At 64.2% G+C, this 57,671-nt stretch carries 49 protein-coding genes (1 of these 49 running past the window's edge); 20 read left to right on the top strand and 29 right to left on the bottom strand.

Features of this window, described 5'->3' with window-relative positions:
- Positions 1-997 carry the 5' portion of an acyl-CoA dehydrogenase family protein gene (locus tag QF015_RS11300; RefSeq protein WP_429389065.1) on the bottom strand. It extends 137 nt beyond the left edge of the window, so only the first 997 of its 1,134 coding nucleotides appear in the window; its start codon is at positions 995-997; its stop codon lies beyond the left edge, outside the window.
- Between the two features lie 221 nt (positions 998-1,218).
- On the opposite strand from QF015_RS11300, the gene QF015_RS11295 reads away from it, so the two are divergent.
- Positions 1,219-3,513, top strand: coding sequence for a SulP family inorganic anion transporter (locus QF015_RS11295; protein ID WP_429389063.1), 2,295 nt, complete (start codon positions 1,219-1,221; stop codon positions 3,511-3,513).
- Between the two features lie 193 nt (positions 3,514-3,706).
- Positions 3,707-4,303, top strand: coding sequence for a DUF1992 domain-containing protein (locus QF015_RS11290; RefSeq protein WP_429389061.1), 597 nt, complete (start codon positions 3,707-3,709; stop codon positions 4,301-4,303).
- A gap of 102 nt (positions 4,304-4,405) precedes the next feature.
- Here the strand turns inward: QF015_RS11290 and QF015_RS11285 are convergent, their stop codons facing one another.
- Complete coding sequence (locus QF015_RS11285) at positions 4,406-5,719, bottom strand: ammonium transporter (RefSeq protein ID WP_429389059.1); 1,314 nt, start codon at positions 5,717-5,719, stop codon at positions 4,406-4,408.
- A gap of 175 nt (positions 5,720-5,894) precedes the next feature.
- On the bottom strand, positions 5,895-7,145 hold the full coding sequence (locus QF015_RS11280) for an MFS transporter (protein WP_429389057.1): 1,251 nt from the start codon (positions 7,143-7,145) through the stop codon (positions 5,895-5,897).
- A gap of 150 nt (positions 7,146-7,295) precedes the next feature.
- Between QF015_RS11280 and QF015_RS11275 the strand changes: the two genes are divergently transcribed.
- A complete protein-coding gene (locus tag QF015_RS11275; protein ID WP_429389055.1) occupies positions 7,296-8,027 on the top strand; it encodes a glutamine amidotransferase in 732 nt (243 codons plus the stop codon).
- 552 nt (positions 8,028-8,579) lie between these two features.
- Here the strand turns inward: QF015_RS11275 and QF015_RS11270 are convergent.
- The 4 genes from QF015_RS11270 to QF015_RS11255 form a co-directional block, all read right to left on the bottom strand.
- Positions 8,580-10,208, bottom strand: coding sequence for an FAD-dependent oxidoreductase (locus QF015_RS11270; protein ID WP_429389053.1), 1,629 nt, complete (start codon positions 10,206-10,208; stop codon positions 8,580-8,582).
- A complete protein-coding gene (locus tag QF015_RS11265; protein WP_429389051.1) occupies positions 10,205-11,266 on the bottom strand; it encodes an alcohol dehydrogenase catalytic domain-containing protein in 1,062 nt (353 codons plus the stop codon). The genes QF015_RS11270 and QF015_RS11265 overlap by 4 nt, the downstream gene beginning before the upstream one ends.
- Before the next feature lie 9 nt (positions 11,267-11,275).
- Entirely contained in the window at positions 11,276-11,596 is a 321-nt protein-coding gene (locus tag QF015_RS11260) for a YciI family protein (RefSeq protein WP_310210224.1), read from the bottom strand.
- Between the two features lie 125 nt (positions 11,597-11,721).
- Entirely contained in the window at positions 11,722-12,618 is an 897-nt protein-coding gene (locus QF015_RS11255) for a LysR family transcriptional regulator (protein WP_429389049.1), read from the bottom strand.
- A gap of 90 nt (positions 12,619-12,708) precedes the next feature.
- Between QF015_RS11255 and QF015_RS11250 the strand changes: the two genes are divergently transcribed.
- The 5 genes from QF015_RS11250 (at position 12,709) to QF015_RS11230 (ending at position 21,218) form a co-directional block, all read left to right on the top strand.
- Positions 12,709-13,515: an IclR family transcriptional regulator gene (locus QF015_RS11250; RefSeq protein WP_429389047.1), complete on the top strand. Its 807-nt coding sequence runs from the start codon at positions 12,709-12,711 to the stop codon at positions 13,513-13,515.
- A 244-nt stretch (positions 13,516-13,759) separates the two neighbouring features.
- On the top strand, positions 13,760-15,148 hold the full coding sequence (locus tag QF015_RS11245) for an MFS transporter (protein ID WP_429389045.1): 1,389 nt from the start codon (positions 13,760-13,762) through the stop codon (positions 15,146-15,148).
- A gap of 156 nt (positions 15,149-15,304) precedes the next feature.
- Entirely contained in the window at positions 15,305-16,444 is a 1,140-nt protein-coding gene (locus QF015_RS11240; RefSeq protein WP_429389043.1) for a Gfo/Idh/MocA family protein, read from the top strand.
- 2 nt (positions 16,445-16,446) lie between these two features.
- Positions 16,447-19,404 carry an FAD-dependent oxidoreductase gene (locus tag QF015_RS11235; RefSeq protein WP_429389041.1) on the top strand — a complete coding sequence of 986 codons (2,958 nt, stop codon included), beginning with the start codon at positions 16,447-16,449 and terminating at the stop codon, positions 19,402-19,404.
- Positions 19,401-21,218: an FAD-dependent oxidoreductase gene (locus QF015_RS11230; protein WP_429389039.1), complete on the top strand. Its 1,818-nt coding sequence runs from the start codon at positions 19,401-19,403 to the stop codon at positions 21,216-21,218. The genes QF015_RS11235 and QF015_RS11230 overlap by 4 nt, the downstream gene beginning before the upstream one ends.
- Here the strand turns inward: QF015_RS11230 and QF015_RS11225 are convergent.
- From QF015_RS11225 to QF015_RS11175, 11 genes are all read right to left on the bottom strand, one after another.
- On the bottom strand, positions 21,178-23,373 hold the full coding sequence (locus QF015_RS11225; RefSeq protein WP_310210203.1) for a transglycosylase domain-containing protein: 2,196 nt from the start codon (positions 23,371-23,373) through the stop codon (positions 21,178-21,180). The two genes, QF015_RS11230 and QF015_RS11225, sit on opposite strands and share 41 nt — an antisense overlap.
- 106 nt (positions 23,374-23,479) lie before the next feature.
- Positions 23,480-23,953 carry a sensor histidine kinase gene (locus QF015_RS11220; protein ID WP_397337512.1) on the bottom strand — a complete coding sequence of 158 codons (474 nt, stop codon included), beginning with the start codon at positions 23,951-23,953 and terminating at the stop codon, positions 23,480-23,482.
- A gap of 226 nt (positions 23,954-24,179) precedes the next feature.
- Positions 24,180-24,905 carry an aspartate/glutamate racemase family protein gene (locus QF015_RS11215; RefSeq protein ID WP_429389037.1) on the bottom strand — a complete coding sequence of 242 codons (726 nt, stop codon included), beginning with the start codon at positions 24,903-24,905 and terminating at the stop codon, positions 24,180-24,182.
- Entirely contained in the window at positions 24,895-26,334 is a 1,440-nt protein-coding gene (locus QF015_RS11210) for an MFS transporter (protein WP_310210194.1), read from the bottom strand. The genes QF015_RS11215 and QF015_RS11210 overlap by 11 nt, the downstream gene beginning before the upstream one ends.
- Positions 26,335-26,746: 412 nt before the next feature.
- On the bottom strand, positions 26,747-28,339 hold the full coding sequence (locus QF015_RS11205; protein WP_310210191.1) for a carbohydrate-binding domain-containing protein: 1,593 nt from the start codon (positions 28,337-28,339) through the stop codon (positions 26,747-26,749).
- 30 nt (positions 28,340-28,369) lie between these two features.
- Positions 28,370-29,131 (bottom strand): polyphosphate polymerase domain-containing protein, encoded by a 762-nt coding sequence (locus QF015_RS11200; protein WP_310210564.1) that lies wholly within the window; start codon positions 29,129-29,131, stop codon positions 28,370-28,372.
- A gap of 23 nt (positions 29,132-29,154) precedes the next feature.
- A complete protein-coding gene (locus tag QF015_RS11195) occupies positions 29,155-29,841 on the bottom strand; it encodes a DUF4956 domain-containing protein (RefSeq protein WP_310210188.1) in 687 nt (228 codons plus the stop codon).
- Positions 29,841-30,986 carry a bifunctional glycosyltransferase family 2/GtrA family protein gene (locus QF015_RS11190; RefSeq protein ID WP_310210185.1) on the bottom strand — a complete coding sequence of 382 codons (1,146 nt, stop codon included), beginning with the start codon at positions 30,984-30,986 and terminating at the stop codon, positions 29,841-29,843. Before QF015_RS11190 ends, QF015_RS11195 begins: the two co-directional genes overlap by 1 nt.
- Positions 30,983-31,969 carry a phosphodiester glycosidase family protein gene (locus QF015_RS11185; RefSeq protein ID WP_429389034.1) on the bottom strand — a complete coding sequence of 329 codons (987 nt, stop codon included), beginning with the start codon at positions 31,967-31,969 and terminating at the stop codon, positions 30,983-30,985. The genes QF015_RS11190 and QF015_RS11185 overlap by 4 nt, the downstream gene beginning before the upstream one ends.
- Before the next feature lie 65 nt (positions 31,970-32,034).
- Positions 32,035-32,622, bottom strand: coding sequence for a DinB family protein (locus tag QF015_RS11180; RefSeq protein ID WP_429389032.1), 588 nt, complete (start codon positions 32,620-32,622; stop codon positions 32,035-32,037).
- Positions 32,623-32,758: 136 nt separating this feature from the next.
- On the bottom strand, positions 32,759-33,118 hold the full coding sequence (locus QF015_RS11175; RefSeq protein WP_310210177.1) for a VOC family protein: 360 nt from the start codon (positions 33,116-33,118) through the stop codon (positions 32,759-32,761).
- A gap of 63 nt (positions 33,119-33,181) precedes the next feature.
- Here QF015_RS11175 and QF015_RS11170 point away from each other — a divergent pair, with 63 nt between their 5' ends.
- Complete coding sequence (locus tag QF015_RS11170; RefSeq protein WP_310210174.1) at positions 33,182-33,496, top strand: MmcQ/YjbR family DNA-binding protein; 315 nt, start codon at positions 33,182-33,184, stop codon at positions 33,494-33,496.
- 78 nt (positions 33,497-33,574) lie between these two features.
- Positions 33,575-33,868 carry a hypothetical protein gene (locus tag QF015_RS11165; protein WP_429389030.1) on the top strand — a complete coding sequence of 98 codons (294 nt, stop codon included), beginning with the start codon at positions 33,575-33,577 and terminating at the stop codon, positions 33,866-33,868.
- 81 nt (positions 33,869-33,949) lie between these two features.
- On the opposite strand, the gene QF015_RS11160 is transcribed toward QF015_RS11165, so the two are convergent.
- From QF015_RS11160 to QF015_RS11145, 4 genes are read right to left on the bottom strand one after another with little or no spacing between them, the layout of a single operon-like run.
- On the bottom strand, positions 33,950-34,762 hold the full coding sequence (locus tag QF015_RS11160) for a bifunctional allantoicase/(S)-ureidoglycine aminohydrolase (protein ID WP_062071654.1): 813 nt from the start codon (positions 34,760-34,762) through the stop codon (positions 33,950-33,952).
- A 14-nt stretch (positions 34,763-34,776) separates the two neighbouring features.
- Complete coding sequence (locus QF015_RS11155) at positions 34,777-36,039, bottom strand: DUF6986 family protein (protein ID WP_310210167.1); 1,263 nt, start codon at positions 36,037-36,039, stop codon at positions 34,777-34,779.
- Between the two features lies 1 nt (position 36,040).
- Positions 36,041-37,639 carry a malate synthase A gene (aceB, locus tag QF015_RS11150; protein WP_429389028.1) on the bottom strand — a complete coding sequence of 533 codons (1,599 nt, stop codon included), beginning with the start codon at positions 37,637-37,639 and terminating at the stop codon, positions 36,041-36,043.
- A gap of 19 nt (positions 37,640-37,658) precedes the next feature.
- The gene (locus tag QF015_RS11145) at positions 37,659-39,059 is read right to left on the bottom strand and encodes an NAD-dependent malic enzyme (protein WP_429389026.1); all 1,401 of its coding nucleotides are present in this window, start codon (positions 39,057-39,059) and stop codon (positions 37,659-37,661) included.
- 221 nt (positions 39,060-39,280) lie between these two features.
- Between QF015_RS11145 and QF015_RS11140 the strand changes: the two genes are divergently transcribed.
- Positions 39,281-40,036: an IclR family transcriptional regulator gene (locus QF015_RS11140; protein ID WP_011776026.1), complete on the top strand. Its 756-nt coding sequence runs from the start codon at positions 39,281-39,283 to the stop codon at positions 40,034-40,036.
- A gap of 213 nt (positions 40,037-40,249) precedes the next feature.
- Here the strand turns inward: QF015_RS11140 and QF015_RS11135 are convergent, their stop codons facing one another.
- Together QF015_RS11135 and pucL are read right to left on the bottom strand one after the other, a co-directional pair.
- Positions 40,250-41,758 carry a nucleobase:cation symporter-2 family protein gene (locus QF015_RS11135; RefSeq protein ID WP_310210154.1) on the bottom strand — a complete coding sequence of 503 codons (1,509 nt, stop codon included), beginning with the start codon at positions 41,756-41,758 and terminating at the stop codon, positions 40,250-40,252.
- A 160-nt stretch (positions 41,759-41,918) separates the two neighbouring features.
- Positions 41,919-42,833 (bottom strand): factor-independent urate hydroxylase, encoded by a 915-nt coding sequence (gene pucL / locus QF015_RS11130; protein WP_011776023.1) that lies wholly within the window; start codon positions 42,831-42,833, stop codon positions 41,919-41,921.
- Positions 42,834-43,203: 370 nt separating this feature from the next.
- Between pucL and QF015_RS11125 the strand changes: the two genes are divergently transcribed.
- Positions 43,204-43,380 carry a hypothetical protein gene (locus QF015_RS11125; protein ID WP_014922716.1) on the top strand — a complete coding sequence of 59 codons (177 nt, stop codon included), beginning with the start codon at positions 43,204-43,206 and terminating at the stop codon, positions 43,378-43,380.
- A 268-nt stretch (positions 43,381-43,648) separates the two neighbouring features.
- Here the strand turns inward: QF015_RS11125 and QF015_RS11120 are convergent, their stop codons facing one another.
- A complete protein-coding gene (locus tag QF015_RS11120; protein WP_429389024.1) occupies positions 43,649-44,551 on the bottom strand; it encodes a type IV toxin-antitoxin system AbiEi family antitoxin domain-containing protein in 903 nt (300 codons plus the stop codon).
- A 536-nt stretch (positions 44,552-45,087) separates the two neighbouring features.
- On the opposite strand from QF015_RS11120, the gene QF015_RS11115 reads away from it, so the two are divergent.
- Both QF015_RS11115 and QF015_RS11110 read left to right on the top strand, forming a co-directional pair.
- A complete protein-coding gene (locus QF015_RS11115) occupies positions 45,088-45,501 on the top strand; it encodes a hypothetical protein (protein WP_429389022.1) in 414 nt (137 codons plus the stop codon).
- A gap of 22 nt (positions 45,502-45,523) precedes the next feature.
- Positions 45,524-46,534, top strand: a complete 1,011-nt coding sequence (locus QF015_RS11110; protein ID WP_429389020.1) for a hypothetical protein — start codon at positions 45,524-45,526, stop codon at positions 46,532-46,534.
- A gap of 107 nt (positions 46,535-46,641) precedes the next feature.
- On the opposite strand, the gene QF015_RS11105 is transcribed toward QF015_RS11110, so the two are convergent.
- Entirely contained in the window at positions 46,642-47,985 is a 1,344-nt protein-coding gene (locus tag QF015_RS11105; protein WP_429389017.1) for an 8-oxoguanine deaminase, read from the bottom strand.
- 412 nt (positions 47,986-48,397) lie between these two features.
- Here QF015_RS11105 and QF015_RS11100 point away from each other — a divergent pair, with 412 nt between their 5' ends.
- The 5 genes from QF015_RS11100 to QF015_RS11080 all read left to right on the top strand — a co-directional run bounded on the left by QF015_RS11100 (position 48,398) and on the right by QF015_RS11080 (position 55,838).
- Positions 48,398-48,892 carry a nucleoside deaminase gene (locus QF015_RS11100; RefSeq protein ID WP_017200639.1) on the top strand — a complete coding sequence of 165 codons (495 nt, stop codon included), beginning with the start codon at positions 48,398-48,400 and terminating at the stop codon, positions 48,890-48,892.
- A 15-nt stretch (positions 48,893-48,907) separates the two neighbouring features.
- Positions 48,908-50,464, top strand: coding sequence for an NCS2 family permease (locus QF015_RS11095; protein WP_310210139.1), 1,557 nt, complete (start codon positions 48,908-48,910; stop codon positions 50,462-50,464).
- 325 nt (positions 50,465-50,789) lie between these two features.
- Complete coding sequence (locus QF015_RS11090) at positions 50,790-52,082, top strand: XdhC family protein (RefSeq protein WP_429389015.1); 1,293 nt, start codon at positions 50,790-50,792, stop codon at positions 52,080-52,082.
- Entirely contained in the window at positions 52,073-53,011 is a 939-nt protein-coding gene (locus QF015_RS11085; protein WP_429389013.1) for an FAD binding domain-containing protein, read from the top strand. The genes QF015_RS11090 and QF015_RS11085 overlap by 10 nt, the downstream gene beginning before the upstream one ends.
- Entirely contained in the window at positions 53,001-55,838 is a 2,838-nt protein-coding gene (locus tag QF015_RS11080; RefSeq protein WP_429389011.1) for a molybdopterin-dependent oxidoreductase, read from the top strand. Before QF015_RS11085 ends, QF015_RS11080 begins: the two co-directional genes overlap by 11 nt.
- 57 nt (positions 55,839-55,895) lie before the next feature.
- On the opposite strand, the gene QF015_RS11075 is transcribed toward QF015_RS11080, so the two are convergent.
- Together QF015_RS11075 and nboR are read right to left on the bottom strand one after the other, a co-directional pair.
- On the bottom strand, positions 55,896-56,363 hold the full coding sequence (locus tag QF015_RS11075; RefSeq protein WP_429389009.1) for a GNAT family N-acetyltransferase: 468 nt from the start codon (positions 56,361-56,363) through the stop codon (positions 55,896-55,898).
- Between the two features lie 20 nt (positions 56,364-56,383).
- Complete coding sequence (gene nboR / locus QF015_RS11070; RefSeq protein WP_429389007.1) at positions 56,384-57,022, bottom strand: nicotine blue oxidoreductase; 639 nt, start codon at positions 57,020-57,022, stop codon at positions 56,384-56,386.
- 161 nt (positions 57,023-57,183) lie between these two features.
- Here nboR and QF015_RS11065 point away from each other — a divergent pair, with 161 nt between their 5' ends.
- Positions 57,184-57,375, top strand: coding sequence for a YegP family protein (locus tag QF015_RS11065; RefSeq protein WP_044569301.1), 192 nt, complete (start codon positions 57,184-57,186; stop codon positions 57,373-57,375).
- A gap of 86 nt (positions 57,376-57,461) precedes the next feature.
- On the opposite strand, the gene QF015_RS11060 is transcribed toward QF015_RS11065, so the two are convergent.
- Positions 57,462-57,671: hypothetical protein (locus QF015_RS11060; RefSeq protein WP_310210122.1), on the bottom strand; the 210-nt coding region annotated here is incomplete at its 5' end.

The following is a 57,671-nucleotide window of genomic DNA, read 5'->3' as shown; positions in this document are numbered from 1 at the left end:
CGAGGTTCTGCGTCACCACCGTTTGGACACGCTCGACGGCGGCGGCAACGGTTCCGCGGATGCGCAGGGCTTCGCTCCAGGCGCTGGAGTTGTTCGTGTCTGGGCCGTCCGGGCTGGGGCCGTCCGGGCTGGGGCCGTCGACGCCTGGGCCGTCCGGGCTGGGGCCGGCGAGCTCGCCGGCGTCGATCCGTTCAGCAGTTTGGGCGAGGTATGCGGTGGCGGAGGTGATGATCCTGTCCACCTCGCCCAGGGAGGCAAGGGCGATCTGGTCCGCTTCCCGGCCGTTCTCCTCGCCCTTGGCCAGAGCTGTTGCATAGTCCCGTGCCACGGCGACTGCCCCGCCAAGCCAGCACGCGGCAACGCCCATGCCGCCCCACGCGAAGCCGGGACGCTTGAAGTACCAGTCTTTGCCGCCCACAGGTGTTGCGGGGACTTGGTCGAAGTGGACGGTGCCGCTCGGGATTTCCTGGAGCCCCCGGCTGGTCCACTGCGGTGTTTCGCAGGATACGCCCGGATGTTTCAGGTTCACCGCGAAGGCCGCCCTGCTGTTGTCCTCGGTGTGGGCCGTGATGACGGCACCGTCCAGTTGGGAGGCGAGCGAGCACCACGGTTTGGATCCGTTGAGGACGTAATTTCCGGCGTCGTCCCGTTTGGCCTCGAGTTTCAGCCCGGGGCCCTCGGCGGCGAACACACCCCAGGCGCCATGCTGCGGTTCGTCAAGCCCGGTTTGGGCGAGGATGGCGACCGCGTCCAGATGCGGCTCAAGGACCCGCCCGGCAGCCACATCAACGGCTGTCACTGATGCCAGCAACTCCCAGAGCTTGGCGGTATTGCCTTCGCCCGGCTTCGGTGCAGTCCGTCCTATTTCCGTGGCGATGGCCAGCAGCGCAGGGACGTCGCCCACGGCTACGTGGACCTTTTCCAGCATGGGCTCGAGTGCCTGCAGTTGGACGGGCTCGGAACTGATGCGTACGGGCTGGGCTTCGGTGTCGCTCATGGAGCTAAGCCTATTCTAAGGAGCCTTAGGTTATGGGCTGGGAGGCAAAAGAACGACGGCGGGAGGTGCCCCAACGATCCCCGCCCCCACGAAAGTTCCCATGGGTCCCAACATGAAGCGCATCTTCACAGCTTTTGTCATGCTTGTCACATCTTGTTGTCATTAACGGTGACAAGTTCCGTAGCTTGGGAGGGTCAGTACTCCCAAGCCGAAGGAACCCCATGCCGCAGCCCAACGAACACGCCACCGTCCCCGCGGACTCGCACAGCCCGCCGGGAATGAACCCGGGCAAAGGTGCAGCCAAGCCCAGCATCCTCAGCAACCTCGGCGCCGACCTTCCCGCGTCCCTCGTGGTCTTCCTCGTCGCACTTCCTCTTTCCCTGGGCATCGCCGCCGCGTCCGGAGCTCCTGTCATGGCGGGCCTCATCGCCGCAGCCGTCGGCGGCATTGTCGCCGGCAGCCTGGGCGGCTCCCCGCTGCAGGTGAGCGGCCCCGCTGCCGGCCTGACCGTCGTCGTTGCCGGTCTGGTGGACGAGTTCGGCTGGGCGGTGACGTGCGCAATCACGGTCGGTGCCGGCGTCGTGCAGTTACTCATGGGTGTCAGCCGCATTGGCCGCGCCGCGCTGGCAGTGTCGCCGGTGGTGGTCAAGGCGATGCTCGCGGGCATTGGCATCACCATCATCCTGCAGCAACTCCACGTGCTGCTCGGCGGCCAAGCTGCCGGGTCCGCCGTCGACAACCTCACGGCATTGCCGGCGGCCATCACCAACGTGGAGCTGCACTCGGCCTTGCTGGGGCTTGCTGTTGTCGCGATCCTGATGGCCTGGAAGTTCCTCCCGGCGTCGGTGCGAAAGATCCCCGGACCGCTCGCCGCCGTCGTCGCGGTCACGGCCCTGTCGGTAGCGGTGGCGCCAGGCGTTGAGCGCATCAGCTTCAGCGGCTCCATCTTCGACGCCGTCGCGTTGCCAAGCCTGCCCGACGGCACCTGGCGGGCAGTGGCCATGGCCGTCATCACTGTGGCCCTGATCGCGAGCATCGAATCGCTCCTGTCCGCCGTCGCCGTGGACAAAATGCACGGCGGATCGCGCACCAACCTCAACCGGGAACTGGTGGGCCAAGGCTCCGCGAACGTTGTCTCCGGCATGCTCGGCGGACTTCCGGTGACCGGTGTCATTGTCCGCAGCGCCACCAATGTTGAAGCCGGCGCCAAAAGCCGCGCCTCCGCCATCCTGCACGGCGTCTGGGTCCTCGTCTTCTCCGCCTTGTTCGCCGGGCTGATCCAACTGATTCCGTTGTCGGTCTTGGCCGGCTTGCTCCTTGTGATCGGTGCCAAGCTCATCAAGGTCGCCGACATCCGCACCAGCCTCCGTACCGGCGAGCTCCTGGTCTACAGCGTCACGCTGGTGTGCGTCGTGGTGCTCAACCTGCTCGAAGGCGTGATCATCGGCCTGGCACTCGCTGCCCTGTGCGTGCTGTGGCGCGTACTCCGCCCGCAAATCCACGCCCACGCACCCGCTGGCTCAGGCCTGCCGTGGCGCGTCACCATCGCCGGATCATGCAGCTTCTTCGCGTTGCCCCGGCTCAACCGCGTCCTCCACTCCGTGCCCGAAGGCCAGGACGCTGTGGTGGAACTCAACGCCGACTACCTGGACCACGCCTTCCGCGAAGCCTTGGTCGCCTGGCAGAAGCAGCACCGGAACACCGGCGCGTCGGTAATCCTTGAGGAACACGGCACCACCGCTTTCACCGATGCCGAGGACAACACCCCGCACCGGCAGGACCCGCGCGAATTTCCGCTGCCGCCGCGCACGTCCTGGTTGCCTGCTGAGCCGGCCCAAGCGAACGACGACGGCGGGCAGCCGCCGCTGCGGTCGATCCTCCTGGGCATCGACAAGTATCACCGCCGGCACGCAGACAAAGTCCGGCCCTTGGTGCAGGACCTCACCGAAAGTCAGAACCCGGACACGCTGTTTGTGGCCTGCGTCGACTCGCGGGTCAACCCCAACCTGATCACCAGCAGTGGACCAGGAGACCTCCTCACGCTCCGCAATATCGGCAATGTGGTGTGCAGCGATGGACGTGACGCCTCGATCGATTCCACGCTGTCCTTCGCAGTCAAGGCCTTGTCCGTGGATTCGATCGTTATTTGCGGGCACTCCAACTGCGGCGCAATGAAGGCCGTCATCGCTGATGCGGAGGGTTCTGCTCCTGCGCTGGGCACGGGCTTTGATACGTGGCTGGAACATGCCCGGCCCAGTTACTCGGCGTTGCTGGGCGGTCACCCGGTGGCCCGTGCAGCCGAGGCCGAAGGCTATAGCCGACTCGATCAGCTGAGCATGGTGAACATTGCGATGCAGCTCCGAAAGCTTGAGGACCACCCTGTCACGGGCCCGGCCCTCGCCTCCGGTCAGGTGCAGGCTACGGGGTTGTTCTACGACATCTGCACTGCCCGGGTTGTCCTGGTGACTCCCGAGGGCATCGAACAGCTGGATCCGGGCATGGCGGTTCGTTCGTAGCCGGAGGCGCGTGCGCCCACCACCCACTATGGATGCCGCCGCGGTCCCCGACACCCCCTTTTTCGGCGTGTCGGGGGCCGCCGCGGTTTCAAAGCAGGTGGTGGGGGTACCTCCATTAACCAAGCCAACGTGCGGAATACTGGAATCACGAGGTCCGGCAGGTTGAGGCTGCCGTGCGAGGAGGTGGCAGAACGTGAATGCCGGGAACAATGCCTTCAGGCGCAGGCTTGAACGCGGCGCCGAACTGCGTGCCGTGCGGTCCTGGGGCGGAAACGCCGAGGAAGATGCGGAGCTCGAGGCCGCCGACGCCCAGGAACGCGAGAAACGCCGCAAGGTGGACGACGCCGCCAGGGTCGAATACCTCATCCGGGACGCCATGGACCAAGGCAAGTTCGACAACCTCAAATACGCCGGCAAACCAATTCCAGGGCTCGGGGAGCACTACGATCCCGACTGGTGGGTCAAGGGCCTCATCCAACGCGAACGTCTCAGCGGGATCGGTCCGCCGGCCATTCTGCTCCGGATTGAGGATGCAGAGCTCGACGCCAAGCTGGACCAGCAGTACACGGACAAACAGGTCCGGGACATCCTTGAAGACTTCAACAAGCGGGTGATCGAGGCCCGGCGGCAACTGCAGGGCGGACCTCCCGTGATCACCAAGCTCCGTGATGTGGACGCTGAGGTGGAGCGGTGGCGGGGACGCAGGGCGGCCGCAGCACCGCCCGAGCCGGAACCGGAACCGCCGGGTAAACGGACGTGGTGGCAGCGGATCTGGAACGGGTCCGGCTAGTTCACCCGCAGCAGCAAACGCCCTCCTTGGGTGGGCGCGCACAACAGCAGCCGACGGCGGGACCCGGGTTCCGCCGTCGGCTGCTGTTTGTTTGAGGTGCCGTCAGGCGAAGCTGTCTTCCTTGGCTTCTTCGGGCTTCCGTTTGATCAACGCGGACAGGTGCGCCTGCTGCAGGCGGAAGTGGCCATGGGCGGTGAGGCCGAACTCGTAGGCGGACTCGGCGTGCTGAGTAAGGTCAACACCGGTGATTTCGTGCTCGTGGGCAACGCGGAAGCCGATGGTCTTGTGGATGGCCCGGCCGATGACCAGCGTGCCCAGGCCCGAGAGCGCCATGGTGACCAGGACGGCCACGGTCTGCGCGATCAACTGCTGGGGGCCGCCGCCGTAGAGGAGGCCGCCGGCCGTGCCCTCGGTGGGGAAAGCGATGAAACCCAAGGACAACGTGCCGATGACGCCGGCGCCGAAGTGCACGCCCACGACATCCAGGGAGTCGTCGAAACCGAACTTGTACTTCAGGTCAACAAACACTGCGCAGGCAGCGCCGGCCACGAGGCCCAGGCCGAGAGCTGCGAGCGGGGAGATGTTGGCACAGGACGGGGTGATGGCCACGAGGCCGGCCACCACGCCGGACGCTGCGCCCAAGGACGTGGGGTGTCCGTGACGAACCTTCTCGACGACCAGCCAGCTCAGCATCGCCGCGGCGGGCGTGACAAGGGTGTTGACCCAGATGAGGCCTGCCTGCTCCACCGTGGTGGCCGCCCCGCCGTTGAAGCCAAACCAGCCAAACCAGAGGATGGCTGCGCCGATCATGATGAACGGGACATTGTGCGGCCGGTGGTTGGGGTCCTTGGCGAATCCGTGACGCTTTCCCACGATCAGTGCGAGGACGAAAGCGGCGGTTCCGGAGCTGACCTCAACCACTGCACCACCGGCGAAGTCGATGACCTGGCCGAAGATCTGGGTGAGGGCACCCCCGGCGCTCATGAGCCCACCGCCCCAGATCATGTAAGCCAGCGGGCAGTAGACCACGGTGACCCAGATCGGGACGAACAAGGCCCAGGCGCCGAACTTGGCGCGGTCGGCGATGGCTCCGCTGATGAGGGCCACGGTAATGATGGCGAACGTGGCGGCGAAACCGGCCTTGATGAGATCCGGCGAACCCATAAGGTCCTGCAGGCCGAAGTGCGCGAACGGGTTGCCGAACAGGCCAAGGAAGCCGTCGCCGGTGGTCATCGAGTAGCCCCAGAGGATCCAGACAACACCAACGATGCCCGCCGAGATGAAGCTCATCATGATCATGTTCAGGGCTGCCTTGGCGCGGGTCATGCCGCCGTAGAACAGGCCGAGGCCCGGGGTCATGAATAGCACCATTGCCGATGACAACATCAGCCAGACGTGTTGCGCAGAGATCTCCACCTGCGTTCCCTTCTGATCAAGCCTGTCCGAAACGGGCCTGGATATGTCCGGCCCTCGCTAGCCCCCCGATCAATATTCGGTGAGCTATGTTTCCGACTCAGAAGAGCCAAGTTGCAGGTAAGTTACAGAAATCCTTCGTTCGTGAAGATCACGTCACTGGCGTGTTTCGGGAATGTTAACGGCGCTTCTCGCGACCCCCTGCAGGGTAACCGCCGCGACGGCTGGCAATGATGATCACCAAGGCAACAGCGGTGGGCACAGCGGCTGCCAGCGGCACCAGTTGCGCGCCGACGGTAGTGAGGGCGAAAGCTCCGTACACCGCACCGACGGCGATGCCCAGCTGGATAGTCACCACGGTGAGGCCGTTGGCAGCATCCTTGTGCTCACCGCCTGCCCGGAGGATGGCCGCCTGGTTGTAGATGCCCACCGCGCCGAAAGCGATGCCCCAGAGCGTCATCAGTCCAAACGCACCCACCCAGGTGCCGCCCAGCGCCGGCAGCAGGGCGAAAGCAAGGGTCAAGAGTCCGACGGCGGCAATCACCGAAGTGCGTGGGCGCGAGTCAGCGGTCATGCCGGCAATCCAGATTCCTACCAGACTGGCGATTCCCACCACGGAAAGAGACAGGCTGGTAGCAGATTCCGGCAGCCCGGAGGCCAGGAGGAACGGGGCAACGTAGGTGAACAGCGTGAAGTGGGCCAGCAGCAGGAGTGGCCATGCGATGGCGATGGCGATGACGCCGGGCAGCTTCATGGCAGCACGAAGGGAGGGGGTCTTCTGGCTTGCTTGGTCATGGGCGCCGGGGAGGAGCCAGAAGGCCAACACGGCCAGCAGGACACCCACCCCCGCCAAGACCAGGAACGAGGCACGCCAGGTCATGAGCGAGCCCATCAATGTTCCTATGGGAGCGCCCACGGCCAGGGCGATGCTGTTGCCGCTGAAGACCACAGCCATGGCCTTGCCGACGGAATGCCCAGGAACAATACGCGCAACATACGGGGCCATGCTGGACCACAACATGCCGTGCGCGATGCCGCCCAGAAGCCTCGCCCCAATCGCCCAGCCCAGTGCGGGGCTCAGGGCGAGCAGGATATTGCTGAGGGCAAACGCCAGCACGGTGGCGATCAGGAGAGTCTTCCGTGGAACCCTGCCCGCAAGGAACCGGGACAGCGGGAGGGCCGTGAAAACGATGATAGCCGCGTACACCGCGGTCAGTGAACCCACCGCCGACTCGTCGACTCCGAGGTCACGGCTGATCTGGGGGAGAAGGCCCGATGGCAGGAGCTCGGTGGTCACTGCGGTGAACCCGGCCGCCGCGAGCACCAGAAGGCCACCCCACGGGATCTTCTTGGGGAGTTGCGGTGCAGCTGCTGACGCCTCGGGCGGTTGCGGCGATGGCGTAGCGACGACCAAAGGGTCCTGCTTCAAAGATTGCTCCTCGAGAGTGGGTCATGGTTGTTTCAAGGGGATTCCTACCAACGTTATGCAGCCACGGCGATGCAAGGGAGTCTCTGTCAGAAACCCCCTTCGCTCCAACACACTTTGTCACTCAGGCATTCCTCGCGCAGACTTGCCCTTGTGAAGCCCTTCCTTTTGCTGGCTACCCGCGCCGAAGACGCCGCAGCTGATGACGAGTACCAGGCCTACCTCCGGTACTGCGGCCTGAAACCGGAAGAACTGGTCCGGTTGCGGCTGGAGTCCGAGCCCTTGCCTCCTCTTGAACTGTCCGACTATTCGGGCGTGATCGTCGGCGGCAGCCCTTACACCTCCAGCGATCCTGTGGAGGAGAAGAGCGCAGCCCAGATTCGGGTGGAGTCGGAACTCTCAGCCCTGCTGGACCGCATCGTGGCCGAGGACTTCCCGTTCCTGGGCGCCTGCTATGGGGTCGGGACTCTGGGCGTTCACCAAGGAGCCACCATTGACCGCCGTTTTGGCGAACCCGTGGGACCCACGGAGATCAAGCTCACCGCTGAGGGGGAGCGCGATCCCATGCTGCGGGGCATTCCGCACACCTTCGACGCTTTTGTGGGTCACAAGGAAGCGTGCAGCAAACTGCCTGCCCAGGCGGTGCTGTTGGCCAGCTCGGCGGCCTGCCCGGTGCACATGTTTCGGATCAAGAACAATCTGTACGCCACGCAATTCCACCCCGAACTGGATGCCGACGGCCTCATCACGCGCATCAACATCTACAAGAATGCGGGCTACTTCCCGCCCCACGAGGCCGATGAACTCATCGCCACTGCCCGGCAGTCAGCCGTGACGGAGCCCATGCGCGTGCTGAGGAACTTCACGGAGCTATACGCCCGCTAGGTGTGCGTTGTGGGGCCTGTTCTGCAGGGTTTGGCGTTGCTATGAGGTGTAGAGCGGGCCTGGCAACGTGGGGTGGGTGTGTTGTGGGGTTTGGCGTGGGTATTGGGTGTAGAGCGGGCCTGGCAAGGTGGGGTGGGTGTGTTGTGGGGCCTGGTGTGCAGGGTTTGGCGTGGGTGTTGGGTGTAGAGCGGGCCTGGCAACGTGGGGTGGGTGTGTTGTGGGGCCCGGTGTGCAGGGTTTGGTGTGGGTGTTGGGTGTAGAGCGGGCCTGGCAAGGTGGGGTGGGTGTGTTGTGTGGCCTGTTGTGCAGGGTTTGGTGTGGGTGTTGGGTGTAGAGCGGGCCTGGCAACGTGGGGTGGGTGTGTTGTGTGGCCTGTTGTGCAGGGTTTGGTGTGGGTGTTGGGTGTAGAGCGGGCCTGGCAACGTGGGGTGGGTGTGTTGTGGGGCCCGGTGTGCAGGGTTCGGCGTGGGTGTGGGGTGTAGAGCGGGCCTGGCAACGCAAACGCCCGACGACGGTAGTCGCCGTCGAGCGTTTGTGTCCCCCAAGGTGCGGCTACTGGAGCCGGGCCGCGAGATCTTCCCCAACAGCGAAGGCCCGCGTGATCGCCGAACCAAGGGTGGCGCCGCCGCCGGGGTAGTGGTTCCGGAACACTCCGGCCGAGACATTGCCCGCGGCGTAGAGCCCGGGGATGGGCCGCTGCCGATGGTCCAGCACGCGTCCGCTGAAGTCGGTGGCCAACCCGCCCGACGTCCCGAGGACGCCTGCCCGGATGGGAACGGCGTAGAACGGAGCCGCAAGCAAAGGCGCCAGGCAGGGATTGGGGGTGTTCCCGGCGTCGCCCAGGAATCGGTCCTGCGGCGTAGCGCCCCGACCGAATTCAGTATCTACTCCGAGGACCGCGTCGGCATTGAACCGGGAAACCGTGGCATCGAGACCGCCAGGGTTGATGCCCACCTCACGGGCCAGCAGCTCCAGGCTCGGCGCGGACACCATCCACTCAGGAGCGTGGCCCGGGGTGGAGCCGGCCACCGGGTACTTCGCCAGGTAGTTCGCGTCGAACACCAGCCATGCCGGGTTGTTCTGCTGCCTACCCGTATGCGAGTTGATGGATGCGAAGACCCTGCTGGCGTCGTGATAATTGAGGGCTTCGTTCACAAAACGCTTGCCGTCCCTGTTCACCGTGATGGACCCGGGGAGCGTCATTTCGACGTTGCCCATGCGGCCGGACTGCCGCCCGTCATACTGGTGGGCCGCCGTCGAAATGACCGGAACGCCCCACACTGCCGACATGTCCTCCACAGCCGCGCCGGCCCTCAGCCCAAGTTCCAAGCCGTCGCCCTCGTTGGACGGAGCACTGATCGGCGTCACCGGATACGGCAGGAAAGCGCCGCGAAGCCGCGGGTTCCACTCGAATCCTCCAGAGGCAAGCACGACGGCGGTCGCGGCCACGTCCGCGTCGGCCGCGGTGGCGCCGAGCGTCACCAGCCACCCGGTTTCTGTCCGCGACAAGTCCTCCACAGGACACGACGCCGCAATGTGCACACCCCGGTCCACGGCGCTCGCAAGGAGGCTGCCCACCAGGGCGCCGCCCATGGTCCTGACTCCGGTGGATGCGCGGCGGTCCAGCAGCGACGGATCAGCGGCGCGGCCGTTGAGTTCGTCGCGTTCGGTCATGGTGAGGAGCGGGAAGTACGAGGACGGCCGGATCAGCTCCGACAGGCCGGGGTAGTCCCGGGGATCGAAGGCGTTGTTGTCCAGGCCCCTGCCACCATTCGCGGCTCCTTTCCACTCCATGTGGTAATCCGGACGGGCGATGGGGACCATGGACACTTTGGTGTTCCGGTTGAGGAATTCCACGGCCCGTGGCGCAGTGGCGACGTACCACTCGATTTCCTCAGCCGTCATCACGTGTCCGGCTGCCTCTGTAAGGTAACCGACGCCGTCGGCATGGCTGTCCTGGTACCCGGCGGCCTTGGCGAGGTGGTTGTTCGGCGCCCACATGACGCCCCCGCCGACAGCAGTCGTGCCGCCCAGCAGCGCCGCCTTCTCCACCACCAGGACGCTTAGCCCGGCCTCGGCCGCGCGGACGGCGGCAACCAGCCCGGCCGCGCCACTGCCCATGATCACGACGTCGTAGCTCGGGTCGAGCCGTTCGGGTGCGGTAAGGATCGGGGTACTCATGCGATGCTTCCCACCGGCATTTCGATGAGGATCTTGCCGATCTTCCCGGTGCGTCCCTGCATCAAGCGGTAGGCCTGCTGCAGGTCCTTGAAGGCAAAGCGGTGCGTCATGAGAGCCCGCGCCTGATCCGGATGACGCGACAACAGGGCGAGCCCGTCCGGGATGAGGTTGAGGCTCATGCGGCTGCCCAGGAGATCCAGTTCCTTGTAGGGGATCTCCTTCATGGAGACGTTGGCTTGCCTGGGGGAAATGCCCACTTGGACAATCCGTCCGGCGCTCGAGACCAGACGGATGGCGTTCTCCAACGAGGAAGGGACTCCCGTGGCCTCGATGACCAGTTGCGGCCCGTAGCCACCGGTGAGGGCGTCGAACCGCGGAGCTTGACCGGCATCCGGGAAGTCGCTCCCGGGCGTTACGAGCAGGGTGTCCACGGCACCGAATTCGAGCGCAAGATCAAGCCGGTGCTGCTCGGTATCGGCGCAAACCACCGTGACCCCGAGCTCAGTGAGATACAAGGTGGCCAGCAATCCGATGGGGCCGCTTCCCAACACGAGCGCAGTCTCGCCTGGTTCGGGACGGCCACGGTTGACGGCCTGCATGGCGATGGAGGCGGGTTCTCCCATTGCGGCGATGTCCAGCGGGAGTTCATCCGGCACTGGGCACAGCTTCTCCAATGGCACGCTGATGAGTTCAGTCAAGGCCCCGTCCGAGTAGCAGCCCAGGCAACCGACGTTCTGGCAGACGTTGTAGCGGCCGGTCAGGCAGGAGCGGCACTCGCCGCAGTAGATGATGGGATTGACGGCAACGCGGTCGCCGATGCTGACGTTGTGGCGGGCGGGTCCGGAGTACCCGGGCGCGAGTGCCTCTACGATTCCGGAGAATTCGTGACCTTGGATAAGGGGCAGCTGCGTGGGGTAATCGTCCTCCCAGATGTGGAGGTCCGTGCCGCAGAGCGTGACGTTGTGGACCCGGACCAGGGCATGGCCCGGTTCAAGGGCGGGCTCGGGGGAAGCCTGAAATTCAATGGTCTCCTGGGAGACGGTGATCGCGGACAGCACTTGCGGGCCTCAGTTCTGTGTGGCAGGCATGGCAGCCGGCTGGGCTGCATCAGCGCCGAAAAAGATGTTCCACTGACGGACTGTGCGTTGCTCGATGAGTCCTGCCTGGTGGAACGGGTCTTGGTCCATGAGCGATTCGACATCGGATGTGCTGTCACCGGCGATGATCAGCAGCGCGCCTGGTGATTCCTCCGGGCCGAAAGGGCCGCTCTTGAGGAGGCGGCCGCCGTCGAACTGGGCTTGAAGGAACTCCACATGAACGGGACGGACAGCGTCGCGGTCCGCGGATGTTGAATCGGAGTAGGAGTAGGTGACGGCAAAAGTGGCCATGAGGTTGTCCTCTTCATTGAGTGGTTTGGGCTTTCCTCAATGCTGGGCAACTGATTAGGCATTGTCCAATACTTAGTTGATCTAAAACTATGTGTGAGAACTACATAATCACCGGGTTGGGCTGGTCAGCCCTCGGGGGTGGGAAGCACTTCCTCAGCAACGAGGAGTGCGGCACGGACTGCCGGCGACATGGAGCCCGGATTCCATGCGAGACCGGAAAGCAGCAGGACGTCGTCACCGTCGAGGGGCAGGAAAACAATGCCCGCGGGCATGATTCCCTCGATGGATTCGGGCATCAGGCTGACGCCCACACCGCCCGCCACCAACGACAACGCGGTGTACGGGTCCGCGACTTCCTGGCTGATCCTTGGGCGGAACCCGGCGGCTGCGCACGCCGCGAAAGTGATCTCGCGGAGCGTGGACCCCTGTGAAGCCGGCATTGTGATGAACGGATCGCCGGCCAACTCACCCATTCCCACGGATGCCCGGCCGGCGAGGGGATGGTCCGCCGGCAGTGTGGCTCCCAAGCGTTCAATGGCTATTAGTCGGGTGGCAAGCGAAGGGGCATCGACGGGAAGGCCGATGAACGCCAGGTCCAGTGCTCCGTTGCCCAGCTGTTGAAGTGCTTCCTGCGTCAGCAAGCCACCGTGCAGCGTGACGTCGAGCTGGGGGTGCTGCTGGCGCAGCGCCCGGGTCAGCGGCGGAAGGGTGGCATGGTTCAACGCTCCGGAGAAACCGATGGCGAGCTTGCCGTACACGGTCCCCGTGCCGGCGCTGACAGCCCTGCGGGCCAGGTCCACTTCCTCCAGGATCCTGCGGGCGTGTGGCAACAGCGAATGTCCCGCGGTGGTCAGCGTGACGGACCGGGTGTTGCGTTCAAAGAGCGGTGCACCGACATCCTTTTCGAGCTTCCGGATGGTCTGGCTCAGCGGCGACTGCGCCATCCTCAGCCGCTCAGCTGCCCTGCCGAAGTGCAGTTCCTCGGCCACCGCCAGGAATGCCTCAATGTGTCGCAGTTCCACGTAGCCTCCCGGATTTTCGCCTTCAAGGGCAAGGCTATATTGGGTTTTGGGGTCCGGGTTGCAGGGACTGGAATGGACTACGGAGGCATCATGGCAAACTCGGCGTCGGGCGAGTCCGTGATCGAACGCGTCGTCAAGATCATGGATGCGTTTTCCAAGGGCCAGCCATGGCTTCCCTTGAAGGACATGGTCAGGATCACCGGCCTGTCCCGCAGCACAGTGCACCGCCTTGCCATGGACCTGGCGGCCAGCGGACTTCTGGAACGCAACGCGGCGGGGGAGTTCGGCGTAGGCATGAAGATGTGGGAACTCGCCTCCCGCAGTAATCCCCTGGAGGAGTTCCGACGCCGCGGATTGCCGTTCCTGGAAGGTGTCCACGCGGCTGTCAGGGAACACGTGGCCCTGTCCATTCCGGATGTGGAAACCAACAGTGTGCTCTACCTGGAACGCCTGGACCGGCATGGAACGGTCATGAACCTGGCAGAAGTTGCGGGCCGTTTGGATATCCACACCACGTCATCGGGCATGGCCATGATGGCGCACATGCCCGGCTGGGTGCAGGACCGTTTCCTGGCAGGGAAATTGGAGAAGACCACGCCGGCCACGGAGACGGACCCCGCGCGGATCAGGAACCACCTCGCGGTGATCCGCGAGCGCGGCTACGCCCGGTTGGTGGGTGTGCTTGTCGAGGAGAACACGGCGTATTCGGTGCCGGTTTTTGGCCAGGGCCAAGCCGTCATCGGTGCGATCTCCGTCGTCGTGCCTTCCGTTGACGAAGACGCCGGGCTGATCCTGCCGGTGTTGGTGGCGGCGGGCCGCGGCCTGTCCCGGACCATGGGCGCCGAGCGGCGTCCTTACGGCTCGCGCCCCTGGCTTGCACAGGCCGGGCCAGCCTAAGGCCCCCATCCCCACATCCCGTTCAACGGGAAGTTTCCCCGCGCCGTGTGACCTGGGTCCTACAGTCGATTCCAGAGGAACAAGCGCCTGTGATCTGGAGCACACATCCGGAGTCGTCACCAACGGCCACCCGGGCGGGCTGCACACAAAAGCAGCAGCCGGCGATCCGGTTCTTCATCTAATTCTTTGCCGGGCAAGGCACCATGGCGGTGCCAGTTCCCGCGGCACTCAATGAGGAGACAGTATGGGACACGTGCAGCAGCACTCGCCCTCGGACGCCAACAACCCGGCTCCGCCGGTTGGAACAGGGCCGGTTGGAACAGCGCCGGTTGACCACGTCAAAATGCCCAAGAAGGCGGCACTCGCCTCCTTCCTTGGATCCACCCTGGAGTACTACGACTTCTTCATCTACGGCACCGCCGCGGCCCTGATCTTTCCCAAGATCTTCTTCCCCGGCGGAGACCCCGTGGTGGCGTTGCTCGGGGCCATGGCCACGTTCGGTGTGGGGTACTTGGCCAGGCCGCTCGGTGGCTTGGTGATGAGCCACTATGGCGACAAGATCGGCCGGAAGCAGGCCTTGATGGTCACGCTGGTGATCATGGGTGTCGCCTCGATCGGCATCGGGTTCCTGCCCACTTACGGACAGATCGGTTATTGGGCAACGGCACTGTTGCTGGTCGGCCGGCTGGCCCAGGGCTTCTCCGCAGGCGCCGAAGCCGCTGGTGCCTCGACGCTGACCATGGAACACTCGCCGGAAGGCCGCCGCGCCTTCTTCACCAGCTTCGTGATGACCGGATATGCCTCGGGAATGGTGTTGTCCACCATTGTCTTCATCCCGCTGGCCGCCCTGCCGGAAGACCAGCTCCTCAGCTGGGGCTGGCGGGTCCCGTTCTGGCTCTCGGTAGTGGTCCTGGCGGTGGCTTATTGGATCCGGACCCGACTGGATGAGCCGCCGGTGTTCGAGGAGATCGTGGAGCATGACAAGCCCAAGGCGATTCCCGCCGTCGCAGTCCTCAAGACGCAGTGGCGCGACGTCCTGCGCGTTGGCGTGGTGATGCTGTTCTCGGTCATGCAAACTACGTTCACGGTGTATGCGTTGGCTTACGCCACCGGCCCTGCCGTGGGAATCGACCGCACCCTCATGCTCACCGTGAATGCCGTGACCATCGGCCTGTCCATGGTGACCATCCCCATTTCGGCCATGATCTCGGACCGCATTGGCCGCAAGAAGGTTCTGCTGGTGGGTGCGCTCGGTTGCGCCTTGACCACCATCGGCTACTTCTGGGCCATCAGCGAGCACAACATCGCCTTGATCTTCCTGTTCGGCTTCCTGAACATGACCGTCTTCTACTCCTGCTGGAACGGCGTGTGGACCGTCTTCTTCCCGGAGATGTTCCCGGCCGCGGTCCGATACTCCGGCATGGCGATTGGCAGCCAGATCGGCCTGATCCTGGCCGGCTTCGCACCCGCAATCGCTACACTCCTGGCACAGCCCGGACCGAACGGCTGGATGCCCGTCGCCGGCTTCACCATCCTGTGCCTGGTCGCCTCGGCCATCGCCATCATGACGGCCCGGGAAACCTACAACGTCCCGCTCGAGGACCTCGGCAAACCGCGCACACCCCTCAAGTAGCTGCGGCGCCAGCAGAACGAAACGCACGACGCCGGGCGGCAGCTCCCAGCCGCCCGGCACCGGGCACGCGCCACCAGGCAGCCGCCCGGCACCGGGCACGCGCCCTAGCCCGCAAGCACCCATGCAACGACTCAGCACCGAAAGTTGGACCACCCCATGACTTCCCCAGCACCGGCAGCCCGCACCTTCCGCGTTGGAATCGCGGGTTGCGGCGCCATTTCCCGCAACCACCTCGAGGCCTTCAGCGCTTTGGACAACGTCCGGATCGTTGGGGTCTGCGATGTTGATCCGGACAGGGCAAAAGCAACAGCCACAGCATGGGGAGTTCCCCACGCCGTGACCACCGTGGACGAATTGCTCGCCCTGGACCTGGACATCGTCTCCGTCTGCACCCCGCATCCCACCCACGAGGAAGTGGTGTTGCAAGCGGCCGCGGCCGGGGTCAACGTCCTGTGCGAGAAGCCCATTGCCACCAAGCTCGAATCGGCCGAGCGTATGGTGTCAGCCTGCGAGGAAGCCGGAGTCCAGTTGGGGGTCCTGTTCCAGCGCCGTTTCTGGCCTGCGTCGCAAAAGATCCGTGCAGCCATCGACGACGGCACGCTGGGCCGAGCCATCATGGCCCAGTGCTCGGTCATGCTGCACCGCGCTCCGGACTACTACAACCGGGATGCGTGGCGGGGCACCTGGGAGAGTGACGGCGGTGGGGTCCTGATGTCCCAAGCGGTCCACCAGATCGACCTCCTCCAGTGGTACCTCGGGGACGTCGCCGAGGTCTATGGGAAGGTCAACACCTACCGCCACGGCGACTATATAGAGGTCGAAGATTCGGCGACGGCGGTGATCACTTTCATCTCCGGGGCCATGGCAACACTGGAGGCTTCCACCGCGGTCTCGCCCAACCTTGGAATCCAGCTCCGCATCACCGGTGAAACGGGCGCCTCGGCCTCCCTCACGGAATTCCCGGAAGGCAGCGATGGGCGTCTGGACCTGTGGGCGGTGGGTGAGCGAATCGTCGTCGAGCCTGTCCACCCGGACGGCGTGGAGCCGAACGTCGATCTTTCCATCATCAACGGCCAGCTGATCCCGTTCCACAAGCTCCAGGTCCAGGACTTCGTGGAAGCGCTGGAATCGGGCACTGAACCGGCCATCACCGGCCACGACGCCCTGAAGTCCTTGCGGATCCTGCTTGCTGTCTACGAATCCTCACGCACCGGCCAACCCGTCCGTTTCGCCGCAGTCCAGCCCGCGCACTCCGCCATTCCCGAGCTGCGGGGCCGCGAGAAAGTTGCACGCTGATCATGGTTTCTTCCACACCCGCAGCGGGGCTGCCGCTGACTCTTGGCCGCAACGGACGCACCCCCAGGACCCTCCGCAACCGCTTGGCGTCGGCCCCCATGGAACGCAACTACGGCACCACGGACGGCTACATCACCGAGCAATACATCGACTACCTGGTGACCCGGGCCAAGGCTGGACTCGGCATGGTCACCACTGAAGCCACGTACGTCCGGGCCGACGGCAAGGGCCGAACGCACCAGCTTGGCCTGCACACGGATGACATGGTTCCCGGGCTCCGCCGCCTCACCGACGCCCTGCACGCCGAAGGTGCGCTGGCCGCCGTCGAACTTAATCACGGTGGCCGCACCGCGCAGTCCGCCGTTTCCGGGTTCAAGAACCTCGCGCCGTCGCCGGTTCCCTGCCCGACGGCGGGTGGCGAGGTACCGCGGGAACTCACCGCTGCCGAGTGTTACGAGCTCGTGGCTGCCTATGCGGCAGCGGCTCGCCGCGCAGTGGCCGCCGGTTTCGACGTCATCAACCTCCACGGCGCGCACGGGTACCTGATCCACCAATTCATGTCGCCCATTTCCAATCACCGCACGGACGAGTTCGGGGCCCCGGAGTTCTTCATGAACCTGGTGATCGACGCCGTGCGGGAGTCCGTGCCGGACACGATCGTGGGAATGCGCGTTTCCGTGGTGGAGGGTCCGGCCGACGGCATCAGCGCTGAGCAACAAGCAGCCATCATCGGCAAGGCCCACCTGGACAAGCTCGACTTCCTGGACCTTTCCGCGGGCAGCTACGACGCCGGGGAATGGATCGTTCAATCGGGGGAGTGGAAGCCGGGAATCCTGTCCGACTACGCCGCGGCCTACCGGCAGTTCGGACTGCCGCTGGGGATGGCCGGACGCCTCAACAGCCCGGCGATCATTGAGGAGGTGCTCTCACAGGGCACCTGCGATTTTGTCAGCCTGGCCCGCGCCATCCATGCAGATCCCGCTTTTGTGGGCGGGGTCCTGCAGGGCGGGCGCTACCGGCCGTGCATTGCGTGCAACGTCTGCATCGACAACCTCGGGCTCGGCCAGGTGACCTGCACGGTCAACCCTGCTGTGGGGCGTTCACGCGTACCGGTTCCAACGCCCGCGGTCCGCCCATCTTCCAATGTTCTGGTGGTGGGTGCGGGTCCTGCCGGGCTCACCGCTGCCCGCGAACTTGCCGAAGCCGGTGCCCGCGTGACGCTGGTGGACGACGGAGCGCGGGCCGGAGGACAGTTCGCCCTCGCCGAACGCATGAGGTCCACCCCGGACTTCCATCGCTTCGCAGACTGGTCAGCGTCGGAAAACGAGCGACTGAACGTCGAAGTCCGGCTGGGTGCCCACGTGGACACGTCCGACGTCGGTACGCTGGCCCGTGGCTTCGGCGCCGATGCCGTGGTCATCGCCACTGGTGGTCGTCGGCCTGGTGCAGGCTTTGTTGGCGGCGACTCGCCCCGCGTCTCCGATATCCGTGACTGGCTCACTGCCCACCCGGAGATCCTGGACGGTTCTGCGGGGGTCTTTCCGGAAGCCGTGACCATCTGGGGCGCTGATTCCGTGGCCATGAGCGTGGCCGACACCCTTGCAACTCTGGGGACCTCGGTGCTGGTGGTCGGACCGCAGGAAGCGCTGGCCCCGGAATCGGGACGACGCGCCAAGATCCTGGCCGTGCCGCGCCTTGAAGCCAACCCCAAAGTGCGGATCTTCCTGTCCAGCACCATCGAGGAGTTTGACGGCAGCCGCGTACGGATCAGCCGGGCAGGTGTTCAGGACGAATGGATTGAAGCCCCGGGGGAGCTGCTGGTCTCGCGTTCGGTCCTGCCCTTGGACGGTCCCCTCACCCTGGAACAACGGGAAGCTGGGCTCAGCCTGTCCGCTTCCCTTCCCGTGGTGCTGGCCGGAACGGTCGTCGACGAGACACCAGCCATCGTGTCCAACGCGGTCAAGAGCGGCTACGACGCAGCCCAACGAATTGCCGCTGCCCTGGCGGGGTCCGGCACTGACATCGCTGGAAACGTGCGGGATCGCCGGAAGTTTCCGGCGGTTTCGCAGCGTACCGGCGATCCCGGCACCGCCACCCCTGCCCCTGCCACCCCTGCCCCTGTTCGAATCCGCCGCCTCGGGCTTGCCCAGCTGTCCCTCGTCGGGACGGCACCCCCGGACTTGGTGAGCATCGCCGCGAAGGCCGGGTTCGACTTCATCGGTGCACGCGTCCGTCCGGTGACCCCCACGGAACGCCCCTACAACGTTCAGCCCGGCTCGCCCATGCTTCGCGAAACCCTGGCCCGAATGGCCGACACGGGGATCACGGTTGAGGACATCGAGTTCCTGCTCCTGGACGGGACCGGCCTGCAGAACGGGGGCGACCAACGTGTCGCCTGGCTGCAGATGATGGAGGCGGGCCAAGCCCTGGGAGCATCCACCCTAACGGTGGCTTGCGCGGACCCGGACCTCGACCGTTTCGGTGATCATTTGGCCCAGATGACCCAGGACGGCAAAGCCTACGGAATCGTCCCGACACTGGAGCCCATCGCATACCAAACCGTCCGATCGATCCCCCAAGCCGTCGCGCTCGCTGACCACGCTGACTGCAAACTCGTGGTGGATGCGTTGCACGTCAACCGCTTTGGAGGCACGTGGGCCGAACTCGAAGACGCCGCTGACCTTGTTCCCTTGGTCCAACTCTGCGATGGACCGGCCAGCCCACCAAAGAGCAGGGAAGGCCTGATCCTTGAATCCCGTTCGGAACGGGGTGTTCCCGGGGAAGGCGAATTCGACTTGCCAGGCCTGCTCGCGCCATTCCCCGGCGACATCCCGATCAGCGTTGAAACCCCTTCCGGCAGCAGGGTAGCGGCCATGGGCGAACTCGCCTGGGCCAAACAACTGATGGCAGCAGCCACCACAGTCCTCACCACACCGGCATTTACCTGGAGCACCACATGAACAGCACAACCCCTCTTCCCGCCATCGACTGCGACGTCCTCGTCATCGGCTCAGGGGCCGGCGGTCTCGCAGCGGCCGTAACGGCTGCCTACCACGGGCTGAAAGTCATTGTCGTGGAAAAGTCCACAGTCTGCGGCGGTGCAACGTCGTGGTCCGGTGGTTGGGCATGGGCGCCGGGCAACCCGCTGGCCAGAGCCGAGGGTGTCCACGAGGACAAAGACGTGTTCCGGACCTACCTCCGAGGGGTCCTCGGCGACGACTACCGGGACCAGAACGTGGAGGCCTTCCTGGAGGCATCCCCACACATGGTGGGCTTCTTCCAGGAAAAAACGGCCTTGCAGTTCGTTCCCGGCAGCAAGATCAACGACATTTACGGCAAGCTCCCCGGTGCGGGCAGGGGCAACCGCTCAGTGGGTCCCAAACCCCTCAATGCCCGGACCCTCAAGCCGGCCTTGCGGGCAAAGATGCGCCATCAGCTCTACGAGACATCCTTCTTGGGGATGGGCATCATGGCCGGACCGGACCTCAGCAAGTTCCTCTCGGCATCGCAAGGCAACCTCCTGGGAATCTTCCATGCGGGCTGGCGCTTCGGGTTCCACGTCCTTGACCTGCTGACCCACCGCCGCAACATGCAACTGGTCAACGGCACAGCCCTGACCGGCAGGCTCCTGAAATCGGCAGACGATCTTGGCGTCGACATCCGTGTGTCCACCCCGGCCACAGACTTGCTCAGCGATGACAACGGCAAGGTGACCGGCGCCGTCGTGCGTTCGCCTGAAGGTGGGCTGCAGATCAACGCGGGCCGCGGCGTCGTGCTGGCAACCGGTGGTTTCCCCAACGATGTGCAGCGTCGCAAGGAGTTGTTTCCCAAGACGCCCACCGGCCGGGAGCACTGGACACTCTCCCCGGGTGAGACCACCGGCGACGGGATCAGCCTGGCCCAATCCGTCGGTGCGCGCTTCAAGACGGATGTGAAATCGCCGGCCGCATGGTGCCCGGTGTCGCTGGTGCCCTACCGCAATGGCCGGACCGGCGTGTTCCCTCACATTATGGACCGTGCCAAGCCCGGCAGCATCGGCGTCCGTGCCGACGGGAAACGGTTCGTGAATGAGGCCAACGGCTACTACGACTACATCGAGGCACTCATCGCTGCCACGCCGGACGGCGAAACGGTGGAGTCGTGGCAGATCGCGGACAGCAGATTCGTGCGCAAATTCCCTCTGGGGATGGCCAAACCGCTGCCCGTCCCGCTCTTCCCGTACCTGCGTTCCGGGTACCTGATTAAGGGCCGAACGCTGGAAGAACTCGCCGGCAAATGCGGCATCGACCCCGAGGGTTTGCGGCGAACCGTGGCGACCTTCAACGCCAACGCCCGTGACGGCGTCGATCCCGACTTCGGACGCGGCGAGACGGCCTTCAACCGCTACGGGGGCGATCCCACCAATCAGCCAAACCCGTCGTTGGGGCCCATCGAGAAGGGGCCGTTCTACGCGGTGCGGGTGGTGCCGGGCAGCTTCGGCACGTTCGCGGGGGTCGACACGGATGGCCGGTCACGGGCGCTCACCAACGACGGCGAGCCTATAGCGGGCTTGTACGTCACCGGCAATGACCAGGCCAACGTCATGGGCGGACACTATCCCGCAGGTGGCATAAACCTCGGACCGGCCCTGACATTCGGGTACATCGCGGGCCGACACCTCGCCGGGGTGGACAGCTACGAGGACGACGGTACGCGCGCGGAAACAAACGCGGACGTCGCCGCCCTGACGGAGGTTACTGTCCCGTCAGCCGGGGAACCGCCGGCACCGTGGTGACAGGTGCCGGCGCCGGTGGGGGAGCAGGTGCCGGGAAGGGGCCGCTGGGGTAGAGAGCCGTGGCTTCCACCATGTAATTGGCCCACTGTGGACCGGCAATCATGTAGCCGTCCAAGGACTTGTAGAACTTGCCGTTGATGGTGACGTTTTGCCCCGCACGCTGCTGTCCCGCCGTCGTGTCCCCAAAGAACGACGCCGTGGCCAGGGTGGTGGTGTAACCGGCCACCCACGTGGCCCCGTTGTTGTTGGAGGTGCCGGTCTTGGCGGCAACGGGGACCCGCGTGTGGACCTTGGGTTCAATCCACACACCTGAGCCCATCTTCAGCACATCCTGCAAGACGGCGTTGACGCCACGCGCCACGGCCGGTTTAACAGCCTCCCGGCACTGGGGCGTTTGGGCTTCGAACTGCCTGCCCTGGGAATCGCTGATCTCTGTGATGGCGATGGGTGCGCAGTACGTGCCGTCATTGGCGAAGGTTGCGTAGGCGCTCGCGAGGACCAGTGGCGCAACGCCGATGGAGCCCAGGAGGTTTCCGATCTGGTGCATGTTCACCGGAGCGTTGTCGAGCCCGCTGTGCAAGCCCACGGTGTCCACCATTTTTTGGATGCCGCAAAAGTCCAGCTGGGCCGCTGTAGCGAACGTTGCCGTGTTGATGGAGTTGTAGAGGCCGTAGTTGATGGGCATGGGGCGGTAGTAGCCGGCATCGTTGTTTTGCAGGTCGTCATCCGCGCCCAGGTTCTGCGCCTTCTGGGCGCTGCTGTAGCCACCCAGCACCTTGCCGCAGCTGGAACGCCAAGGGAAACCAACCGGGTAGACCCTTCGTGAGGCGTCAACCACGGCTGTGGGGTTCTTGCCCTCGTTGAGCCACTCGGCGTAAATGAACGGTTTCATGGTGGATCCCGGCTGGAAACCCCCGGCCCCATTGAGGTCGTAGCCGTTCGCGTCCTTGGCATCGACGTTGAAGTTCAACTGGGTATCGAATTTTCCTTCCTGGGGCACGAAGACCGTGTTCTGCGCCATCGCCAGGATCTTGCCGGTACCTGGCTGCACCGTGGTCATGGCGGCACCCCACTTGTCCGGGTTATCCCCGGCGGAGGCATCAACTTGGGCCTGGGCGACGGCCTGAAGCCGGCTGTCGAGCGTGGTGGTGATGGTGAGTCCGCCCCTGTACAGCAGCCGCTCTCGCTCGTTGACGGTGGAGCCATACCGCTCGTCATTGAGGATGAGGTGCGAGACGTAGTCACAGAAGTAGGTGGCGATGGACGCACCGGCGCACCCCTGCCGGGAAGGCGTAACGTTCAGTTCTATTGGCGAGGCCGAAGCAACACCATGATCTACCGCCGTGATCTTGCCCTGTTCCAGCATCCGGTCCAGGACGAGGTTGCGCCGGGCCAGCGCAGCGTCGGGGTCTACGGTGGGATCGTAAATGCTTGGGCCGTTGACCAGGCCGGCAAGGAGCGCGGCCTGCGGCAGGGTCAGGTCCTTCGCGGAGACGCTGAAGAAGTATCGCGACGCGGCCTCGATGCCGTAGGCGTCACGGTTGAAGAACACGATGTTCAGGTACCCCTCAAGGATCTGGTCTTTGCTGAACCGCTTCTCCAATTCCAAGGCAAGCTTGACCTCACGGAGCTTGTCACCCATCGTTTTCTGGCCGCTGAGCACCACGTCTTCAGGACGCCCCTCGGACAAGCGCGATTCGTTGAGCACGTTGGTGACGTATTGCTGGGTCAGCGTGGAGGCTCCTTGCCGGGTGCCTTTGGTCAGGTTGGAGCTCAACGCGCGAATGATGCCCTGGGCATCCACGCCGGCGTGTTCGTAAAAGCGGTTGTCTTCGATGGCTACGATGGCCTCGCGGATGAACGGCGACATTTCCTGCAAGGGAACCTTGACGCGGTTTTCTGCGTAGAACGTGGCGATGTGCTGGCCGTCCGCTGTGACCACAGTGCTGGAAAGGGACGGGGAATCGACGTCCAGCTGACTCGGCAGGCTTTCGTAGAACCCGATGGATCCGCCAACGGTGGTGCTGGTGAACGCCACCACCGGGACCACGAGTCCCGAGATCAGCACGCCGCAGAGGATGCTCACGATGAAGTACCCGAAGATCCTCAGGAGGACCTTCCCAAGACCGGGCTTTTGACCCTTGCTGTACGCCATTTTCGTGCCATTCCGTAGGGATGCCAGGCTGAAAAGTAGCTACAGAATACGTCCGGCAACGCAGTTGGGCTATGGCTGGAAGCCCGATTAAGGTCCCAAATCGGACTCAATCCAAAGGCAGCGTGACCCTCACGCTGGTGCCTCGCCCGACAGCAGAGTCGATGTCTACTGTGCCGCCGGCGTCGTGCACTGCGATGGACATCAGCAGCAGTCCGAAACCGTGCCGCCGGCCACTTGGCGCAGCGTGGATCTCAAAGCCCCTGCCGTCATCCGTGATGGTCAGCTGGATGCCGTGGTAGACCGCGTTGAGGCGGACAGTGAGCTCGCTGGCGTTTGCGTAGTTAAGGGTGTTGCTGAACGTCTCCTGTGCCACGTGATACAGCAGGGCAGCTGCTTTCGAGGAGATCTCGATGCCGTGATGCGGGGTGTGCCAGTGCACTTCGACGCCGGTCCGCCGGAGCGGCGCGGCGAGCCGGTCAATGCATCCGGCCACGCCCAGTGCGTAGAAATCCACAGGATGCTGGTCCTGGATGATGCCCTTGACGGACATGACCTCGCTGAGTGCTGATGACTGCTCCATTGCGTCCCCCACTTCGATGTCTTTCATACTGGAGATTCGTTACCGAAGCCCCTCGGTATTGGTGCTTCGCCTGTCTCCAGCGTGGCGCCGCTATATCAAGGAACCTTTCCGATTGGCTCAAGTTCGCATCAAGTTTGCGTGGCGGCTTACGGGGGCGGCCAACCTCGTGCGTGGGTCGGTTGGAAGCGCCCGACGACGGCAGGCGGGTGCCGTCGTCGGGCGTGGGCTACGTTTCCTGGCGCAGGGCGGTGAGTACCAGCCGGCAGGCGCTGGGGATCGGCTGGATGATGTCGACGGCGGCCACCCGGGCCAGCCGTCGGGCGGTGGCACTGAGTGGGCCCCCGGCAATGATGACGGCCTCGGCACGGTCAGCCTCCGTGGCCGATGCGACCGCCTGCGCCAACTCCTGGAACTGCCGTTCAGGGTCTGCCGCCAAAACCAGGGGCTCCGACTGCGTCAGGCGCACACCAGTGAAGTGCTCCTGGAACCCGTGGTCCGCCACCAGCTTGGCCAAGGCTTCCACCAGCAAGGGCGTGCTTGTTGCCATTCCGAAGCGCCGGGTGGTGCCGTCGGGGGCATGTGCCGCGACGTGGACGGAGCCTTGTCCAATGCCGATCACAGGGATGCCCAGTTCGCCGTCCAATCGGGCCCGCCCCGGATCACCGATCGCCGCGACAATCACTGCGGCGACCCTTTCGCCGTCGGGTCCTGAGAGGTAGCCGTGCACTGCCTCGCGGACGTGCGCCGCAGACTCCGCCAAGGACACCGGGTCCACGATCATGGACGGCCCGGCGACTGCCGTGATGCCCACTACGTGGAAGCCCTGTGGTGCCAAGGTCTCCGTGGCCAGGTCCACCATCATGGCGGTGGTGCCACGGTTGGTGTTGGGATTGACCAGCAGAACTGTGGTGGGTTCGGGCTTTCCTTCGGTACCAGCAACCTTAGTGTCCATAGATCGCAGCTTCCTCGTCGCCACTGGGTTCAGCGTCTTCTTCCAGCGGCTTGTTGAAGGTTTCCGGCGGGAATTGGACCACGATGGCCAGAACAATGAACAGCACGGCCAGCGTGGTGAACATGCCTGGCAGCCCGGCGGAGTCGAACACGGATCCGGAGATGAGCGGGAACAAGCCGCCGGAAAGGGAACCCGCTGCAAGGATGATCGAGGTTCCGAAGCCACGGGTGCGTGTTGGGTAAAGCTCCGGTGCGAACAGCCAAATGGTGGTGTTCAGGATGATGACGGAGAAGTTGAACAGAACCCCGAAGATGACAATGAGGACGATGTCGCTGGCCAGGAACGCCATGGACAGCCCGGACAGGCAACCCAGTATCGCTGCGGCGGTCAGGACCTTCTTACGGGGCAACCTGCTCGCAAGGTAGGCGGCGGTACAGGCGCCCAGCAAGGAACCGGACTGCATGATCAGGGTGAACCAGAGGCTGGTGTTCACGGCATAACCCCGCGAGACCAGGATGGTTGGCATCAGTGTGAGCATCGAAATCTGGGCGGCATAGGACATGCAGACGGCGATGCACAGCAGGACGGTGCGCTTGAGGAGCTTGCCGCGGAGCGCATCCTTCCAGTGCCCGGAGGACTTGGCCACGACGGGGTCGGGGACTGCGGTGATGTACGTTTCGGGATCGCTGATGGGGCCGGAGAGCTTGTTGCGTGCCAACCGGGTGATGACGAGGTTGGCTTCGTCGATCTTTCCCTGCGAGGCCAGGAACCGGGGCGTTTCAGGAACGAAGCGCCGGAAGAACATCACCAGGAGGGCGGGGATGAACAACAGACCGAACACCCAGCGCCACTTGTCTGGACCATCGAAGAGCGTGAAGACCAGGATGCCGAATGCCGGGGCCAACATATTGCCCAGACCTGCAGCGGTGACGTTGATGAGTCCTACCGCCGTGCCGCGGTGTTTCGCGGCGAAGAATTCGGCCATCATGATCACGGCAACAGCGATTTCGCCGCCGAGTCCGAAGCCTACGATGAAGCGGCCCGCGGCGAGGACGGGGTAGTTGGGAGCCACGGCGCAAAGCAATGAGCCACCGGCAAAGATGATGAGGTTGATGACCAGCATGTGCCGCCGGCCGTATTTGTCGACGATGAGGCCCGTCGCCAGCCGTCCGAGTGCTGTTGCCGTAAACGTCATTGTGTTCAGCAAACCGATTTCGGTGGCACCCAATCCCCAGGACTGGCGGAGGATGGGGCCGGTAATGCCTACGGCATTCTGTTCGAGGGCGTCGAAGAAGACGCCCAACAGGATCATGAAGACGATCTGGCGGTGGGCGCCGGTCACCCCGATCCTCTGATACGCGCCTTCGATTTGTTTGGCCAGGGATCCGGTCCGCGGTTTTGCAGCCTCCTGGGCAAGGTCTTTTTCCACAGTGCGCTCCTATCTGAGCTCTGAAGGTTCATTCATTGCCACGCGAATGGTTCCGTCATGCGGAATGCGAATATCACATGAGGGAATGTGATGGAGATTACACTTTGGGATACCAAAAGGCCATGGTTGGCGTGTAAACAGAATGTGACCGGGAGCTCAACGCGGGAAGTGGGCCGCGGCTTCCTGACTCTTTTTGGGTGAGCAGAGACCGGAACGCACACGAAAAAGGTTGATTTTGAGGCTAAGAAGCATCAAAAGAGGGCAGGAAGCCTCGCTGCAATGACCATGGGGCCTCACCAAGGACCCGACGGGTATCCGCGCCCCGAACGCAACGTCGTATGCCATCGCAGGCACGTGAATGGGCGGGAGGATCGGTATCCTGCCCGCCCATTGCGTCGGACCAGCGGCGGATCTAGCGGCGGCCGCCACCACCGCCGGGCCCCTGTGCCTGGGTGTACTGGCCCGCGGTGACGGTTCCCTGTTCCTCAGCACCGTCGACGGATCCCGTGGTCAGACCCGCTTTCGTATCTGCGGTGCCACCCGTGTACACCGTGTAGCTCTCCCCAGCGGTGATCGCTGCGGAGGAGAACACCAAGGACGCGATGGTCTTGGTGGTCACAAACGTGGCAATCACAGCCCCGGCCGGGTCAACGATGTGCACGGGAGTGCCTGCGGCAACCGAGGAATTGAAGGTCAGCTGTACGCCCGACTGCGTGGACGAGGTCCCCGGGGTGACTGCCATTCCGGCGCTGCCTGCTGCTGCCACGGTCCCGCCGGTGACCACCAGCTCACCGTTCACGTCGAGTGCTCCGTTGCCGTCGTTGGTGGGGCCGTTGACCACCACCGTGCCGCCCGAAATGGTCCCGCTGCCGTTGGAATCCAGCCCGTCGCCCTCGGAATTGATGGTCAGCGTGCCGCCCGAAACGTCCACGGTGTAATCCCCGGCGGCGGACTCGCCGCCCATGCCGCCACCGCCGGGTCCACCCATCCCCCCGGCGGCCGCGCCGGCATCCGCTGATGTGGACGAACCACCCGAGGCGTTCACACCGTCGTCGTGTGAGGTGACGGTGACATTGCCGCCGGAGATGGCGATGTGCTGCGCCTCCAACCCTTCCTCGGACTCGGCGACAGTGACCGTCCCGCCCGAAACGGTGAGGGTGTTGAAGGCTTTCACGCCGTCGTCGCCGGCGTTGACCGTCAGTGAGCCGCCGCTGACCAGCAGCCAGCCCCGGCCCTCGTCGGTTTCGTTGTCGGCCTTCACACCGTCCCCGCCGGCCGTGACTTGGTAGGCGCCGTCCAGCAGGACCGTGTAGTCCTTGCCGCGGATGCCGTCGTCCACGGCGTCCACAGTGACCTTGCCGGCGGCCATCACCAGTCCGTCCTTGGAAACAATGCCGTCGTTGAACTTGCCGTTGACGCTGAGGGATCCGGTTCCGGCGATGGTCAGGTCCGCCATGGAGTAGAGCGCGGCGTTGGGGGCATCTTCGCCTTGGTCTGCGTACGTGGCGGCGTCGGTCAACGCGTTGGTGCTGCCCTCTTCCAAGTACACGATTGCTTCGTCGGCGCTCTGCACCACAAACGGCGAACCGCTGGAGTTGCCCAGCTCGACTCCATCCAGAATGATGCGCACGGTGTCCGAATCGCCGGCAGACACCACGATCCGGCCGTCGGTCAGCGAGCCGCTGAGACGGTAGGTTCCGGCTGCGCTGATCGTGACGGTGTTGCCGTCTACCGCCACGCCGGTGGAGGACGACGACGTCACTTTGCTGCCGCCGTCGGCCAGGCTGATTGCCACTTCAGCAGCCGTATCCCAGGTGAGGTCGTCGCTGTCGTAGTGGGTGTCTTCCTCGATGGTGGCGGCGGTGACTGCCTGCTGGGTGGTTGTCGTGGTGGAAGTACCGGTGGTGCCTGCGGAGGTGGAGTTGGTGGCGGCCGTGGAGCACCCGGCCAGGGAGATGGCCAGGGCCACGGCGGCAACGGAAAGGGACGTGCGGAAGGAGCGCATGGTGGGATTCCTTAGTCTGTGGAGGAAAGGTCAGTGGAGGGGGCGCAGGGGCATCCTGCGCCGGAGGGTCTGGTTCCAGCGGTTGGCAGGGAGCTCAGGATGGAGCGCAGCCATGCCGGTGGCGAACTTCGAGATGCGGCACGGCCGGACGCCGTGCGCCCACAGGTGCCTGTCCAAAGGGCCGGGAGCGGAGCCGGATTTCGTCTCGACCACCACGGCGTTGTCCAGCACCCACGGTTGGCCGTCGGGGCTCTGCCACGTGACGTCGTTATCGATGGTCGCGCGGCTGCCGGACCCGGGGAGGAACAAGGTGGTGCGGACGTACCGTGTGGAAAGGACGGGCTCCAGGGGGCTGAAGGTGACATCGCCGATCGTGGCCGCCAGTGTCTCGTTCACGTAGGCCAGGCCTTCCGCGGTCAGCCGGTCCCGGTCGCACACCTCGTACGGTATCCGCTCCTTGACCGTTGCCTCCCGGGCGCCTTCGGTCTTCACTTCCAGGAAGCTGACCGCACTGTCGAGGTAGGTCCGCGTACGGATCTTGAACCGGCGGCGCCGTCCATGGGCGGCCAGCAGGTAGCTATCCAATCCCGGGGTGTCGAAGTAGACGGAGTCGTAGGCGAAGGTGCGTTTCCCGTCCATTTCCAGGACCCGGGCTTCAGTGCTGAACGTGCTCAGGATCTTCCGCGCTGTTGCCGACGGCACCAGGTACTTTCGGTCGACCCGGGTCAGCAGCGCGGCTTCCGTGGTGAGTTCTTCTAGTCCGACGGCGGGCAGCCGGCCCAGCTGCGGCATGATGGGTTGGGCGTCGACGCGGCTCACGCTACACCTGCCGAGGTGGGCACGGACTGCTGGGTGTGCGCCGCTGCCGGCCCGGGCTGCGCAGGCAGTTCCTGAGGTGCGGGCGAGAGGGCGCCGGCAGGCTGGTTGAAACCAAGCTGCGGGGGTTGTGGCTGCTGCTGGGGGCGGACTGCGTAACGGACGTCCACGATCGTCTTGTCGTTGACCATATCCAACTCCTGGATGGTGGCCGAATGAACCGTGCCGTTGAGAACTTCCTCCAGCCGGGCGTAGAGCTCGGGCTCGTTGTTGATGGCGCGGTCCAGGACCACGGTCTGGTGGCGGTAGGCAGGCAGGACCCGTGGGTTGTCGCCGACGAACATCACCAGGAGCACCAGCACCATGAGGGACAGGGTCAGCCAGAGCGGCTCCACCCCGATGCCCGCGATCAGGCCCAGGGCCAGGGCCGAGAAGTAGTAGGCCACTTCGTGCTGGGCGAGTTCCGTGGACCGGAGCCGGATGATCGACAGCACTCCGAACAGGCCCAGTCCCAGGCCAACGCCGGCAGCCGATCCGGACAGCGCCGTTGCCACGGCCAGGACGCCAACGTTCATGCCCAAGTAGGACACCACCAGGTCACGGCGCCGGTGGCGGCGGAGGTAGAGGGCGAGCGTCAGAATGGCGATGGCGGCCAAATCTGCCGCGATAAGAATGATGGTGTTCATCAGGTACTCCGGAATCTCTTGGGGGATTGGTCTCCACTTTTCCCGGTCATGCTGTGCTGAAACTGTGTCGGGACCAAGGCTGGGATATGCGTTTCGACGGCGGTCGGTTCCGTTGCGGCTGCCCGCGCGGTGCGAACAAAAAGGAAGCGCTGCTGCACGGCGTAACTGACACCCAGCAGGGTCACTTCGGTCACCAGTTTGGCCAGCAGGTCCGGGACGGCCAGGGAGGTCAGAGCCCACATCGCGGCGTAATTGGCGCACAACAGGACAACCACCAGGGCCACGTATCCCGTGGCTGCCGTGCGGAATGAGGTATCTTTGCCGTGGTCAAAGACCAGCCTTCGATTGACCATGAAGTTCACCGAAGCGCTGACCAAGCGGGCCCCCACCACCGCCATCAGCAGGGAATCCGTGAGGGCACTGAGGACCACGAACATCACCGTGTCCACCACGAACGCGGACAGCGACGAGCCAAGGAACTTCAGCAACGGCGCGTAAATCCGCAGCGAATCAGCAACGGGCCTGAAGTGCGATCCCGAATTTTCGTCGAGATAGACCGTGGCTATTTCCACGCTCTCAATGCCGTATCCGGCCTGTTTCGCCTCGAGCAGCAGATTAAGTTCATATTCGTAGCGTTGTCCGCGGACTGTCACCAGCCATGGAAGCATGTCAGCCCTGTAGCCACGAAGGCCGGTCTGCGTGTCCGTGATCCGTTGACCTGTCGCGAGCCTGAACAGCCAGCGCGTCACCGTGTTGCCGAACTTGCTCCTGGCCGGGACATCACCGGTGAAATTGCGGCAGCCAAGGACCATCGCAGCTGTGACGTGCCGGACGCGGTCAGCAACGGCGAGGATGTCGGCCACCCCGTGCTGTCCGTCGCTGTCAGCGCAGACAACGTCGTGGCCCGGGAAACGCTCCGCGATGAAGGCAAATCCGCTCTTGAGGGCGTGGCCTTTTCCGCCGTTCACCGCGTAACTCAACACTTGGCACCCAAGCCGGGCGGCGTCGTCGAACGTGGTCTGGTAGTCCGGTCCGGAGCCGTCGTCCACCACCACGATGGTCAGCCACGGATCGGCTTCGCGAAGATTGCGGACAAGGGAAGTGAGCTGGTGGTCCGGCTCGAAGGCCGGTATCAGGACGATCATGACTGGGCGATGTAGAGGATGTCCGAGGTACCGCGCTCTTTGTTCCCGCCGAGCGGGCTGTTCACCAGGGAGCCGTTGAAGTACATGGTGGAGGAGCCGCCGCCGTCGATGTTGTAGGCGGTGGTGGCACCCAAGTCCTTCATGATCTGCGCCAGGCCTGTCATAGAGACGCCGGCGGAGTAGCCGGGGCTCCGGCCGTCCACCACCACGAACACCAGATGGTTCTCGTCGATGACGCCCACGGCGGTGCGGGGCTGCTCGCCTTGGATGGAGTGGTTGCCGAAGTTGGTATCTACTTCCACGTCCTCGATGCCCGAGGCGATTTCACCGTTGTCCAGCAGCGACGGGCCAAACGAGAGGGTGTTCCAGACACCGTCCGCGATGAGTTGGTCGGCCGAGGTGGTGGTTTCGTCGTAGACCTTGACGGTGCCGTCCTTGTAGAACGCCAAGCCTTGGCGGGCGCCTTCGTCCCGGTACACCACGCCGTTGCGGATCACGATGCCCGTGTCCCGGAAGCCGTAGTAGTCGCCGTTGATGGCGAAGATGGCGTTATGGTCCTCGGCGATCGCAGACGTGGTCTCGGTGATGTTCCCGCCGAAGGTATCCTCGGCGAACGCTGACTTCAGCGTGGTGGCATCATCAAGCACGACGTCGGCAACGTAGTACGTCACGGTGCCGTCGCCGCTGCCGGTGGTCACCGTTGAGACGGAGACGCCGGTGTCACCCGAAGTGTAGGAGGTAGCGGTGACCACGGCGGTCGCGGCCGTGTCAGCGGAAGTCCCCTCCGTCGCGCTGTTTGTCGTAGTGCCGGCCTGGCTTGCCTCGTACTCGGAGACGTTGGTGATCTCTGCGTGCGGAATGACGAAGCGGTCCAGGGCCCAGGCGGCGGCACCCCCGGCAGAGAGAGTGACCGCCAGAACGGCGGAGACGACGGCGCGCCGGGTCCGGCTGCCCTTACGGTTCTTGGTCTGTGGAGGAGTCATTCCTCATTTCTACGGAGGGAGGCTACGCCGGAGGTTTGCCCTTCATATGCGTGGGCTGTGAAGGTTCACCAGTGTCGGCGGCCTGCCTCCCGGGCTGCTTCTTCGATCCGGAACCTATGGGCCGCCCACTCTTCGGAGTTCCGGCCGGGGATGTTGGGATCGCCCGGCCTCTGCCCGGCGGAGCCGTCGATGAGTTCGCGGATGATGTCTGCGTGCCCGGCATGCCTGGCGGTTTCCACGCACATGTGGACCAGGATCTGGTGGAGCGTGACGTTCTTCTTCTCGTCCGACCACCACGGCACCACGCCCGGTGCGTCCAACGGGAGGGACTCAATGGTCTCGTCGCTGTGCTTCGCGGAAAAGTGGTGCAATTCCAGGATCTCTTCCCGGCTCTCGGTGACGGGCACCCACATATCGGAGTCCGGTTCGGCGTCGTCAGCCAGCCAAGGCATGTCCCTGCCGCTGGGCCGTCCGAAAGTCACTCCGAAATAGTCCAGCTGCACGCTGGCTACATGCTTCACGAGGCCCATCAGATTGGTTCCTGTGGGAGTCATGGGCCTGCGGGCGTCATACTCGCTGAGGTTCTCCACCTTGCCGAGCAGGTCCGCCCTCCGGAGCCGCAAGTACCCGAGCAACATCGCTTTGTCATCCATGGGGAGCACTCTACCGAAGGGCGGGACCCGCGACTTCGCTGGAACACTGCGGCTTCGCCGGAAAGTTCCAGCGTTCTCGCACGCTTCCAGCGACGGGGCGGATGGGCCTGGCACCGCATAGCCCCCGGCGGCGTTGCTACCGCGGACTTTTGTCGATCACGCAGAAGCGGTTGCCGTCAGGATCTGCAAGAACCACGAAGTCCGGATCCTCGGGGTACAGGTCCCAGTCCACACGTTGGGCGCCGAGCCCGATGAGCCGTTCAATCTCGGCTGACTGGTCATCCGCGTAGAGATCGAGGTGGGTGCGGGGATGCTCTTGCACAGGGGTTTCGCTCAGCATGAGGGCGAGTTGGGGCCCGGGGCCAGATGCCGGCACCAGGATCACCCAGGTTTCATCGCCGGGCTCTCGGGGGACGTAGCCCACCGCTTCATGCCAGAACCGGGTGGCGCGGCCGATGTCGTTGACGCCAAGTACGGTGCTGCCGATGCTCAACATCCGCCCAGCCTAGCCCGCGTCCGGATCCCTTGTCGTGGGCAAGAACAAATGCCACAGTGAACCATGGCCACAGAAGACGATGTTCGCCGCATCTGCCTTGGCATGCCCGGTGTGACTGAGCGGCCGAGTTGGGGGCAGCCCGCGTGGTTCGCCAAGTCGCTCATGGCACGTATGTGGGAAGAAGGCGTCGGCACGGTCAAAACCGAGGAACGCGAAGCGCTCGCGGCCATGAATCCCGATACCTTCTTCTGGACCCCGCATCACGAGCAGTCCCCGAACCTGATGCTGATCCGGCTGGAAAAGATCGACGTGGGGGAGCTCGACGAGTTGCTGCAGGAGTCGTACAGAATCGCCGGCGGCCCGGGCAAGCCCAACTAAAACGTCCCATGGAGCGCTCAGCGGAACATGTGCAGTTACCCGGTTGGGTGCACGCGCACGCAGGTTAGACTCGGCCGCATGGGGGAACACAAACGTGGGGAACACAGCACACCGAAACCTGCCCGCAGAGTCTCTGCCGTCGTCGTGCCTTTACTGGGGCTGATCGCGGTCATCGTGGGGGTGATCGTGGCGTGGAACGGAACCAACGAACCGGTCGGCTGGTTTGCCTACGCGCCGCTGAGCGACAGTGTGTTCGTGGGGGACAACGGCTCATTCGTGAGTAAGGGGACGCAGCTCGGCTTGGCCGTGGCGGGGGCTGGCCTGCTGGTCCTCGTGTTCTGGGCGGGGCTGGCCGTGGGCCGTCGACGCTGAGTTCGCTGGAAAACGACGAAATCGCCGGAAAGCTCCCTGCGAACTGGCAGCTTTCCGGCGATCTCGGTGAAACGCACAAACCTAGGTGAGCTTCACCTGGCGGTTCATGTCCTTGTACAGCAGGTAACGGAACTCGCCCGGACCACCGGCGTAGCAAGCCTGCGGGCAGAACGCGCGCAGCCACATGAAGTCGCCGGCCTCCACCTCAACCCAGTCGTTGTTGAGTAAGTACATGGCCTTGCCCTCAAGCACATACAGACCGTGTTCCATGACGTGGGTCTCCGGGAAGGGGATTACGCCGCCGGGCTGGAAGGTGACGATGTTGACCTGCATGTCATGTGCGAGGTCGCTGGAGTCCGTGAAGCGCGTGGTCTTCCAGACGTCATCGGTGTCCGGCATGGAGGTGGGCTCCACGTCCTTCTCGTTGGTGACGAAGGACTTGGCTTCGAACCCTTCGAGCCGCTCGTAGGCCTTGCGGATCCAGTGGAAGGACACGATGTCGTCGGAGACGTTCTCCAGGCCCCACTCTGCGCCGGCAGCGAGGTAGGCGTAGCCACCCTCCTCGAGGTGGTGCAGTTCGCCGTCGAGGGTCAGGTTCACCTGGCCCTTGGTCACGAAGATGACACCTTCGACGCCGGACTCGAACTCGGCCTTGGGAGCCCCGCCGCCCGGTGCGATCTCAACGATCAGCTGGGAGAACGTGGTGGCGAAACCGGAGATCGGCCGTGCGATGATCCACGAGCGCGTGTTGGAGAACCCCGGCAGGTTGCTGGTGACGATGTCCGTCATGACGCCCTTGGGGATCACCGTGTAGGCCTCGGTGACGATGGCCCGTTCGGTGGTCAGCTGGGTCTGCGGCGGCAGGCCGCCCTGCGGGTAGTAATACTTGCCCATGCGAGATGCTCCTATCAGTGCGAAGTTGGTTGTGCGAGCCGCGGGTGCGCCAGTGCGGTCAGCTGTGGAAGTTCGACGCCGGCAAGCGCCTTGACCTCGTCGGTCCCCACCGCGCCGCACTGGACGCCGCGGAGGACGAAGCCGGCAAGCGCGCGGGCGGTGGCGGGCTCATCCATGACACCGCCTTCGGTGCGTTCCACATAGTTGCGGAGGCGGAGCGCCGCGGCGGGCAGGCCTTCGCGGTAGAAAGCGTACGACGCCGAGAAGCGGCTGGGCAGTTGGGCGGCGTGGAGATCCCACCCTTGGTAGTAGCCGTTTTCCAAGGAACGTCGGACCAGTCGGCCGTGCAGTTTCCAGGCATCCTCCACGCCGTCGCCGACGGGAATGATGTTGGTGGAACCGTCGGAGAGACGGATGCCCGTGCCGGCAACAGCGAGCTGCATGACTTCCTTGGCGAAGTCGGCCACCGGGTGCTCCATGGACTGGTATTCCGCGGAGATTCCCAGTGATGCGCTGTAGTCGTAGGTCCCGTAGTGCAGGGCGCTGATGCGGCCCGGCACAATGTGGGGCAGCTGGGCTACAGGCGAGGTGCCGTCAGCACCGATGATGAGCTGCGGCGTTTCCACCTGGACCTCGAAGCGGAGCCGGCCGGCGGGGAGTCCGTGGACTTCCTCGAGGCGGGACACTGCGTAGTCCATGGCCTGAACCTGGGCCACCGTGGTGACCTTGGGCAGGGTGAGGATCAGTCCGTCGGGGAGTTCCCCGGCCTGGGCCAACGTGGAGACGAACAGGTCCAAGGTCTTCAGACCGCGGGCCCGGGTGGGGGCTTCGAAGCACTTGAAGCGGATGCCGATGAACGGCGGAGCTGTTCCGGCCGAAACCGCAGCCGCAACGGCGTTGGCGGCAGCAACGGCGTCGGCGTCTTCTGCCTCGTCGCCGCGGTCGCCGTAGCCGTCTTCAAAGTCCAAGCGCAGGTCTTCGATCGGTTCGGCAGAGAGCTTGGCAGCCACACGCTCCGCTACAGCGGCAGCCAGGTCAGTCTCCTGGCCCAGCAGCCGGCCGAGCTTTTCGAGGCCGCCGTGGGCTTCCGCCGTCGCGAGTGCCTGGGCGCCCCACTCTGCCGCGAGGGAGGGCGTGAAGCGGTCAGCCGGGATGTAGACGGTGTGGATGGGCTGGCGTGAGCCGTCGTCGCCGGGGTAGTTGCGGTCCAGCAACTGGTCCGTCGCCTCCAGCTGGGACTCGATGTGAGCCAGATCGGATGCAGAGAATGAACCCATCTCAGCCCACCAGTTCGTAGGCGGGAGTGGTGAGGAAGTCTGTGTAATCGTCGGACAGACAGATATCCTCAATCAGCTTGGACGCCGGCTCGTAATACTTGGTGAAGTTCTCGTCGCCGAACTCGATGCGCAGGCGCTCGGTTTCTTCGCCCAGGATGCGGGTGACGAGCTCGCGGGTCACGGTGTTGCCCGTGTCAGCGAGGACGGACTTGTTGCGGATCTGCTGCCATACCTGCGAGCGGGAGATTTCCGCCGTTGCGGCATCTTCCATGAGGTTGTGGATGGCAACTGCGCCGCTGCCGGAGATCCAGACGCCGGTGTAGGCGACGGCAACGTACAGGTTCAGCCGGAGGCCTGCCTCGGTGACGTGGCCTTCGGCGGAGGCGACGTCGATCAGCTGCTCGGCCGTCACGTTCACCTCGGGCCGCTGCTTGTCCAGCTGGTTGGGACGGTCGCCCAGCACGGAATCGAACACCTCGCGGCACGTGGGAACCAGGTCCGGGTGGGCAACCCAGGAGCCGTCGAAGCCATCGTTTGCCTCGCGGGTCTTGTCGGCGCGGACCTTGTCGAAGGCCGCGGCGGTGACGTCGGGCTGCTTGCGATTGGGGATGACGGCGGCCATGCCACCCATGGCGAAGGCGCCGCGCTTGTGGCAGGTCTTGACCAGGAGTTCGGTGTAGGCGCGCATGAACGGTGCCGTCATGGCTACGGTGGCGCGGTCCGGGAGGACGAACTCTTCGCCGGCATCACGGAAGTACTTGATGATGCTGAAGAGGTAGTCCCAGCGGCCGGCGTTCAGGCCCGAGGCGTGGTCGCGCAGTTCGTAGAGGATCTCGTCCATCTCGAACGCTGCCGGGATGGTCTCGATGAGCACGGTGGCCCGGACGCTGCCCTGCGGGATGCCAAGGAAATCCTGGGCGAAGACGAAGACGTCGTTCCAGAGGCGTGCCTCCAGGTGGCTCTCCATCTTGGGCAGGTAGTAGTACGGGCCGTGGCCGTTGAGGAGCAGCTGCTTGGCGATGTGGAAGAAGTGCAGGCCGAAGTCCACCAGCGCACCCACGGCGGGTTCGCCGTCGATCAGCAGGTGCCGTTCCTCCATGTGCCAGCCGCGGGGGCGGGCGACAACGACAGCCAGGGGAGCGTCCGTGCGAAGTCGGTATTCCTTGCCTTCCGGCGAGGTGTAGCTCAGGGTTCCCTGGGCGGCGTCGCGAAGGTTGAGGATGGCGTCGATCACGTTGGACCACGTGGGCGTGCTGGCATCTTCGAGGTCCGCGAGCCACACCTTGGCGCCGGAGTTCAGGGCGTTGATGGCCATTTTGGCCGGAGTAGCCGGACCCGTCATCTCAACGCGGCGGTCCTGCAAGGCTGCCGGCGCCTCGGCAACCTTCCAGTCGCCGTCGCGGATGTCCTGGGTCTCCGGAAGGAAGTCCAGGCGGGACGTGTCGGCAACCTTCTGGCGCTTGACCTTGCGGGCTTCAAGGAGGTCGTTGCGGGTGCCGGCGAAGCGCTTGTGCAGTTCCTCGACGAAGGCCAGTGCCTTGGGGGTGAGGATTTCCTCGGCGCGATCGATCGGCCGGGGATCGGTGACTGTGATAGCCATGTGAGCGGATTCCTTTTTTCTAGAGTGCGCTGGCGGCGTTGGCATGCGCAGCTGCTGCTACGGCACTGGCCACATCGGCGGCAACATGGGGATCGAAGACGCTGGGGATAATGTAACTCGCGTTCAGCTCATCGTCAGCTACCCGGTTGGCAATGGCCTCGGCTGCGGCCACCAGCATGTTCGGCGTGATGTCCGATGCACCGGCGTCCAACAGGCCGCGGAAGAAGCCGGGGAAGGCCAGCACGTTGTTGATCTGGTTCGGGAAGTCGCTGCGGCCGGTAGCAACCACGGCTGCGTGCTTCGACGCGATCACCGGATCGATTTCCGGCGTGGGGTTGGCCATGGCGAACACGATTGCGTCCTCGGCCATGGAAGCCACCTGCTCTTCGCCGATCACGTGCGGGGCACTGACGCCGATGAAGACGTCCGCACCCTTGAGAGCATCGTGCAAGGTGCCGGAGAACCCTTCTTCGTTGGTGTTCGCGGCGATCCAGCTGCGGTGCTCGTCGTCGTACTTCTCGCCCGAGTGGATGGCGCCGGAGCGGCCGGCAGCGATGATGTGCTGAGCGCCCTGGGCCTTGAGGAGCTGGATGATGGCCGAGCCGGCAGCGCCAACGCCCGAAACCACGATCTTGACCTCGGAAAGCTTCTTGTCCACCACGCGGAGGGCGTTGACCAGGGCAGCGAGCGTGACGATTGCCGTACCGTGCTGGTCATCGTGGAACACCGGAATGTCGAGTTCCTCGCGGAGGCGGTTCTCGATCTCGAAGCAGCGCGGTGCTGCGATGTCTTCGAGGTTGATGCCACCGTAGACCGGGGCCATGGCCTTGGCGATCATGATGATCTCTTCGGTGTCCTGGGTGTCCAGGCAGACCGGCCAGGCGTCAACATTGGCGAACTGCTTGAACAGCGCAGCTTTGCCTTCCATGACGGGCAGCGCGGCGGCGGGACCGATGTTGCCCAAGCCCAGGACAGCCGAGCCGTCGGTCAGGACGGCGATGGTGTTGCGCTTGACCGTCAGATTGCGGGCAGCTGCCGGGTCTTCTGCGATCGCCAGGCAAACACGGGCGACGCCGGGAGTGTAGGCGCGTGAAAGATCGTCGCGGTTGCGCAGGGCTACTTTGGGGACGACCTCGAGCTTGCCGCCGAGGTGCATGAGGAAGGTGCGGTCCGAGACGTGCTGGACGGTGACGCCGTCGAGGGCATTCAGGGCGTCTTTGACGCGGGCTGCGTGGTCGTCGTCGGTGGTGTTGCAGGTGACGTCAACAACGATCGTCTCGTGGTGGGATTCCGTGACGTCCAGCGCGGTGATTGCTGCACCGGCTGCGCCGACGGCTGCTGCCAGCTCGCTGGTAGCGGTGAAGCTCGACGGTGCGGCGACGCGCAGGGTGATCGAGTTTCCGGGGCTCGGATTCGCCATTGAAATTCCTCCTGTTAGGCCCGTTCCCGGGCCGCCGTTCCAAACTGAATGTTTTCGTATTATGGATATTATTATCTACAAAGTGGAAACACAACCCCCTGCTTGGTCATGTTCGGTGTCGTCGCGCAGGTACGCGCTGTGCTGTATGTTGGGTGTTCTAAGCAATTCTTTTCACGATGCGGATAAGAGTTGTCGGAATCTGAGTCATTGGAGACAAGGGAATGGCTGAAAAAGCCTCCGGAGGCGTGCAGTCCGTTGAGCGCGTCTTTGAACTGCTGGAACTGATCACGGACGCAGGCGGCGACGTCACCCTGAGTGAGCTTTCGTCGTCCACCGACCTGCCCTTGCCCACCATCCATCGGCTTTTGAGGACCTTGGTATCGCTGGGCTACATCCGCCAGCTGCCCAACCGCCGCTACGCCCTGGGCCCCCGCCTTATCCGGCTTGGTGAAGGTGCCAGCAAGCAGCTCGGTGCCGTAGCCCGTCCGCAGTTGAAGACCTTGGTGGAACGCCTCGGCGAGACCTCCAACATGGCCGTCCTCGATTCCGACATGGTCATTTACGTGGCCCAGGTGCCGTCCATGCACTCCATGCGCATGTTCACCGAAGTGGGCCGCCGCGCCCACACGCACGATACCGGGGTGGGCAAAGCCATCCTCGCCCAGCTGGACGACGAAGTAGTCCGCGGAATCGTGGCCCGCACCGGCATGCCCACGCCTACGGCCAAGAGCATCGGCGACATCGACTCCCTGCTTGCGGACCTCAAGCTGATCCGCGAACGTGGCTATTCCATTGACGAGGAAGAGCAGGAGCTTGGCGTGCGCTGCTTCGCCATGGCCGTGCCCAACGCACCCACCCCCACCGCGATCTCCGTCTCCGGCCCAATCACCCGCGTGGACCAGAGCTTCGCCGACCGCGCCGTGCCCATGTTGCGTGAGGCTGCGATGGCGATCTCCGCGGAGCTCAACCAGAACTAACTTCCCACCCGCGCTTCCAGTGCGCGAGGTGGCAAAAGATGGCAATGTTCCCCAGGAATATTGCCATCTTTTGTCGTTTCGGCGCGGTCTTTGAGCGGCCAGGTGACCGAGCCGCAAAAGGCGAGTGCCGTCGTCGTACATTCCACCCGGGCGACAAAAGGCGGCAGTGTCCCCCAAGGAAAACACTGCCGCCTGTTCGTTCGCCGGCGGGAGTTAGTGCTCAGAAGCGCTGGACGTCTTGAGCGGGACTTCCTTGCCGTCGGCGTCGATCAGCTTGCCGTTCTCGAAGCGGTCGCCTTCGCTGAGGCACTTGATGTCCTCTTCGCTGACGATCCGGTCGGTTCCCGCGACGAACACCGACTGGTTGTCCGAGTTGCCGGCCTTGAAGTGGTTGAACAGGATGTTCAGCAGGATGGCCATGACGGCTGCCGAGCTGATGCCGGAGTGGAAGATCGTGGCGAACCAGGAGGGGAACTGGTCGTAGAACTTCGGGGCTGCGATCGGGATCATGCCGAAGCCGATCGACGCCGCCACGATGATCAGGTTCATGTTGTTCTTGTACTCGACCTTGGCCAGGGTGCGGATACCGCTGGCCGCGACCGTACCGAACAGCACGACGCCGGCGCCGCCCAGGACAGGCGTCGGGACCGCTGCGACAACCCGGCCCAGGACCGGCAGGAGGCCGAGGATCACCAGGATGAGGCCGCCGGCGCTGACGACGAAGCGGCTCTTGATGCCCGTAATGGCCACGAGGCCCACATTCTGGGCGAAGGCGCTCTGCGTGAAGGAGTTGAACAGCGGGGAGATGGCGCTGGAGAGCATGTCTGCGCGGAGGCCGTCGCCGATGCGGCGGGAGTCCACCTTGGTGTCCACGATCTCGCCGACAGCGATGATGTCTGCCGAGGTCTCGGTCAGGGTCACCAGGATGACGATCAACATGGAGATGATCGCGGCGATTTCAAAGGTCGGAGCGCCGAAGGCAAAGGGTGTGGGGAAAGCAACGATGTCGCCCTGGCCAACCTTGGAGAAGTCAGCCATGCCGGCCACCAACGCAATGATGGTGCCGATGACCATGGCCAGCAGGATCGAGAGCCGGGAAATGGCGGCATTGCCGACCTTGCTCAGGAGGAGAACGACGCCCATGGTTGCTGCTGCGAGGCCGATGTTGGCCATGCTGCCGTAGTTGTCTGCCTTGGCGTTGCCGCCCATGGCCCAGTTTGCTGCAACCGGCATGAGCGTCAGGCCGATGGTGGTGATCACCGTGCCGGTGACAACCGGCGGGAAGAACTTGATGATTTTGGAGAACAGGGGGGTGATCGCCAGGCCAATCAGCGATGCCACAATGACTGAGCCGAACACCGCTTGGATTCCGCCGCCGCCTTGGACGATGGCCACCATGGTGGAAACGCCTGCGAAGGAGACGCCCTGGACCAGCGGCAACTGCGAGCCGAAGAACGGAATGCCGACCGTCTGCAGGATGGTGGCCAGGCCGCCAACGAACAAACAAGCGGCGATGAGGAGGCCGATGTCCTGCGAGGACATGCCGGCGGCCGCACCGATGATCAGCGGCGGGGCAATGATTCCGCCGTACATGGTGAGGACGTGCTGGAAGCCGTAAGCGAAAGTGCTTCCAAGGGAGAGGCGCTTGTCTTCGGGGCGTTCCGACTGATGTTTCTGTGCCGAGGCGGTATTCGCAGGGCGGGACTTCTTCTTGATGTTCATGGCAGACTTCCTGGGTTCATGGCAGACGTCTTCGTCTGGCTAACTGTGTCTGGCTAACAAAATCTCTGGGTTTTGGGGTTGGGTTTGTGTGCAGATCCTTTGCGGGGCGCAAGTGGCGGGACCTGCACACAAACCCTCGGGTGGTGCGGTTTAGTGCGGTTTAGCAGAAGCCGGCGATGCCGCTCCAGGCAACCGGTGCAGCTTCGATGTTCTCGCGCTGGACGGTTGCTTCGATGAGGCCGTACGGGCGATCCGCGGCGAAGAAGACCTCGTTGGGGTTGTCCAGGCCGAACGGGCTCAGGTCAACCAGGAAGTGGTGCTTGTTGGGCATGGAGAACTTGATTTCATCCACTTCGCTGTGTGCTTCGAGGACCTTCTTGCCCATGTCGAACAGCGTCTGCTGCAGGGCGTGGGAGTAGTTTTCGGTGAAGCCTTCCAGCAGGAGGGCCTTGATGTCCTCGTAGCTCTTGTTGAAGTCCGTACCGGCGAAGTCCAGGTTGGTGTTGTAGCGCCAACGGGCGGATACATCGGTGGCCAGGATGCGGTCGGTGGTCTCCGGGAGGGTGGTGTACTTGTCGCGCGGGTAGCCGACAAAACCGGACTGCGTGGTCTTGAGGACGGTCAGGTCCTTGAGGCCGGAAATCAAGTGCGTGGTGGCGCCATCGCGGACGACGACGGCGGTACGCACCTCTTGTCCGTTGCGGACGAAGCTGTGGTCGTGTCCCTCACCGTGGGCCTGGATACGGTCCCAGCTGTAGGCTTCGGCTTCCCAGCGGCCGCCGGTGACCCAGTCGAAGCCGCCGGTGAAGTGGTCTGCCAAGCGCAGGAGGAAGGACTCGGGGGAGCCGATGCCTTCACGGGCGAATGCGTAGACCGTGTTCTTCTGGGTGTCGGTGGCTACGACGTGGCCGTTGTCGCCTTCGAGGTGGGCTGCCTGGAAATCGCCGCGCAGCTGCGAGGTGACGTTCAGGTCTTCGATGTGGTGGCGGTCCGTATCCCGAGTGACCTTGACGACGCGGACTTCTGCTTTGCCGTACTGGTTTTCGCCGAGGACGATGTTGTTGCTCATGGTCATATCCCAACTTCTGTGAGGTGGAACCTAGGTTCCATCAATGAAATTAAGCGCGTGTTTCCACCGCGTTTCTGGTGGAGTCGACCCAACAAAAAAGAGCCGACATCCATTGATGCCAGCTCATTACGACCCTGCCTGCTGCTCTCAGGTTACGTGACCTACGCCACGAACTGATTCGAGAGTAGCGCATGATTTCGGCCTGTGTATACGGGTTCCCAAGGATCGTTATGAACCACCCAAATGTGACCGGGGCAACTCACTTGGCTCCGGACGGGGTCTTGACGGCTCGTTTCACAGCTGCCTACACTTTCCACATAACAATAAAAGATTTCCGAAGAGCGGAAACTGTATGCACTGGAAAGAGGAGGAACAGATGGACTCGAAGGATACGAACAACGTCGTGGAATTCCCTGCACCGGGTCAGGAACTGTACCTGCCCTTCGGTGCAACAGATCCGGACTTCTACATTCCGGCCGACTGTGACCGTAAAGCCGGCGGGTTCTCCCGCTGGTTGCGCGCACTCCCGGTGTTCGGCCGGCAGCGCCCCTAGATCCCCGGCGGCCCCCTTTCCTCGCAAGCTCGGACAGGGAACCCTGCCGCCGTGGGCCCTACTCGGAAGGGGCGCGGACTCTGCGCAACAGAGCCAACGAGGCGGGCGATACCTGGGGAGGTATCGCCCGCCTTTTCCTGTGCTGCCGCCTGCCGCGGCCTGCTTCCGGGCGTGCGGATGGCCCGTTTCGATGCTTCGCTGCGCATCGTGCCGTGCGATCGGCGTCTTGCGCAGCAAACCCCCGAAATGGGGGGGGGCACGGTACGACCTAACTGGTGTTGCGTAAAACTCCAAGCACCGTTGTCTTGAACTCCTGCTCCCGAAACAAGTGCTGCCATCTGATTCGAACGAACTTCCAGCCCTGTGCCATGAGGGCCTTTTCGCGCTGGCGTTCCTTGTAGATGACCTCGGCGGTGGGCGCGTAGTCGAAGTACTTCACCTTCCCGTCGAACTCCAAGGCAACCTTCTTGTTCCGCCAAGCAAAGTCCAGACGATGACGACCCTCAGAGGATGACACCTCCACTTGCAGTTCGGGAAGATCGATCCGTAACCGGTGGAGCAGTTCGCGGGTCAGGGTTTCGCCTGGTGACTCGGAGCGCGCGTCCGCATTCTCCAATGCCCGGCGTAGGGCGACGACTCCGTTGCGCCCGGCCAACGACTCGCACACCCGTTGCAGCTTTGAGGCGTCGGCGCCTTTGCGAAGGGCGTGGTCCATCAACACCAATGATTGCTTGTAGCTCAGCAAGAGACAGCAGTCAGCAACGGTTCGTTCCAGGGATGTGCAAGGCATGCCGTCGATAACCATCGTTTCGGTGGTTTCAAGTGCACCAGTATGCGCCACAACATCGTGGCCATGGGACGAGCGCGATGCTGTTGAACCGGTGGTGATGTGCACGTGGTCATCCACGTCCCAGAGAAACAATCCGTGCAGGCGCGCTGCCGAGGTGTGGCTGTAGACCAAGCCGCCGGTCGACGTCGTCAGCGTTCCGTGAGCGTGCGCAGCAATCAGTTGCCGGCTGCGCACCCAGGGTTTTTGAACGGCCCACGTACTGCCTCGGATGTAGCAACCCCGGCGTAGCCGTACCAGATCGCCGATACGCACCAGGGCGGCAATCCTTCTGTCGTTGAACCCCAGTTCATGGAGCTCGTTGGTCCGCCACAAATCCATCATCGGGGGAGACTCTTTTCGTTGGTGTTCGCCATGGAACAAGCCTTGGAGGAAAGTGGTGACACGAACAGGAGCATGCTGCCCTATGTGGAAATGCCCGATTCGATGGCTCGCTGCGAGCTGTGCCGATCGAACGGCATGGTTCGCAGCGAAGCATCGAAACGGCGGAATGTGACCTGCGTAACAATCGGCAGGGTGCTTAGGGTCTCGCGTAAGCTGGGCTGACGGCCACCCTCGTGGGTCTTGGAGGCCGTGGCGACCCTGACTGTGGGGTTGCGTTTGCTCGCTCGATGGCGCCGGGCCTAACGTCCGCACGCGTCGCACCGCAGCATGTCGAGTAATAGCTGATGCTCGTCATCGAGCAGTGCCGGGTCACGTTCCCCGGCCGAAAATCCCTGCCTCGGCAGGTGACAACGAGAGCCGGGTGTGGGGATTCCGGCAACGCAGCAGCCTGTTTGTGACTGCTACCCCAAAGGAACACATGTCATGAAACTCAAGGTCTCAATGCTTGGGGCGGTGATCGCGTTGGCCCTGGCAGGGTGCACGACGCCGACACCGACACCGACAACAACCGCCACGGAAGCATCGCCGAGTCCGACTACCGTAAGCCCGGCGCCTTCGCCGACGGAGACGAGCGAAGGCCCGACGCCTTCGCCGACCGCCACGAGCGAAAGCCCGACCCCGACGCCTTCGCCGACGGCCACCACTGCAAGCCCGACCCCGACGCCTTCGCCGACGGCCACCACTGCAAGCCCGACCCCGACGCCTTCGCCGACGGCCACCACGGCCACCCCGACCCCAACCCCGACCCCGTCTCCAACCACTGGGACCCTCGCCAACCTGGCCCGGGTTCCTTGGGACGGAGGGCCTGCGTACTGGGCGAAATTCCCGGGTGCGGCGAAGCTGAACAACCCCAACCTGTTCCCGGTCAGTGTCTACTACGGCAAACCTGAGCACGCCGCCCAGTTGAAGGACATGGGCGTGAATGTGTACCAGAACGCCGAACACGACGGCTCCACCATGGCTTCCATCACCAACACGGGGATGCTGGTCATCGCCGGCACGGAGTGGTCCCGTGCCGAAGTGGGCAGCAACGCCGGAGTAGTCGGTTGGGACACTTACGACGAGTGCGACATGCTCGGCCTCGGCTGCAACGGTTCAACGTATGAGCAGAACCTTCAGCAGATGAGGAACAAGGTGGCCCAGATCCGGGGGTTCAACGACGGCAGGTTCGCCTTCGCCAACTATTCCAAGGGCATCCTGGGTACGTATTGGGCTCCGGGGCTCATGGATGATTTCATGGCCGCTGTGGACGCGGCATCCGTGGACAACTACATGTACGCCCGGGCGGATCTTCAGGATGAGTTGAACCGGACCCCGGCGTGGCCGCAGGGCGCAGAGGCAGCCTCCTCGGCGGCCTATGGCTGGCAATTGGACCAAATGCGAAGCTTCCAGTCGCCACCGGGCATCCATCCCAACTGGATTTTCGTTGAGTCGGCCAAACCGTTCCTGAATGCCTCCAACGACCGCACCATCACGCCCGAACAGATGGAAGGCGCCATGTGGTCCGGCATCATCCATGAGGCACGCGGAATCAGCATTTTCCAGCACAACAACAATGGCCAGGCAGGATTCGGGACGTATTCGCTTGTCCAAGCACCGGATGACCGGAAGGCGAAGATCAAGGCCGCCCTCGCCGGTATCCAGTCCTTGGCGCCTGTCCTCAACACGCAAAGTTATGTGTGGGACGCGGGTGCCGCAGGTACGGACACAATGCTCAAAGCCAAGGATGGCAACGCATATCTCTTCGCTGGCATCGGCTTGAACGGCAGCACAGGTTCCAAGATCTTCACGCTCCCGGCCGGAATCACCGGCTCGCAGGTGGAGGTTGTGGGCGAAAACCGGACCATCGCCGTGCAGAACGGTAAGTTCACGGACTCGTTCGCGAACGAGTACACGCACCACATTTACAAGGTCACGATCTAACACAACAGGCGGTCGGCAGCGAGATCGCCGCAAAAGTGCGAAATCGCCGGAACGTTCCCTGTGAAATGGACGCGTTCCGGCGATTTCGCGCAAGCAACGACAAAAACCTACCCCGCCACCAACTTCCGCGCCGCCGCCGAGTGCTCAGCGATGAGCCCCGCCACGTCCAGCCCCGGAATCGCGCCGTCAATTACCCGCCAAGCACCCCCCACCATCACGCGGTCGGCGCGGTCGGCTCCGCAGAGCAGCAACGCGGCAACGGGGTCGTGGCTGCCCGAGAAACGCAAGGAATCGGGTTTGAACAAAGCCAAGTCCGCCTGCAACCCCGGAGCAAGTTGGCCGATGTCGGACCGACCCAAAACCGCTGCAGACCCGCGTGTGGCCCACCCAAGGGCGCGCTCAACGGGAACGGAAGCGCCGTAGCGGAGCCGCTGCAGATACAGGGCCTGCCGGGCTTCGAGGATCATGTTGGAGGCATCGTTCGACGCCGATCCATCCACTCCCAGCCCCACGGGAACACCCGCCGCCTCAAGTTCCAGGACGCGCGCGGTCCCGGAGGCCAGCCGCATATTGGACGTGGGGCAGTGCGCGACGGCGGTGCCCGCAGCTCCCAGCCTGGCGATCTCCTCGTCGTTGAAGTGGATGCCGTGTCCAAGCCATGTACGTGATCCCAACCAGCCGACAGACTCCAAATAGTCAACGGTCCGCAGGCCAAACATGGACCGGCAGAAGTCTTCCTCGTCGATGGTTTCGGCAAGGTGCGTGTGCAGCCGGACGTCGTACCGTTCGGCCATGACCGCAGATTCGGCCATGATTTCCTTGGTCACCGAGAAAGGCGAGCACGGGGCAAGCGCGATCTGCACAACAGCCCCGTCACCGGTCTCGTGGTACTGGCGAATCAGCCGTTCGCTGTCCGCAAGGATCGCCTCAGGTGACTGGACCGTGGTCCGGGGCGGCAGCCCGCCGTCGTCCTCTCCCAAGGTCATGGAACCGCGCGTCAGCGTGGCACGCATCCCCATGGCACGTACCGCGGCGACCTCGATGTCGATGGCGTCTTCCATGCCGTCGGGGAAGAGGTAGTGGTGGTCGGCGGCAGTGGTGCAGCCGGACAGCAGCAGCTCGGCCAGTGCAACCTGGACGGCAAGCTCAAGGCTCCGGGGCGTCAGCCGTGCCCACACCGGGTACAGATTCTGCAGCCACGGGAACAGGGGAGCGTTGGCTACGGGACCCCAGGCGCGCGTGAGGGTTTGGTAGAAGTGGTGGTGCGTGTTGACGAGCCCGGGGAGAACCACGTGGGAGGAGGCGTCAAAGACGGTTGCGGGAGAAGAAGGCTGCCCGCCCGAAGGCACCAGCTCCGTGATTTTCCCGTCGTGAACAACCAATCCGCCGCCGGCGTCGAGGTCGTTCGCGGTGAAGATGCCCAGGGGGTTCTTGATCCAAAGGGGGGTCATGACGGGTTCCTTGTCTGGTCGGCGTGGTCGCGTTCCAGCTCAGTTAGGCCCTGTCTGCTGATCCAGGTTGCCGGGCCCGCCAGAGGCGGCCCAGTCCGAAAAGCGTAGAATGCACGACGGCGGCAGTCAACGCCCGCGGCCCGGCGACGGTCACATTCGGGGCGGGTCGCCGCGCAGTAAGTAATTTCGTATGACGAAATTAAGTTTTCAAAAAACTATGGCGCGGCTCACAAACCTGGTGCTACGCTCTAACTGCCAAAGGCGGGCACCCGGACCTCGGGAAGCTATCTACCAGGCGCAACTTAACCTTCATCGCACATGCTGAAGCCTGGTAACCAAGCTAACTGGAGCTCTTCTCTGTAGCGCCCCCAAACAGGTCACCTGGCTTCCTCAGCACTAAGGAAGTCGCAACATGAGTACAACCGTCACGGCCGAGCAATTCCTGGCCACCTCCATTGAGCTGGCAACAGCCAATGTCCTGAACAGTGGAGGCCCTTTCGGCGCCGTCATTGTTACCGCGGATGGACGAGCCTTTGAAGGCGTCAACCGCGTTACCGCCACGAATGATCCCACCGCACACGCAGAGGTCACGGCCATCCGTAACGCCTGCCGCGAACTGGGAACCTTCGATCTCAGCGGAGCAACCCTTTACACCAGCTGCGAGCCATGCCCCATGTGCCTGGCCTCCGCACTCTGGGCACGCGTTGACCGCGTGTTCTTTGCCGCAGACCGTCACGACGCCGCATCCGTCGGCTTCGACGACGCCGTCTTCTACGAGTACTTCGAGAACGACAACCGGGACGCGCTGATGCCGGTAGCCAAGCTGGAACTGGGCGACCCCCAGGCTCCGGCGGCCCTCCAGCCGTTCAACACCTGGAACACGCTTGATTCCAGGATTGACTACTAGGGCCCGGTGGCTGACATGACAATCCTGGATAATTCCGCTGAAAAGCAGGCTGCGCTCTTTCCCCAAGGAGACAGCGCAGAGCCCACAGCGGCAAAGCACACGGCAACCGGCCTGGCAGATGGCAACAAGAAGCCCCCGGTGTCGAACTCCTTCCTGGACAAGTTCTTCCAGATCTCCAAGCGTGGTTCCACGCTGGCCCGCGAATTCCGCGGCGGCCTGGTCACCTTCTTCACCATGGCGTACATCGTCATCCTGAACCCGCTCATCCTGGGCGGTTTCTCGGCCGAAAACGCTCCTGTCGACGTCGCGGGCGGTTGGCTCTCGGCAGCGCAGGTGGGGGCGGTTACGGGCCTGACTGCCGGCGTCATGACCATCATTTTCGGTCTCGTCGCCAACCTGCCCTTCGGCCTTGCAGCTGGCCTGGGCATCAACTCGTTCCTCGCCGTCGCGGTCATCCAGGAAGTCACGTGGCCGGAAGCCATGGGCCTGGTGGTCATCAACGGCATCCTGATCGTGCTCTTCGGTGCCACGGGTGCCCGGACTGCGATCTTCAAGGCAGTTCCCAAGGAACTCAAGGCCGCCATCACCGTGGGCATCGGCCTGTTCATCGCCTTCATCGGCTTCGTTGACTCCGGCTTTGTCCGCGCCACCACGGGCGGCCCGCCGGTTCAGCTCGGTGACAACGGCTCCATCACCTCCATCCCCACCCTCGTCTTCATTGTTGGACTGCTGACCATGGGCATCCTCGTGGCACGCAAAATCCAGGGCGGCCTGCTCATCGGCATCGTCGCCACCACCATCCTCGCCGCCGTTGCCGAGGCTGTCTTCCACATCGGTCCCGGCACCGCGGACAACCCGGGCGGCTGGCACCTCAACGTCCCCATCCTTTCCAGCCAGTTGGTTTCCGTCCCGGACCTCAGCCTGGTGGGCCAGTTCGACCTCTTCGGTTCGTTCGCCCGGATCGGTGGACTGGCCGCGACCATGTTGGTCTTCACCTTGGTGTTCACCAACTTCTTCGACGCCATGGGCACCATGACGGGCCTGGCCAAGAGCGCAGGCGTGGCACACAAGGACGGTACGTTCCCCAAGCTGAAGTCGGCCTTCATTGTTGAAGGCATGGGTGCAGTGGTGGGCGGCGCTACGTCCGGTTCGTCCAACACCGTGTACATCGACTCCGCAGCGGGTATTGGCGAAGGCGCCCGCACCGGCCTGGCTTCCGTGGTCACCGGACTGTTGTTCCTGGGCTCGATGTTCTTCACGCCCCTGACTTCGGTGGTTCCGCTGGAAGTTGCTGCGGCAGCACTGGTGGTGGTGGGCGCGATGATGATGGCGCAGATCCGCGAGATCAAGTTCACCAAGTTCTCCATCGCGCTCCCGGCGTTCCTGACCATCGTGACCATGCCATTGACCTACTCCATCGCCAACGGAATCGGCGTCGGCTTCATCTCCTTCGCGGTGATCAGCGCGGCGTCGGGCAAGGCCAAGAAGGTCCATCCGCTGATGTGGGTGGTCACGGCAGGGTTCATCATCTACTTCGCCCGTGGCCCGATCAACACCCTGATGGGCGTCTGACCCGGAGCCACACCCCGCGCCGGCGGGCACTCCGGCACTCCGATCGACGGTCCGTCGGTACCCACCGCACGAATAGGCGTCCGCCGTCGTCGTCCCTTTCGAACAGGCACGACGGCGGGCGGCGGCCCTGGTGACCCAGGAACGGGCGCCGACGCTCCGTCAGGGAACGGGGGCAGGGAGATGAAGCCCTTGCCCCCGTTCCTATGGACCCCACTTCTATTGATTAACCGCGACTACCTCCTCTGGAAATGAGAATATGAGGCAAGATCGCGCACTGCTCCGGCCGGGCACCCGGCCGGGACACCTGGAATAAGGATGTGTTGCCATGCTGGATCTGATGCCTTCACTGGGCAGCTGGCGGCCTGCGGTCTCCGGCCAACTGTGTGCCGTGGCCACGATCGTGGGGACCGGCGGCTCCGTGCCGCGGCCCATGGGGACCTCCATGATGGTTTCCGAACACGGCGAAATCCTGGGCAGCTTGTCCGGAGGTTGCGTTGAAGGTGCCGTCGTGGAGGCGGCGCTGGAAGCAATGCGCGACGGCGGCCCTCGCCTTGAGTCCTTCGGCTTCAGTTCCGAGGACGCCTTCGCCGTCGGGCTGACCTGTGGAGGAGAGCTGGAAGTCCACATCCAGCCGCTCGGAGCAGGATCCCAGGAACTTTCCCTTTTTACCGGACTTTCATCCATCCGCGACCAGTCCTCCCCGGCACACGCCGCCGGGTCCTCAACGGCCGTGGCACTCATCCGCAGGCTCGATGCCATAGGAGGTGCCGTCGTCGTACATGATCCGGTGCGGTTCCGCGCCATGGAATCGGAGGAACTGGCCAAGCTGGTGGGCGACCATCCCTCCACACTCTTCGCAGCGGCCGCCCAGGTGGAGCCCTTGCTCCAAGGCGGACGTGCCGGGCTGGTCCGGCTTGCCCCGCCGGAGGGGTGCATCGATGGCTGGGTCACCACGGACAGGTGGGCCGCAGAGGAACAGGAAGAAGAAACGCAGCCGGAGCCCATCACGTTGTTCGTCGAGAGCCGATTGCCGGCCGCACGGATGCTGATCTTTGGCGCCAACGACTTCGGTGCAGCGTTGCTCCCCGCCGGACAACTCCTCGGCTACAACGTCACCCTCTGCGACGCCCGGCCCGCGTTCACGGAGCAAAGCCGTTTCGCGGGTGCAGACCAGGTTGTCACCGACTGGCCGCACCGGTATGTGGAAGCCGAAGCTGCAGCACGCCGCATCGATAACCGGACCGTGGTGTGCGTCCTGACGCACGACCCCAAGTTCGACGTACCCTTGCTGGAAACCGCCCTCCGCTTCAACCTGGCCTACGTCGGCGCGATGGGCTCCCGTCGCAGCCACCGCCAACGGGTTGATGCGTTGCTTGAGGCCGGTACGACTCCGGAGGCACTCGCACGCCTTCATTCCCCGATCGGCCTGGACCTTGGGGCCGTGACGCCCGCCGAGGTGGCTGTCTCCATCACAGCAGAGATCATCGCTGAGCGCGGAAGCGGCGGAAAGGCCGGCACGCCTGGCTTCCCTTCCCTCAAAGACAGCACGGGCCCCATTCATCCAGCACCGATTCACGCAGCACCTCAACACCTCACTCAGGAGGAGCCATGGACATGAACACCATTGAGGCCGTGGTGCCCACCACCGACCCCGCGCAGTGGCGCGACGGCGATGCCTGGCTCGCCGGTGGGACGGTCCTTTTCTCCTATGGAAGCACCGTCCTCAGGCGGCTGCTGGACCTCGGCGAGGCCGGTTGGCCCGCGATCACTGTCTCGGATGCAGGAATTGAGCTCGCAGCCACCTGCACCGTGGCCGAGCTGTACGCGCTGCCGGGATCTGCCGAAGCAGCCAGTCGTGAATGGCCCGGCTTGGCGCTGATCCGCCCGTGTTGCGACTCTTTTGTGGCCTCATTCAAGATCTGGAACATGTCCACGGTGGGCGGCAACATCTGCACAGGCTTGCCGGCCGGTCCCATGACCTCGCTCTGCGCCGGGCTCGACGGCGTCGCCACCATCCTCGGCCGGGACGGCACCAGTCGTAACGTGCCGGTGGCCGACGTCGTGACCGGAGATATGCAGACCATCCTGGCCCCGGGGGAGTTGCTGCGCAGCATCCACTTGCCCGCCGGGGCGTTGTCCGCACGGGTGGCCTTCCGCCGTTTGTCCCTGAGCAACCTCGGCCGCTCCGGGGTCTTGCTGATCGGGCGGCTGGACTCCGACGGGGGCCTGATCATCACCGTCACCGCGTCCACCAAAAGGCCGGTACAGCTGAGGTTCGCCGCCGGGCAGGTTCCCGACGCCGGGACGCTGGCAGACGCCGTTGGCGATTCCATTCCCTGGCCGCTCTACCACGACGACATCCACGGGCTCCCTGCCTGGCGCCGCGACATGACCTTCAAGCTGGCAGAGGAAATCCGGGCCGAGCTTTTGGGCGAGTCGATGGCCGTCTCCGGCGATTTCTGGCCGCCGCACGACACTTCGCCCCAGCCGTCCACCCAGCCCGCACTACCCACCACCCAGCAGAAGGAGGCCCCGAATGGCAATTGAGATCAACGGAACTGCCTCGCAGGCCACACCCCGCCCCGGCCAGTGCCTGCGCACGTTCCTCCGCGAAGAGGGCAACTTCGGCGTCAAGAAGGGCTGCGACGGCGGCGACTGCGGTGCCTGCACGGTCCACGTCGATGGCACCCCGGTCCATAGCTGTATCTACCCGGCGGTCCGTGCGGAAGGGAAAGCAGTCACCACCATCGAGGGGCTGGCCACCGCAGAAGGCCTGCACCCTGTGCAGGAACAGTTCCTGGAGGCACAAGGTTTCCAGTGCGGTTTCTGCACCGCCGGCATGATGATGACCGCCGCAACGTTCGACGACGATCAACGGGCCAACCTGCCCCGGAACCTCAAGGGAAACCTGTGCCGTTGCACGGGGTACCGTTCCATCGCGGACGCCGTCTGTGGTCACGGCGCCGCCCAGGGGGACAACGGGCATCAGCACGACGCCGGAGCTGACGTTTCGGGGGCACAGTCGCCCGGCACGGGAGACTCCACTGTTGTGAAGGCCACCCCAGGCCAGCTCGGCGACGATGTGCCCGCCCCCGCGGGCCACGCCGTGGTCACTGGAACGGCCCGGTACACGCTGGATGTACCGGCCGATCAGCTCCCCGGCCTGCTGCACATGAAACTTCTGCGGTCTCCGTATCCGCATGCCCGTATCGTGTCCATCGACAAGGCTCCGGCGTTGGCTGTTCCCGGCGTCGTCGCGGTGTTCACCCACGAGGACGCTCCGCAGCTGCTGTTCTCCACGGCGCAGCACGAGAACTTCGCCGACGACCCCGACGACACCCTGGTCCTGGACAACGTGGTGCGGTTCATCGGGCAGCGGGTTGCCGCCGTCGTGGCCGAATCCGTGGGGGCAGCGGAGGCCGGCGCACGGGCACTGGCCGTCCAGTACGAGCTCCTGGAGCCGGTGTTCACTCCGCAGGAAGCCATCCTTCCCGGTGCCCCGGCAGTCCACGGCGAAAAGGACAGCGTCTTCTCCCGCATTTCCCGTCCGCTCCAGAATGTCGTGGCAGAGGTCCATGCCGAACTGGGCAGCGTTGCAGACGGATTCGCGGCTGCAGATTTCATCCATGAGCACACCTACCAAACCCAACGCGTCCAGCACGTGGCCATGGAAACCCACGCGTCCATTGCATGGCTGGATGAGGACAACCGCTTGGTGATCCGTTCCTCCACCCAGGTTCCTTTCCTGGTGAAACGGACCCTGAGCCGCGTGTTCAACCTGCCGCCGGAGTCCATCCGGGTGGTGGCAGGCCGGGTTGGCGGTGGGTTCGGTGGCAAGCAGGAAGTCCTCACCGAGGACCTGGTGGCGCTGGCCGCTTTGGCTCTTCGCAGGCCCGTCCAGCTGGAGTTCACCCGGACCGAACAGTTCACCGCCACCACCACGCGCCACCCCTTCACCATCCACGTGAAGGCGGGCGCCAGCAGGGACGGCTACCTCACTGCGTTGCAGCTGGACGTCCTCACCAACACCGGTGCCTACGGAAACCACGCGCCGGGCGTGATGTTCCATGGCTGCGGAGAATCGTTGGCTGTCTACAAGTGTGTGAACAAGAAAGTGGATGCCCACGCCGTTTATACCAATACCGTCCCGGCAGGGGCTTTCCGTGGCTACGGGCTGAGCCAAATGATCTTCGCGATCGAGTCAGCCATCGACGAGCTGGCTGTGGGGATTGGCATGGATCCTTTGGAGTTCAGGCTCAAGAACATGGTCCGGCCCGGCGATCACATGCTGTCCACCACGCCGGAGCCGGAAGAAGACGTGCACTACGGAAGCTACGGCCTGGACCAGTGTGTTGCTCTGGTGCGGGACGCCCTGGACCGGGGCAAGGAACGGTACCGCGCAGCCGGACTGGACGACCTCGGACCGGACTGGGTGGTGGGGGAGGGCTCGGCCCTGTCCATGATCGACACCGTCCCGCCACGCGGCCATTTCGCCCACACCCGGGTGAGCCTGGAAGCGGACGGAAGGTTCGCCGTCGACGTCGGTACAGCGGAATTCGGGAACGGCACCACAACCGTCCATGCGCAGCTGGCCGCTACTGCGCTGGCGACGTCGGCGTCCAAGGTGACGGTCCGCCAGTCCGATACCGACCTCCTGGAGCACGACACCGGGGCTTTTGGTTCGGCCGGAACCGTGGTGGCCGGTAAGGCGACACTGGGCGCGGCGCTGGAATTGGCGACGCGGATCCAGACGGTCGCCTCGTCGCTGACCGGAGCCGCGTTGACGGATTGCCGGTTGGTGGACGGCGCCGTTGAGTGCGGTGACCGCACTGTGCCCCTGAAGGAAATCGTCGACGCCGCCCGGCTGCAGGGCGTTCGCCTCGCCACCGATGGCAACTGGGGAGGCACGCCGCGCTCCGTGGCGTTCAACGTCCACGGCTTCCGGGTGGCTGTGAATACGGGCACGGGCGAGCTGCGGATCCTGCAAAGCGTGCAGGCAGCCGACGCGGGTGTGGTGGTGAATCCACGGCAATGCCGCGGCCAGATTGAAGGCGGCATCGCGCAGGCTCTCGGCGCAGTGCTGTACGAGGAAGTGAAAGTGGACGACGCCGGACGCGTCACCACGGACATCCTGCGGCAGTACCACATTCCGTCGTTCGCGGACGTGCCGCGGAGCGAGGTGTACTTCGCCACGACCAACGACTCCACTGGCCCGCTGGGCGCCAAGTCCATGAGCGAGAGCCCGTTCAACCCGGTGGCACCCGCGCTGGCCAACGCCATCCGCAATGCAACCGGGATCCGCTTCGGTGAGCTCCCCATCGCGCGGGACAAGATCTATCTGGCCCTCCGCGACCGCACCACTGCGCCCGTCTGACCCAACCGGGTAACAGCAAACGTCGCGATGAGCCCTCATTGCGACGTTTGCTGTTGCCTACGTGGATGAAACGGTGAGCTCCATGAACACGCTGTGCGGATCCAGGGTGTAATCCCCGAACGGCGGGCACTCGGTGAAGCCATGCCGGGCATAGAGCCTGCGGGCCGGAGCGAAGTACTCCTCCGTGCCGGTCTCCAGGCTGACGCGCTCGTAGCCCCGGCGAGCAGCCTCGGCCACGATGTGCTCAAGCATCAGGGTAGCCACGCCACGTCCGCGGGCACTGGCCGTGGTGCGCATCGACTTGATCTCCGCGTGCCCGGCGGACAGTGTCTTCAGCGCGCCGCAGCCCAGCAACACGCCATCCTCACGGGCTGTCCAGAACGTGATCGACTCGTGCGACAACGCCGAGTGGTCCAGTGCGTGCACGCTATCGGCCGGGGACGTGGCGAACATGTCGGCCAAGTGCTCGCTGAGGAGCTGGTGGACATCAGGGCGTGCGGGATCGTCGGTTGCAATGCGGATCATGCCCCAAATCTACCTGCCCGCTACCCGTCCAGAAGATGCAGCTGGTCCTTGGTGTCCAAGTCCTCGCCGGAGCAAAGATCGCTGCAGTCCACCAGGTCCACCAGGCCAGGATGCGCCTTGAGGAACGATCGTGCGCCCGTGTCGCCATGCGCCGCCGCAGCGGCTTCGGCGCGGAGTCCGACGTCGAAAATCACCGGGTGCCTGCGCTTCAGGCGGCCCGACTCATCAGGGTAGGCCGCTGCGGTGACCCGGCCGGGGCGGTGGCTGCCCAGCAGCCTGCTGACCGCCGTCGGGGTCAATCCGGGCTGGTCCACCAAGGCAACCATGATGCTGTTGCCCGGGGCGGCGGCGTCGATTCCGGCGCGGAACGAGCCGGCCATGCCCTTGCCCCAGTGTTCGTTTTCCACCACTGCGTAGGTGCCCAGATCGGTGCTTCGCCGTACGTGGTCGGCTTCGGCGCCGAGCACCACAACCACCTCGCGGCAACCGCCGTCGAACAGCGTGTCGGCGAGAACTTCCACCAAAGTCCGGCCGCGGAAGGGGAGCAGCGCTTTGGGACCCCGGCCCAAACGCGTGCCGGCTCCTGCAGCAAGCAGCACGCCCGTGGTGGGGGCCAGGCCGGAGTCAGTCATATCCTCACGATACGCGCGGGGGTGCATGCGGTCTCTAGCTCCTCAGGTGCTTTCGAAGAGATCTACCGATATCGGTTGTAAATTACCGATCAGTAGGGCTTTTGATGATGGGTGATGGCCGTTATCGTCGTTGAGGGAGTTATGAAGTCAGCTCGGAGACGCAACGTTGCGTGAAAGAACAGAGGAAAATGGCTGGCAGTTTTGAAATTCTCAAGGCAGGAACCAACTCATTCCGGTTCCGGCTCACCGCGGAGGATGGAACGGTCGTGGCAGTGTCGCCACAGTTTCCGAACCTTAAGGCGGTTGTTGCCGGCATCAATGCAGTCCGCGAAAACGCGGCAACAGGCTTTGTGGTCGACCGGAGGAACCTGGGCACGTGAGCGGTTCTCCGGTCCGACGCTGAAATGACAGTTGGCGGCAGTGTTCTTCACGAACACTGCCGCCAACTTTTTGTTGGTGCGGGTTGTTAGGCGTCTCCGCCTGCTCCGCCGGTGGTGCCGGCGTTCACGTCGAGCAGCTTGTAGCGGTCAATAGCGTACGACGGCGCGCCCTCCTCGACCTCGCCCCTCGCCGCCAGCAACTGGAGGGTTTTGGCGATGATGGAGTGGGTGTCGTTTTTGAAGTAGCGGCGGGCGGCTTGGCGGGTGTCGGAGAAGCCGAAGCCGTCTGCTCCGAG

The sequence above is a fragment of the Paenarthrobacter sp. TE4293 genome (assembly GCF_050435325.1).
GTDB lineage: Bacteria > Actinomycetota > Actinomycetes > Actinomycetales > Micrococcaceae > Arthrobacter > Arthrobacter nitroguajacolicus_C.
This window is presented reverse-complemented; position numbering and strand designations above follow the sequence as displayed.

Bases quoted from the DNA above. Each gene is read 5' to 3' on its own strand.
- QF015_RS11080 (WP_429389011.1), top strand. From the start codon at position 53,001: ATGGCAATTGAGATCAACGGAACTGCCTCGCAGGCCACACCCCGCCCC.
- QF015_RS11065 (WP_044569301.1), top strand. From the start codon at position 57,184: ATGGCTGGCAGTTTTGAAATTCTCAAGGCAGGAACCAACTCATTCCGG.
- QF015_RS11085 (WP_429389013.1), top strand. From the start codon at position 52,073: ATGGACATGAACACCATTGAGGCCGTGGTGCCCACCACCGACCCCGCG.
- QF015_RS11135 (WP_310210154.1), bottom strand. From the start codon at position 41,758: ATGAACATCAAGAAGAAGTCCCGCCCTGCGAATACCGCCTCGGCACAG.
- QF015_RS11110 (WP_429389020.1), top strand. From the start codon at position 45,524: ATGGGCGTGAATGTGTACCAGAACGCCGAACACGACGGCTCCACCATG.
- QF015_RS11090 (WP_429389015.1), top strand. From the start codon at position 50,790: ATGCTGGATCTGATGCCTTCACTGGGCAGCTGGCGGCCTGCGGTCTCC.
- QF015_RS11120 (WP_429389024.1), bottom strand. From the start codon at position 44,551: ATGATGGATTTGTGGCGGACCAACGAGCTCCATGAACTGGGGTTCAAC.
- QF015_RS11235 (WP_429389041.1), top strand. From the start codon at position 16,447: ATGGTTTCTTCCACACCCGCAGCGGGGCTGCCGCTGACTCTTGGCCGC.
- QF015_RS11270 (WP_429389053.1), bottom strand. From the start codon at position 10,208: ATGAGTACCCCGATCCTTACCGCACCCGAACGGCTCGACCCGAGCTAC.
- QF015_RS11100 (WP_017200639.1), top strand. From the start codon at position 48,398: ATGAGTACAACCGTCACGGCCGAGCAATTCCTGGCCACCTCCATTGAG.
- QF015_RS11180 (WP_429389032.1), bottom strand. From the start codon at position 32,622: ATGGATGACAAAGCGATGTTGCTCGGGTACTTGCGGCTCCGGAGGGCG.
- QF015_RS11125 (WP_014922716.1), top strand. From the start codon at position 43,204: ATGGACTCGAAGGATACGAACAACGTCGTGGAATTCCCTGCACCGGGT.
- QF015_RS11200 (WP_310210564.1), bottom strand. From the start codon at position 29,131: ATGCCGCAGCTGGGCCGGCTGCCCGCCGTCGGACTAGAAGAACTCACC.
- pucL (WP_011776023.1), bottom strand. From the start codon at position 42,833: ATGACCATGAGCAACAACATCGTCCTCGGCGAAAACCAGTACGGCAAA.
- QF015_RS11250 (WP_429389047.1), top strand. From the start codon at position 12,709: ATGGCAAACTCGGCGTCGGGCGAGTCCGTGATCGAACGCGTCGTCAAG.
- QF015_RS11175 (WP_310210177.1), bottom strand. From the start codon at position 33,118: ATGTTGAGCATCGGCAGCACCGTACTTGGCGTCAACGACATCGGCCGC.
- QF015_RS11220 (WP_397337512.1), bottom strand. From the start codon at position 23,953: ATGGAGCAGTCATCAGCACTCAGCGAGGTCATGTCCGTCAAGGGCATC.
- QF015_RS11205 (WP_310210191.1), bottom strand. From the start codon at position 28,339: ATGCGCTCCTTCCGCACGTCCCTTTCCGTTGCCGCCGTGGCCCTGGCC.
- QF015_RS11105 (WP_429389017.1), bottom strand. From the start codon at position 47,985: ATGACCCCCCTTTGGATCAAGAACCCCCTGGGCATCTTCACCGCGAAC.
- QF015_RS11240 (WP_429389043.1), top strand. From the start codon at position 15,305: ATGACTTCCCCAGCACCGGCAGCCCGCACCTTCCGCGTTGGAATCGCG.
- QF015_RS11165 (WP_429389030.1), top strand. From the start codon at position 33,575: ATGGGGGAACACAAACGTGGGGAACACAGCACACCGAAACCTGCCCGC.
- QF015_RS11230 (WP_429389039.1), top strand. From the start codon at position 19,401: ATGAACAGCACAACCCCTCTTCCCGCCATCGACTGCGACGTCCTCGTC.
- QF015_RS11075 (WP_429389009.1), bottom strand. From the start codon at position 56,363: ATGATCCGCATTGCAACCGACGATCCCGCACGCCCTGATGTCCACCAG.
- QF015_RS11295 (WP_429389063.1), top strand. From the start codon at position 1,219: ATGCCGCAGCCCAACGAACACGCCACCGTCCCCGCGGACTCGCACAGC.
- QF015_RS11170 (WP_310210174.1), top strand. From the start codon at position 33,182: ATGGCCACAGAAGACGATGTTCGCCGCATCTGCCTTGGCATGCCCGGT.
- QF015_RS11260 (WP_310210224.1), bottom strand. From the start codon at position 11,596: ATGGCCACTTTTGCCGTCACCTACTCCTACTCCGATTCAACATCCGCG.
- QF015_RS11155 (WP_310210167.1), bottom strand. From the start codon at position 36,039: ATGGGTTCATTCTCTGCATCCGATCTGGCTCACATCGAGTCCCAGCTG.
- QF015_RS11160 (WP_062071654.1), bottom strand. From the start codon at position 34,762: ATGGGCAAGTATTACTACCCGCAGGGCGGCCTGCCGCCGCAGACCCAG.
- QF015_RS11095 (WP_310210139.1), top strand. From the start codon at position 48,908: ATGACAATCCTGGATAATTCCGCTGAAAAGCAGGCTGCGCTCTTTCCC.
- QF015_RS11215 (WP_429389037.1), bottom strand. From the start codon at position 24,905: ATGGACACTAAGGTTGCTGGTACCGAAGGAAAGCCCGAACCCACCACA.
- QF015_RS11195 (WP_310210188.1), bottom strand. From the start codon at position 29,841: ATGAACACCATCATTCTTATCGCGGCAGATTTGGCCGCCATCGCCATT.
- QF015_RS11145 (WP_429389026.1), bottom strand. From the start codon at position 39,059: ATGGCGAATCCGAGCCCCGGAAACTCGATCACCCTGCGCGTCGCCGCA.
- aceB (WP_429389028.1), bottom strand. From the start codon at position 37,639: ATGGCTATCACAGTCACCGATCCCCGGCCGATCGATCGCGCCGAGGAA.
- QF015_RS11190 (WP_310210185.1), bottom strand. From the start codon at position 30,986: ATGATCGTCCTGATACCGGCCTTCGAGCCGGACCACCAGCTCACTTCC.
- QF015_RS11225 (WP_310210203.1), bottom strand. From the start codon at position 23,373: ATGGCGTACAGCAAGGGTCAAAAGCCCGGTCTTGGGAAGGTCCTCCTG.
- QF015_RS11245 (WP_429389045.1), top strand. From the start codon at position 13,760: ATGGGACACGTGCAGCAGCACTCGCCCTCGGACGCCAACAACCCGGCT.
- QF015_RS11185 (WP_429389034.1), bottom strand. From the start codon at position 31,969: ATGACTCCTCCACAGACCAAGAACCGTAAGGGCAGCCGGACCCGGCGC.
- QF015_RS11140 (WP_011776026.1), top strand. From the start codon at position 39,281: ATGGCTGAAAAAGCCTCCGGAGGCGTGCAGTCCGTTGAGCGCGTCTTT.
- nboR (WP_429389007.1), bottom strand. From the start codon at position 57,022: ATGCACCCCCGCGCGTATCGTGAGGATATGACTGACTCCGGCCTGGCC.